The organism is Streptomyces sp. NPDC027663 (assembly GCF_055566415.1).
Map to the genome: position 1 here is coordinate 228,609 of NZ_JBVHSK010000011.1, position 53,190 is coordinate 281,798.

Consider the following 53,190-nt stretch of genomic DNA (forward strand, 5'->3'; position numbering starts at 1 on the left):
GTGGAGCAGGCCGGTCACATGGCCGCGCTGCTCGACCGGGAGCTTCCGCCGCATCTGATCGAGGACGCGGCGGTGGCGGGGATCGAACTCCTGCCCGGCCTCGTCGACGTGGATCCCGAGTGCGACTGCGGCGCCTGGGACCACTGCGGACACACAGCCGCGCTGTGTGTCCAGGTGGCACGGCTGCTGGACGAGGATCCGTTTCTGCTCCTGCTGCTGCGCGGGCGGGAGAAGGACGCCTTCCTGGCGGAGCTGCACATCCGCAGCACAGCGCACCGGGCGGAGCCGTCCGGGGAGGCGGCCACGGTGGCGGGAGTGGACGCGGCCGAGGCGTGGGCGGCTGCCGGCATCCTGCCGCCGCTGCCCGGGTTGCCCGGCCTCCCCGAAGCAGCCGGCACACCGCCCGCCCTCGCCGCCGCGTCGGCAGCGGCGCCCGGAATCGACACCGCGGCGCTGGAACACCTGGCCGGCCGTACCGCCGTGGAGGCCTGGCGGTTGCTGGCAGCGGCCCTGTCCGGCGACACCGGGCCCGGCGCCGAGGTGACGGCCGCTCAGGACGCCGTCCGGCTGGCCTGCGGGCCGGCCCCGGCCGCCGTGACCGAGCGGCTCGCCACGGAATCGGGGCGCGGCCGGGACGGCCTGGCCGCCGCTGTCCGGGCCTGGCGGGCCGGGGGTGCGGAGGCGCTGGCCGTGCTGGACGAGGAGTGGCAGGTGGAGGGTCGGGCGCTCGCACGCGCGCGTGCGGCCCTGGATGCGGCCTGGGAGGCCGACGAGCGGCCGGCGTTCGACCGGAGTGGCAACCGCTGGACGGTCCGGGACGAAAGGATTCAGCTGCGGCTCGGGCGGGACGGCCGCTGGTGGCCGTATCACGACGAGGAGGGCTGCTGGGTGCCGGCAGGCGGGGCGGACACCGATCCCTCGACGGCACTGGCCTCGGCCCGGCTCGGCCCGGAGGAGGGCGCTCCGCAAAGACTCTGACACTTCGTCATCACGGGGTCCGCACGATCCGATGAGCGGTGGACGCCGGCCGTTCACCGCGCGGTCGTACCGCGTTCCTCCTGGGGCCCAAATCTGGCCGCTGTCAACGACCTTGTTCCCAGGAGGCCCCATGTCCCCGCATGCCGCCGGCCGGCGCCGCGTCCACCGTTCCATGGCCATGGGCCTTCCTCTGGCCCTTGCCGCCGCCCTCGTGGCCACGGAGACGGCCACGGCGGCGCCGTCCGGGGACGCCCGTGTCCTGCGCACGGCGACCCTCGGCGAGATCCCGCTCGGCACGTTCAGCAATGCGCTGCTGCCCGGCAGCGTGGCCGACGACCACGGGGTGAAGCTCGGCGGCATCGGCAGCGACATCTACCCGGCGGGCCGCAAGGACGAGTACTGGACGGTGACCGACCGCGGCCCCAACGGCCAGATCAAGGTGGACGGCAAGAAGCGCCGCACCTTCCCGGTGCCCGGCTTCGACCCCGCGATCGTGAAGATCCGGGTCGCCGGGGACAAGGCCGAGGTCATCGACGCGATACCGCTGACCACCTCCTCCGGGAAGGCCGTCACCGGGCTGCCAGACCAGAAGGAGCGGGACGAGGCGCCGTACACCTACGACGCCAGGACGCCGCTGTCGTACGACCCGAACGGTCTGGACACCGAGGGCATCGTGCGGGCCGGGGACGGGACATTCTGGCTCGTGGACGAGTACGGCCCCTCGCTCGTGCACGTCTCCGCGCGCGGGAAGGTACTCGCCCGGTACGTGCCCGAGGGGCTGGGCCTGACCGGCGCGGACTACCCGGTGGTGGAGGCGCTGCCGTCGGTCTTCCTGCACCGCAAGATCAACCGGGGCTTCGAGGGGCTGGCCCAGCTTCCGGGCGGAGACCTGGTGCTGGCCCTGCAGAGTCCGCTCTCGCTGCCGGACGGGGACGCCGGGAACGCCTCCCGCATCACCCGCCTGCTGCGTTTCTCGCCCCGCAAGAAGGCCGTCACCGCCGAGTACGCCTACCGCTTCGACCCGGTGGACGTGGTCGACCCGGGCGAGGACGACACCTCCGAGCTGAAGATCTCGTCCGTGGTGGCGGTGGGCCGTGAGCGGCTGCTCGTCGAGGAGCGCACGGACCGGACGGCCCGGCTGCAGCTGGTCGAGCTGCGGCACCGGTCCGACATCCTCGGTGACCGGTGGGACCACGACACGACGTCTCCCTCACTGGAGCAGCTGGACGATCCGGCGACCGCAGGCGTGCCGGTGCTGTCCAAGCGGCTCGTGGTCGACCTGGGCAAGGTCGCCGGCCTGCCCGGGAAGATCGAGGGCGTCGCGCGCGTGGATCACGACACGCTCGCGCTGATCAACGACAACGACTTCGGGATGACCGACGGAGCCGGCGCGTTCGACGCCCGGGGCCGCCTGGTCGACAGCGGTGTCAAGACGACCGTGACGTACCTCCGGCTGCCCCGCCGGCGGTGACGTCGCGTCCGACGCGGGGGCACAACGGGGCGCACGACAGGGCCGGGGTGAGCTGCCGCTCACCCCGGCCCTGTCCGTTCAGCCCCGCGCTCCCAGCAGGTGGTCCATCGCCAGCTGGTCGAGCCGCTCGAACGCCATGCCGCGGGCGGCGAGCCTTTCCGGATCGAAGTCCTCGAAGGCCGCGCGGTCGGCGAGCAAGGCCTGCAGGCCGTCGGCCGCGGTCGGCAGGGCCAGCTGGTCCAGCCGCGACGCGCGCAGCGCCTCCCGCACCTCCGGGTCGGCCCGGAAGGCGGCCGAGCGCTCCTTGAGGATGAGGTAGTTGCGCATGCAGCCCGCCGCCGACTCCCACACGCCGTCGAGGTCCTCGGTCCGCGGCGGCTTGAAGTCGAAGTGGCGGGGGCCGGCGTAGCCGGCGCTCTCCAGCAGGTCGACGAGCCAGAAGGCGGCGCGCAGGTCACCTGCGCCGAACCGCAGGTCCTGGTCGTACTTGATGCCGGACTGGCCGTTGAGGTCGATGTGGAAGAGCTTGCCCGCCCACAGGGCCTGCGCGATGCCGTGCGGGAAGTTCAGGCCGGCCATCTGCTCGTGCCCGACCTCCGGGTTGACGCCGTACAACGCGGGCCGCTCCAGGCGCTCGATGAAGGCCAGCGCGTGGCCGACGGTGGGCAGCAGGATGTCGCCGCGCGGCTCGTTGGGCTTGGGCTCGATGGCGAAGCGGATGTCGTAGCCCTGGGCGGTGACGTACTCGCCGAGGAGGTCGAAGGCCTCCTTCATGCGGTCCAGGGCGGCCCGTACGTCCTTGGCAGCGCCGGACTCGGCGCCCTCACGGCCACCCCAGGCGACGTACGTCCTCGCGCCCAGTTCGGCCGCCAGGTCGATGTTGCGGATCGTCTTGCGCAGTGCGTACCGGCGCACGTCGCGGTCGTTGGCGGTGAACGCGCCGTCCTTGAAGACGGGGTGGGTGAAGAGGTTCGTGGTGGCCATCGGGACCGTCATGCCGGTCGCCTCCAGGGCCTGCCGGAAGCGCTTGACGTGCGCTTCGCGCTCGGTGTCCGAGGAGCCGAAGGGGATCAGGTCGTCGTCGTGGAAGGTCACTCCGTAGGCGCCGAGCCCGGCCAGGCGCTCCACCGTCTCGACCGGGTCGAGGGCGCGGCGGGTGGCGTCGCCGAACGGGTCACGCCCCTGCCATCCGACGGTCCACAGGCCGAACGTGAACCTGTCCTCGGGGGTGGGCTGATAGCTCATGCCGCGGCTCCTTGCTGCGTACGACTATTTCGTCATGGCCGTTTACAAATTAGTATGCGGGCACATCTCCGGGAAGAGACAAGATGTCTTTGACCGCAAGGTGTCCTCGACAAGTCCACCGCACATCCCGCAGAGCCGCGGAAGAGGGAGAGCCCGATGTCAGCAGCCGAGGGTCCGCTCGTCGTCGGCGTGGACACGTCCACCCAGTCCACGAAGGCCCTGGTCGTCGACGCCTCCACCGGGGAGGTCGTGGCGAGCGGCCAGGCACCGCACACCGTGACGTCCGGTGCGGGCCGGGAGAGTGATCCCCGTCAGTGGTGGGACGCGCTGTGCGCGGCGTTGCACCAGTGCGGTGACGCGGCACGCGAGGCGGCCGCCGTGTCGGTCGGCGGCCAGCAGCACGGACTGGTCACGCTGGACGAGCACGGCGAGCCGGTGCGGCCGGCTCTGCTGTGGAACGACGTCCGCTCGGCGCCGCAGTCCCGCCGCCTGGTGGAGGAGCTGGGCGGACCGAAAGCGTGGGCGGAGCGCACCGGCAGCGTCCCCGGGGCGTCGTTCACGGTCACCAAGTGGGCGTGGCTGGCCGAGCACGAGCCGGAGGCGGTCCGCGCGACCCGCGCGGTACGGCTCCCCCACGACTACCTCACCGAGCGCCTGACCGGGCAGGGCACGACCGACCGCGGCGACGCCTCCGGCACCGGCTGGTGGGCGTCCGGGACGGAGGCGTACGACGAGGAGATCCTCGCGCACATCGGGCTCGACCCGGCGCTGCTGCCCAGGGTGGTGCGCCACGGCGAGGTGGCAGGCACCGTGCGCGACAACCATGATCTGCCGTTCTCCAGGGGCACCCTGGTGGCGTCCGGCACCGGCGACAACGCGGCGGCGGCACTCGGCCTCGGCCTGCGGCCCGGCACCCCGGTGCTGAGTCTCGGCACCTCCGGCACGGTGTACGCCGTCTCCAGGCGCCGCCCGGCCGATCCGACCGGCACGGTGGCGGGGTTCGCCGACGCGCGCGAGGACTGGCTGCCGCTCGCCTGCACTCTGAACTGCACCCTCGCGGTGGACCGGGTGGCGGCCCTGCTGGGCCTGGACCGGGAGGCCGTGCAGCCGGGCGGCTCGGTCACGGTGCTGCCGTACCTGGACGGCGAGCGCACCCCGAACCTGCCGCACGCCTCCGGCCTGCTGCACGGGCTGCGCCACGACACGACCGCGGGGCAGCTGCTGCAGGCCGCCTACGACGGCGCGGTGCACGCGCTGCTCGGCGCCCTCGACCTGGTTCTCGACGCGGACGCCGACCGCAGCACGCCCCTGCTGCTGATCGGCGGCGGGGCCCGGGGAACAGCCTGGCAGCAGACGGTGCGCCGGCTGTCGGGGCGGCCCGTGCAGGTACCGGAGGCCGGGGAGCTGGTCGCCCTGGGCGCGGCGGCACAGGCGGCCGGGCTGCTCACCGGGGAGGACCCCGCGGCGGTGGCCCGGCGCTGGAACACGGCCGCGGGCCCGGTTCTGGAGGCCGTGGAGCAGGACGGGGCGACGCTGGACCGGATCACCGCGGTACTCTCCGAAGCGGCCCCGCTACTCCAGCGGGACACCGGAGCCCGGCCGCGCGGATCGAGCTGAGCGGCGGACCACAAGGATTGACGGAGGCATGACCACTTCGCTGCACGAGGCATGCCGGCCGGGCGCCGGGCGGGCACTCCCGGACACCCAGCAGGGCATGCGCCGGCGCAACCTCGCCCGGGTGATGCACGCCGTGAGCGCCGAGGGCTCGCTGTCCCGGGCGGCGGTCGCCTCGCGGATCGGTCTGACACGGGCGGCGGTGTCCACCCTCGTGGACGAGCTGATCCGGAGGGGGCTGCTGGAGGAACTGGGCCCGGAACGGCCGGGCCGGGTGGGCCGGCCCGGGTCGGCGCTCGCGGTCAGCGCCCGGGGGCCGGCCGGTATCGGAGCCGAGATCGGCGTCGATCACCTCGCGGTGTGCGCGGTCGACCTGCGTGGCGAGGTCCGCGCGCGGGCGGTGCGGCACGGCACCAACCGTGGCCGGGCTCCTCAGCTGGTGATCGAGGAGCTGACGGCCCTGATCCGCCGGGTCGTCGCGGAGGCCGACCAGGCGGAGCTGTGGCCCGCCGGGCTCGCGGTCGCCGTGCCCGGACTGGTGGCGAGGGACGGCCGCACGGTCGTACGGGCCCCGAACCTCGACTGGAACGACCTCGACCTCGGTGCCCTGCTGCCCGGCGGATGGCCGGTGACCGTGGACAACGAGGCCAATTTCGGTGCGCTGGCCGAGCTGTGGCTGGCCGCCGGCACCCCGGGTGACTTCCTGCACGTGTCCGCCGAGATCGGCATCGGCGCTGCGGTCGTCGTGGACGGCCGGCTGCTGCGCGGCAACCGGGGATTCGCCGGTGAGCTGGGCCACGTCCCCGTGCGGCCGGACGGTCCCCCCTGTCCGTGCGGCGGCCGGGGATGCCTGGAGCAGTACGCGGGCGAGGAAGCGGTGCTGCGCGCGGCCGGACTTCAGCCGCGCGAGGACCTGGCGGGTCTGCTCGCGGAGCGCGCCGAGAGCGGCGACGAGGAGGTACGGGCCGCTCTGCGGGACGCCGGTGCGGCACTCGGGATCGCCCTGACCGGGGCGGTGAACCTGCTGGATCCCGAGACGGTGGTGCTCGGCGGGGCCCTCGCCGGACTCTCGCCCTGGCTGCTGCCGTCGCTGGAGACGGAACTGACGGGCCGGACGGCGGGGCCTGCCTGCCCGCTGACGGTGTCCCGGCTGGGTCCGCAAGGCCCGCTGCTGGGAGCGGCGCACTCGGTGGTCCGGGCGGTGCTGGACGATCCGGCGATGGTGGCGGAACGTTCCTGACGCGGCTCGGCGTGTGCCGGGAGTGTGGCTCGTCGAGACCGGGGGCCGTGCCGGCCACCACCCGTGGGAGGCGCTCCATGGTGAGTGCGCGCCGCGTGCTGCGGTGCCGGCCAGAAGTTGACGCATCGACGGGCCTGCCGCTGTGACGTGCATGCGAGCCGCGCGCCCAGTGCTGCGAGGGCAGCCGGCTTCGGGCACGACCGGATTCGGACCCGTGAGCGGCCGGCCTGGGCACCGTACGAACAGGCCTCCCCCGATCGGGTGAGCCAGGTGTCCACACGGCGCGGGTTGTCCACGGAACCGTGGCAGGCCTTCTGCCCAACCGGGTTGCGCCGTACCGTGATTCACGTGAGGCGCAGCCGACGGGTCGTCATGTTCCGTCGGTGCTCGCGGCTGGTACTGATACGGCGTCATCCCGAGCGGACAGCCCCACTTCCGATCCACTCCGCCCTCCAGAAGGGAGCCATGCCGCGATGACCGACCCCCGGATCCTCACCGTGCGCCCGGAGCCGGACCAGTACGCCTGGACGTTCGGCGGAGCGGCGCCCCTGGCACGGATCGCGCCCGGCACGGTGCTCGACCTGTACACGGAGGACTGCTTCGCCGGCCGGGTCCGCTCCGAGAAGGACCTCGTGTCCGAGGTGTGCGAGTTCCCTTTCCTCAATCCGCAGACCGGCCCCTTCCACATCGAGGGCGCGGAACCCGGCGACACCGTGGCCGTGCACTTCGTGTCGGTCGAACCGGCCCGTGACTGGGCGGCATCGACGACCGTCCCCCTGTTCGGCGCACTCACCTCCACGCACAGCACGGCCACGCTGCAGCCTCCGCTCCCGGAGCGCGTCTGGATCTGGCAGCTCGACCGGACTCGGCGCACCGCTCTCTTCCGGGCGCAGGACAGCGACTTCCGGATGGAGCTGCCACTGGACCCGATGCACGGCACGGTGGGCGTCGCCCCCGCCAACCTGGAGGTGCGCTCCGCCCTGGTCCCGGACGCCCACGGCGGGAACATGGACACGCCCGAGATGCGGGCCGGCGTCACCTGCTATCTGGGCGTCAACGTCGAGGGAGCCCTGCTCAGTCTCGGCGACGGGCATGCCCGGCAGGGTGAAGGCGAGACCTGTGGTGTGGCCGTGGAGTGCGCGATGAACACCGTGGTGGTCGTGGACCTCCTCAAGGACGTCGCCACACCGTGGCCCCGGCTGGAATCGGACACGCACATCATCTCGACCGGCTCGGCTCGCCCGCTGGAGGACGCGTTCCGCATATCCCAGCTCGACCTGGTGCAGTGGCTGGTGCGCGACTACGGGTTCAGTGAGCTGGACGCGTACCAGTTCGCCACCCAGGCGGTCGAATCACCGTTGGCCAACGTGTGCGACACGAACTACACGTGCGTGGCCAAGCTCCGCAAGGAGTGGCTGCCCGCACGGGAGACGTACCGCGGCGTGCACGCACGGCTCCGGGAGACCGCGTCGGCCCTGCACCGCTGACCTCTCCGCCGTACCTCCGACTCCGAAGGGCCTCGCGAAAGGCATTCCGCCATGGACATGGAACGAGCCGAGCCGCGGCTCAGCCGACGACGGCTGCTGAAGGGCGCGGCGCTCGCCGCCGTCCCCTACGCACTGCTCCCCGACGCGCGTGCCGGTGCGCAGACCTGGGCCGTCGACTATCCGCCCGCCGAGTGGCAGCCGGCGAGCACGTCCAACTACACGTCGTCCGACCGCCCCGGCGACTACACGATCGACCGCGTGATCATCCACGTCACGCAGGAGACGTACTCCGACACGCTGGCGATCTTCCGCAATCCTCAGAGGAAGGTCTCCGCGCACTATGTGGTCCGCTCGACGGACGGCCACGTCGCCCAGTGTGTGCACGAGACCGACATCGCCTGGCACGCCGGCAATTGGGGGTACAACACGCGCAGCATCGGCATCGAGCACGAGGGCTGGGTGGATCGGCCCGCCTACTTCACCAACGCCTTGTACGAGGAGTCGGCGAAGCTCACGGCAGCGATTTGCGCCAAGTACCGCATTCCCCGGGACAGGGAGCACATCATCGGTCACTACCAGGTGCCCGGCACCGATCACGACGACCCGGGGCCGGGCTGGGACTGGGTGCGCTACATCAGACTGGTCAACTTCGCCTGACCGAGCCGCAACCCCCGTCGCACCGGTTGTCCGCGCGAACACCCGGGGTGACGATGGTCCCGGCCGCGTGTCACCGCACGGTGACCACGGACGGCGTGTCACCCCACGAGGGTGCCGGCCGCCGTGTCGCCACCGTGCCTGTCGCGTCGCCGCACGCAGTCCGCGGTACGTCGCAGCGCCTCCGTACCGCATCGCAGCACCACCGTTCCACCGCCTGGGGAGGCCGAGTTGACCGATCCGTGGGTGGCCCTGGAGCCGGGGGCCGACCCCGCCGAGCGCGTCCGCCTGCTGCGCCGGGCGCACGAGACGTTCACCACCGTGGGCACGGTGCCGCGCCCGGTGCGGTCGGTGGTGGCGGAGTCATGGCGGCGCAGTGCACGGGCCGGTGTCGGACCGGAAGGCGCCGCCAGCGTGGAGCTGAGCGACGGCGACCTCGATGCCTGCCGCGCGGAGCATCCGCTGGCCCGGGTGATGCCCCTGTTCCGGGAGCTGATGGGCACCTTCGCCGCCGACGGCGAGCACCTGCTGGCGGTGTGCGACGCGCACGGCAGACTGCTGTGGGTGGAGGGGCATCCGGCGACCCGGCGCCGGGCGGACCGGATGAACTTCGTGCCGGGGGCACGCTGGTCGGAGAGTGCGGTCGGCACCAATGCGCCGGGCACCGCGGTGGCCGTGGGCCGGCCGGTGCAGGTGTTCGCCGCGGAGCACTTCATACGCCGGGTGCAGCCGTGGACGTGCGCCGCCGCCCCGGTGCACGATCCGCGTACCGGACACGTGCTGGGCGCCGTGGACATCACCGGCGGGGACGGGCTGGCCCATCCGCACAGTCTGGGCTTCGTGCAGGCGGTGGCGCGGGCCGCCGAGTCACAGCTCGCGCTGCTCGCTCCGCCGAGTCCGGAGGAAGCTCCGCTGCTGCGCGCGCTGGGCCGGGACGAGGCCGAACTCTGCCTGAACGGGCGGCGGATCAGACTCAGCCGCCGGCACAGCGAGATTCTCGTGCTGCTGTCCCGGCATCCCGAGGGTCTCAGCGGGGACGAGCTGTTGTGCGCGCTGTACGCGGACGAGTCGGTGACTCCGGTGACGCTGCGGGCCGAACTGGCGCGGCTGCGCAGAGTATTGGGACCCGGCGTGCTGGCGTCGCGGCCGTACCGGCTGACGGCGGCGGTCGAGTCGGACGCCACCGTGGTCGAGCGGAGACTGGCGGCAGGTGCGCTCACCGCGGCGGCAAAGGGGTACGCCGGCCCGCTGCTCCCCGGATCGCAGGCGCCGGCGGTCGTCCGGCTGCGGGAGCGGCTCGCCGGCGGACTGCGCACGGCGCTGATCGCGCATCACGACCCGGACCTGCTGTCGGACTGGGCGCACGCGTCGTGGGGCGAGGACGACATCGGGGTGTGGCGGGCACTCGCCGCGGTGCGTCCCACGGGTCCGTTCCGTGCCCGGCTCGCCGCGCTGGAGACCGAGCTGGCGGCCCCGGCCGGCCGGGCAGCGGGCCGGAGCAGCGGTGCAACGTGACTGCAACGTCCGCTTGCCTAGCCTCGCGCCGGGAGCTGCCCGACGGCGGGCAGCGCTGCACCGGGAGACAGACCAGGATGACTCGTTACGCAGCACCGGGCACCGAAGGCGCGATCGTTTCCTACCAGGCGCGCTACGACCACTTCATCGGGGGCGCGTACGTGCCGCCGGTGCGCGGGCGGTACTTCGAGAACCCGTCGCCGGTCAACGGGCAGCCGTTCACCGAGATCGCGCGCGGTACCGCGGAGGACGTCGAGCGGGCGCTGGACGCGGCGCACGAGGCGGCTCCCGGATGGGGCCGTACGTCGGTGACGGAGCGCTCCGACATCCTGCTGAAGATCGCCGACCGCATGGAGGCGCACCTGGAGCCGCTGGCGGTGGCCGAGAGCTGGGAGAACGGCAAGCCGGTGCGGGAGACGCTGGCCGCCGACATCCCGCTCGCGATCGACCACTTCCGCTACTTCGCGGGGGCGATCCGGGCGCAGGAGGGGTCGCTGGGCGAGGTCGACGACGACACGGTGGCGTACCACTTCCACGAGCCTCTCGGGGTCGTGGCGCAGATCATTCCGTGGAACTTCCCGATCCTGATGGCGGCGTGGAAACTGGCGCCGGCGCTGGCCGCGGGGAACGCGGTCGTCCTCAAGCCGGCCGAGCAGACTCCGGCGTCCATCCACTACTGGCTGAGCCTGGTCGCGGATCTCCTGCCGCCAGGCGTGTTGAACATCGTCAACGGTTTCGGGGTGGAGGCGGGCAAGCCGCTGGCGTCGAGCCCGCGGGTGGCGAAGGTGGCGTTCACCGGGGAGACGACGACCGGGCGGCTGATCATGCAGTACGCCTCCGAGAACATCAAGCCGGTCACCCTCGAACTCGGCGGGAAGTCCCCGAACATCTTCTTCGACGACGTGTGGGCGCACGACGACGACTTCCGTGACAAGGCGCTCGAGGGCTTCACGATGTTCGCCCTGAACCAGGGCGAGGTGTGCACGTGCCCGTCGCGGGCGCTGATCCAGCGCGGTCGGTACGCGGAGTTCCTGGAGGCGGCGGTCGAACGCACCCGGCAGATCAAGCCCGGCCACCCGCTCGACACCGAGACGATGATCGGCGCCCAGGCCTCCAACGACCAGCTGGAGAAGATCCTCTCCTACCTGGACATCGGCCGGCAGGAAGGGGCGAGGGTCCTCACGGGCGGGGAACGCGTCGAGCACGACGGCGAGTTGAAGGGCGGCTACTACGTCCAGCCGACGATCTTCGAGGGCGACAACCGTATGCGGATCTTCCAGGAGGAGATCTTCGGCCCGGTCGTGTCGGTGGCCGCCTTCGACGACTTCGACGACGCCATCAAGATCGCCAACGACACGCTGTACGGCCTGGGCGCGGGCGTGTGGACCCGGGACATCAACACCGCCTACCGCGCCGGCCGCGCCATCCAGGCGGGCCGTGTCTGGACGAACTGCTACCACGCCTACCCCGCGCACGCTGCTTTCGGGGGAACAAAGCAGTCCGGCATCGGTCGTGAGACGCACAAGATGATGCTGGACCACTACCAGTGGACCAAGAACCTTCTTGTCAGCTACTCGCCGAGGAAGCTCGGCTTCTTCTGAGCACCCCCCACGGCCGCCGACACAAAGGCCACGCTGTACGCGACATAGTACGCAAGCCAGTACGGGGCGTATCCATGCGCGCCTGTGCCGCGTACGGAGTCTGATAGAAGTTCGCACACGCGGCCTTCGGCGGCTACAAGCAGTCCGGGATCGGCCGCGAGACACACAAGATGATGCTGGAGCACTACCAGCAGACGAAGAATCTCCTCGTCTCGTACTCGCCGAAGCGGCTGGGCTTTTTCTAGGGTGCTGGAAGTGGCCGGGCCGGGCTTGCGTTCTGCCGGTTCGTACGTGCCCCGGCGGGGCCGGTGCCGCTTGCGGTGACGGGCTCGGTCGCACCGGAAGGGGCCCCGCACACGTTCGTTCGCACGACCGCGGGGCCCCCTTTCGATCCGCTCGCCGAGTCAGTTCTTCTCCGATTCGAAGGTGCGCAGCAAGTCGGCGGCGACGCTCACGGCGATGGTCGCGGGTTCCTTGCCGGTGATGTCACCCAGCCCGATCGGGGTCTTGATCCGGTCGATGGTGGCCTCGTCGTGGCCGCCCTCGGTGGAGAGGCGTTTGCGGAACCGCGCCCACTTGGCCGCCGACCCGATCAGCCCGATGGAGCCGAGATGGGTCGTGCGCAAGGCCGCGTCGCACAGAGCGGCGTCCTCGGCGTGATCATGGGTCATGATCAGGATGTGGGTGCCGCGCGGCAGTTCCTCCAGCACCTCCTCGGGCAGCAGCGGCGTGTGATGCACATGCACCTGCGCCACCGCGTCCGCCAGTACGTCGAGCCGGTCCTCGGTGAGGATGTCGGAGCGGGAGTCGATCAGGTGGAGATCGAGGTCCTGACGTGCCAGGATGCGCGCCAGTTCCAGCCCGACGTGCCCGACGCCGAAGATCGCCACCGCCCGTACCACCGGCAGCGGTTCGAGCAGCACCGAGACCGTGCCGCCGCAGCACTGCACTCCGTGCTGGTTGGTCACCTTGTCGTTCAGGGCGAAATCGATCAGCTCCGGCTCCGGCTTGGACGCGGCGATCATCTCGCGGGCCCGGTCGATCGCGACGGCCTCGACGTTGCCGCCACCGATCGAGCCCCACGTCCCGCTCTCCGCCACGACGAGTTTCGCACCGGCCTCGCGCGGGGCGTGACCGCGCACGGTCGCGACGGTCACCAGCACACCGGACTCCCGGCGTGCCCGCAACCGTGCGACCGCGGCGATCCACGTCATGTCAGGCACCGTGCAGCGCTTTTGCATCGGTCCGGGTCGTGCCGTCGGTGGCGCGCCCGTTGCCGGAGTGGCCGTTGGCGGCGAACACGTTGACGAGGTGAGCGTTGTGGGAGGCATCGCCCTGGCGAGCCGCCTGGATCGCCCAGTACACCGCCTCCGGCGTCGCGGGCGAGGCCAGATCGACGCTGACCCCGTTCGGCCCGAACGCGGCGGCGGCCTGCCGCAGCGCCTCTCGCACCGAGAACGCCAGCATCAGCGGAGGCTCACCCACCGCCTTGGACCCGTAGACCGCGCCTTCCTCGGTGGCGTTCTCCAGCAGCGTGACGTTGAATTCCTCGGGCATCTCCGAGAAGCTCGGCAGCTTGTAGGTGCTCGCGGCCTGGGTCAGCAGCCGGCCGCGGTTGGGCCCGTCACTGGTGTCCCAGCGCAGGTCCTCGAGCGTCAGCCAGCCCGCGCCCTGGACGAAACCGCCCTCGACCTGACCGATGTCGATCATCGGGGAGAGGCTGTCGCCGACATCGTGCACGATGTCCACCCGCCGGATGCGGTACGCGCCGGTGAAGCCGTCGACCTCCACTTCGGTCGCGGCGGCGCCGTGCGCGAAGTACTTGAACGGTGAGCCCCGGAAACTCTTCGCGTCCCAGTGCAGACCCTCGGTCCGGTAGAAACCGGCCGCCGACAGCTGGACCCGCTGGAAGTACGCGGTGTGCACCAGGTCGTCCCAGGCCAGCTCCTTGTCGCTGCCGAGGGCACGCGCAACGCCCTCGACGATGCGCACGTCCGAGGCGTTCGCACCGAGCTGGGAGGCGGCCACCTGCAGCAGCCGTTCGCGCAACTGTTCGCAGGCGTTCTTCACCGCTCCACCGTTGAGGTCCGCCCCGGAACTGGCGGCGGTGGCGGAGGTGTTGGGCACCTTGTCGGTGCGCGTCGGGGCGAGCCGGACCTTGTGCAGCGGGATGCCCAGCGTGGTCGCGGCCACCTGCAGCATCTTGGTGTGCAGGCCCTGGCCCATCTCGGTGCCGCCGTGGTTGATCAGGACCGAGCCGTCCTTGTAGATCAGCACCAGCGCGCCGCCCTGGTTGAAGGCGGTGAGGTTGAACGAGATGCCGAACTTGATGCCGGTGATCGCGAGGGCCCGCTTGGTGTTCGGGTGCGCGGCGTTGAAGGCGGCGATCTCGCGCTTGCGGTCGGCGATGCCGGCGTCGTCCTGGACCTGCTGCCAGACGGTGGAGATCCGTTCGGGCTGCGTGACCGGCTGTCCGTACGGCGTCGTCTGGCCCTGGCCCGGCTGGTAGAAGTTGCGTTCCCGCAGCTCCATGGGGTCCAGGCCGAGCAGCGGCGCGCAGCGGCCCAGGATGTCCTCGATCACCAGCATGCCCTGTGGTCCGCCAAAGCCGCGGAAGGCGGTGTTGGAGACCGTGTTGGTCTTGGCGATGCGACCGGCGACGCGCGCGTTGGGAATCCAGTAGGTGTTGTCGATGTGGCACAGCGCACGGGCCAGCACCGGCTCGGAGAGGTCCAGGCTCCAGCCGCCGTCCGCGATCAGGGTGGCGTCCAGAGCCTGGATGCGGCCGTCCGCGTCGAAGCCGATCTTCCACGTGGCGTGGAAGCCATGCCGCTTGCCGGACATGGTCAGGTCCTGAGTCCGGTTGAGCCGGAACCGGACCGGCCGGCCGGTCAGCTTGGCGCCGAGCGCGGCGACGGCCGCGAAGCCGTGCGGCTGCATCTCCTTGCCGCCGAAGCCGCCGCCCATCCGCAGGCACTGCACGGTCACCTCGTGGCTGGGCACGCCGAGCACGTGGGAGACGATCTCCTGGGTCTCCGACGGGTGCTGGGTGCTGCTCTGGATGAACACCTGCCCGTTCTCGTCGACCTGGGCCAGCGCCGCGTGCGTCTCGAGATAGAAGTGCTCCTGACCGGAGAACTGGAACTCGCCGGTGAACACGTGGGCGGAGTCGGCGAAGCCCGCGTCGATGTCGCCGGCCACCATCAGGGGCTGGGCGCCGTGATAGCTGCCCGCCGCGATCGCGTCCTGCAGCGTGACCAGGGAGGGCTGTTCGTCGAGTTCCACCTCCACGGCCGCCGCACCGAGCCGGGCCGCCTCCAGGGTCTCGCCCAGCACCCACGCGACCGCATGGCCGTGGAACATGACCTCGTCGGGGAAGAGCGGCTCGTCGTGCTTCATTCCGGCGTCGTTGACGCCGGGCACGTCGGCGCCGGTCAGCACGCGGACCACACCGGGCACGGCGAGCGCGGGCTCGGTGCGCAGCGCGGTGATCCGGCCGTGTGCCTTCATGACCTGGACCGGGTAGGCGTGCAGCACGTCCTTGGTCCGGTGGATCAGGTCGTCGGTGTAGAGCGCGGTGCCGGTGACGTGGAGGTTGGCGCTCTCGTGCGGCATCGATACACCGACGACAGGCTTTTCGGGGCGCTCGGACAGATGGCTCATGACGACACCGCCTCGGTGGTCTGTGCGTACAGCTTCAGCAGGCTCTGGCCGAGCATCGCCGCGCGGTAGTCGGCGCTGGCGCGGTGATCGCTCATCGGCGTGCCCTGGGCCTGCAGCACCTGGGCCGCGGCCTCGACCGTCTCCGTCACCCACGGCTTGCCCTCCAGGGCCGCCTCGGTGGCGAGGGCGCGGATCGGGGTGGCGGCCACGCCGCCCAGGCCGATGCGGGCCTTGCGGACGATCCCGTCCTCGATGTCGAGCGCGAAGGCGACCGCGACGCTGGAGATGTCGTCGAAGCGCCGCTTGGCGATCTTGTGGAAGGCCACGACCGGCGACAGCGGCAGCGGGATGCGCACCGCACGGATCAGCTCGCCCGGACGGCGCACGCTCTGCCGGTAGCCTGTGAAGTAGTCCGCCAGCGGGATCTCGCGCTCACCGTCGGCGTCGGCGAGCACCAGCGATGCCTCCAGCGCGAGCAGCACGGGCGGGCTGTCACCGATCGGGGAGCCCGTACCCAGGTTGCCACCGAAGGTCGCGCTGTTACGGATGAGCCGGGACGCGAACTGCGGGAACAGCTGCGCCAGCAGCGGCACACGGCCGTCGAGGCGGCGTTCGATCTCGGTGAGGGTGAGCGCCGCCCCGATCTCGATGGAGTCGGATCCGACGCGCAGGTCCCGCAGTTCGGACAGCCGGTCGATGGCGACCACGCAGTCCGCCCGGCGGGAACGGATGTTCACCTCGACGCCCCAGTCGGTGGAGCCGGCGACCACCACCGCGTCGGGCCGCTCACGCAGCAACTGCAGTGTCTCGGCGAGGGTGTTCTTCCGCAGGAACGCGCTGTCGTCCTGCATGTATTCGGTGGCGACCGGCGCGGGCGGGGACTGTTCGCGCCGCTGCGCCAGCGGGTCCTCGTCGGTGGGGGCGCCGACGGCGAACGCGGCATCGCGAATCGGGCGATAGCCGGTGCAGCGGCACAGGTTCCCGCTCAGCGCGTGCAGATCGAAGCCGTTCGGGCCGTGCTCGGCGTCGGTGCTGCCGTGCTCGGCGGCGATGCTGCCGCGCTCGCCGTCGGTGCTGCCGTGCTCGCCGTCGATGTTGCCGTGCTCGGCGCCGGTACCGCCCGCCGCGTCCGCATGCGCACAGCGGTTCGGCCGGTAGTACTCGGCGGCCATGCTGCAGATGAACCCCGGTGTGCAGTAACCGCATTGGGAGCCGCCGCGGACCGCCATCTCCTCCTGCACCGGGTGCAGGGTGGGCGGCGTGCCGGGTGCACCGGCGGTGGCGAGACCCTCGGACGTGACGATCTCCTGACCGTCCAGCGCCGCGACCGGGACCAGGCAGGCGTTGACCGCCACCCAGTCGGTGGGCTTGTTCACTCCGGGCCGGGCCACCAGGACCGAACAGGCGCCGCATTCACCCTCGGCGCAGCCCTCCTTGGTGCCGGTGAGGCCGCGCTCGCGCAGGAAGTCCAGCGCTGTCGTGTGGGGCGCAGCCGGTGAAATCGGTGCTTCTTTCCCGTTGACCGTGATGCGCGCCGCTACCATGACGGGCCTTCGTTCCGGAAAGTGATCGATCGAGTCATCATGTTCGCCAATTCCAGGCAGCTTTCTGTGTTCAGACGCGCCACGTGAGAGAAACGGGCGCAAAACGGCATGCCTCAGCGAGGTGCCGGAAGGGTGTGACGGGAATCCCGAAATGTGCCACGAACGGGCACATCAGAACGGCGTGCTCAGCAGCCGTGCGCGATCCGACCCGGAACCCAGACCGTGCGCTGGGCGAGGCGACCAAGATCAGAGCAGGTGTACATCCGCTGGTCGCCTCCTTTCCATAGTGATGGGCCGACGAATACCGCAAGCTAGTGGCTGGGGTCACCGAGGTCAAGAGGTCGACCTCTGTCTCTTGGCAACCGATGGGATCCGAGCCCGGTCGCCACCGCGTTCACGCACAAGCGAAACGCCTCTGACCTGGGAAACCATCGCCTCTCCGCCGAGGGCTCATCCGACCGGTCAGGCGGAGGCCGGGGCGGCCACGACCGGCCGCAGGACTGCGGCAGCGTGGAAGCGACCACCGCACCCCGGCATCCCGCTGCCGTTGGCGGCACCCGGGCATCCCGCTGCCGTTGCCGGCGCCCCGGCATCCCGCTGCCGTGGCGGGCGGCCCGGCCGGCGGTGTGTCCGGGGGTTACCCCCCGGCAACGGGTGGGGCGGGCCGCGTGCGCATACGGTGGCTGGCAGGCTTCATCGGGCCGGGGGGCCGTCACCAGAATTCGGGGCATGACGATCTCCCCCGACGCCTCCCCTGCAACCCGCCGTTCCGCCGTCGACACGGGTATGTCGAACCACGGTGCCGGCAGCGACTTCGCCCGGCTGTCCCAGCGGATCGCCGCGGCCGGTCTGCTCGAGCGGCGCCCCGGCTACTACACGGTGCGGCTCGGTCTCGTGATCGGGTCGTTCGTCGCCGGCTGGGGAGCGTTCCTCGCCCTCGGCGACACCTGGTGGCAACTGGCCGTGGCCGCGGTGCTGGCCATGGTGTTCGGACAGGTCGCTCTGGTGGCGCACGACCTGGCCCACCGGCAGGTCTTCCGGCGGCGCCGGCACAGCGAGATCTGGGGACGGCTGTTCGGCAATCTCGGCATCGGCATGAGCTACGGGTGGTGGATGAACAAGCACACCCGCCACCACGCCCACCCCAACCATGAGGAACTCGACCCCGACGTCGCCCCGGACATCCTGGTGTGGTCCACCGACCAGGCCCGCGCCAGCCGGGGCCTGGCCCGCCTCCTCGGTGGTCACCAGGCGCAGCTCTTCTTCCCGTTGCTGACCCTGGAGGGCTTCAACCTGCACGTCGCCAGTCTCCGGGCGCTGCGCTCACCGTTCATGAAGAACCGGCTGACGGAGGGCGCTCTGCTCCTGCTGCACATGGCAGCGGTGCTCTCCGCCGTGTTCCTGGTGCTCTCTCCGGGCAAGGCGGTGGCGTTCCTCGCCGTGAACCAGTGCCTGTTCGGGGTCTACCTGGGCTGCACCTTCGCTCCCAACCACAAGGGCATGCCGACGATCACCGGCGAGCAGCAGCTCGACTTCCTGCGGCGCCAGGTCCTGACCTCGCGGAACGTGCGCGGTGGCTGGTTCACCGACGTGATGCTGGGCGGGCTCAACTACCAGATCGAGCACCACCTGTTCCCGAGCATGCCCACGGTCCATCTGCGTCGGGCCCGGGTGATCGTGCGGCAGTACTGCGCCGAGACCGGGGTGCCGTACCACGAGACCGGACTGATCCAGTCCTACCGCGAGGCCCTGACGCACATGCACCGCGTGGGTGAGCCGATCAGGCAGCAGCGCCGGGCGTGAACGACCGCCGGAACGCACCCCGGCGGCCCGAGCGTACGGCATGGGGGCGGAGAAAGGCAGGCCGGAGCCCCGCCGACGTGTCGGGGCGGGGCTCGTTCAGGCCTTGAGCGCGGTCAGGCGCTCGGGTTCGCCGGGGACGAGGCGCGGCGCGGCAGCTTCCAGTTCGGGCGCGGGAAGTGGCAGGTATAGCCGTTCGGATAGCGTTCCAGGTAGTCCTGGTGCTCGGGCTCGGCCTCCCAGAAGTCGCCCACGGGCTCGACCTCGGTGACCACGTTGCCCGGCCACAGACCGCTCGCCTCGACGTCCGCGATGGTGTCCAGGGCGACGCGGTGCTGTTCCTCGTCGGCGTAGAAGATGGCGGACCGGTAGCTGCGTCCGATGTCGTTGCCCTGGCGGTCCTTCGTCGTCGGATCGTGGATCTGGAAGAAGAACTCCAGGATGTCGCGGTAGCTCGTGGCCGAGGGATCGAAGAGGATCTCGATGGCCTCGGCGTGGTCGCCGTGGTTGCGGTATGTGGCGTTCGGCGTGTCACCACCGCTGTACCCGACACGGGTGGCCACCACGCCGGGCTGCTTGCGGACCAGGTCCTGCATTCCCCAGAAACAACCGCCCGCCAGTACGGCTCGCTCGGTTTCCGATGCCATCGGTTGCTCCTCACGTTCGAGCCGCTGTCGGGCGCGGTCGTTGATCTACGGTTCTCGCTGCCATCCAGCTTATTACTACCTGCGAGTAATCACGGAGCGGGGCGAGAACGCGGAGCCGCCCTCCATCGCAACGGACCGCGAGAACGGAGCGACGTCGCTCGGAACGGGCCGGAAGCGCGGAGCGACGCTCACGGGAATGGACCGGTGCGCGGGCGACGCATGGGAACGGACCGGAGCGCGGGGCGACCCCACGGGGACGGACCGGGAATCCGAAGCGACCCATGAGAACGGACCGGGAATCCGAAGCGCCCCCCGTCGAGCGCCCCGGGAGCACGCAGCCGCGCCTTTCCGGCGAAGCACCGGGCCGTCATCACGCCGAGCCCGAGTATTGACTCGGAGACCGGCACTGGCGATCCTCATGGCGCACAGTTTGCGTAGACATGACAAATCGGTATGCGCGCGTGTCTCCGGGCCCTGACCTCCTTCTCGGTCGGCCGCGCATCCCGCCGACCGAGGGACGTGGGCCGTGGCCATGACCAGCCACCCGTACCGCCGACGCAAGAACGTCACCGTAGTGTCCCTGCTCCTCCTCGTACTGGCCGCCGTGCTCGGCCCCACCCCGAGTTCGGCGGCCGGAAACGACTGGTGGGTCCCGGGCGCAAGACCCGCACCGGACTCCGGGATCAACGTCACCGGCGAGCCGTTCACGGGCACCGACGCCAAGGGCGAGGTACGCGGGTTCGCCGACGCCCACGACCACCTCTTCTCCAACGAGGCCTTCGGCGGTCGGCTCATCTGCGGCAAGGTCTTCTCCGAGGCCGGGATCGCCGACGCGCTCAAGGACTGTCCCGAGCACTACCCCGACGGCTCGCTGGCCGTCTTCGACTTCATCACCAAGGGCGGTGACGGCAGGCACGACCCGGTCGGCTGGCCCACGTTCAAGGACTGGCCCGCCCACGACTCGCTGACCCACCAGCAGAACTACTACGCCTGGGTGGAACGGGCCTGGCGCGGCGGCCAGCGGGTGCTGGTCAACGACCTCGTCACCAACGGTGTGATCTGCTCGGTGTACTTCTTCAAGGACCGCAGCTGCGACGAGATGACGTCCATCCGGCTGCAGGCGAAGATGTCGTACGACCTGCAGGCCTACATCGACAAGATGTACGGCGGCGCGGGCAAGGGCTGGTTCCGCATCGTCACCGACAGCGCGCAGGCCCGTGAGGTGGTCGAGCAGGGCAAGCTGGCGGTCGTCCTGGGTGTGGAGACCTCGGAGCCCTTCGGCTGCAAGCAGGTCCTGGACATCGCGCAGTGCAGCAAGGAGGACATCGACAAGGGACTCGACGAGCTGTACGCGCTGGGCGTGCGCAGCATGTTCCTGTGCCACAAGTTCGACAACGCGCTGTGCGGAGTGCGCTTCGACTCGGGCGGGCTCGGTACGGCCATCAACGTGGGCCAGTTCCTGTCGACCGGCACCTTCTGGAAGACGGAGAAGTGCACGGGCCCGCAGCACGACAACCCCATCGGCTCCGCAGCGGCACCCGGCGCCGAGGCGAAACTGCCGGCCGGCGTGAGTGTCCCGTCGTACGACTCGGACGCGCAGTGCAACGTGCGCGGGCTCACCGGCCTCGGTGAGTACGCCGTGCGCGGCATGATGAAGCGCAAGATGATGCTGGAGATCGACCACATGAGCGTCAAGGCCGTCGGCCGTGCGCTCGACATCTTCGAGTCCGAGTCCTACCCCGGCGTGATCTCCTCGCACAGCTGGATGGACATGAACTGGACCGACCGGGTGTACGGTCTCGGCGGTTTCATCGCCCAGTACATGAACGGCTCGGAAGGGTTCGTGGCCGAGGCCGGCCGTACGAAGGCGTTGCGGGACAAGTACGGCGTGGGCTACGGCTACGGCACGGACATGAACGGTGTCGGTGGCTGGCCGGGACCCCGGGGCGCGGACGCCCCCGACAAGGTCACGTACCCCTTCCGCAGCGTCGACGGGGGCTCCGTCATCGACCGGGTGACCACCGGGGAACGCACCTGGGACCTGAACACCGACGGAGCCGCGCACTACGGCCTCGTCCCCGACTGGATCGAGGACATCAGGCGGGTCGGCGGCCAGAGCGTGGTGAACGACCTCTTCCGGGGCGCCGAGACCTACCTCGACACCTGGGGAGCGACCGAGCAGCACCAGGCGGGGGTCGACCTCGCCAAGGACGCGCCGGCCACGGCCAGTTCGGCGGAGTGGTGGAACCCGTTCACCAGCTACGCGCCGAGCCGCGCCGTCGACGGCACCCGGGACACCCGCTGGGCCAGCGAGTGGAGCGACGGCCAGTGGCTGCGGATCGACCTGGGCTCGACCCACCGGGTCGGACGGGTCACGCTCGACTGGGAGCGCGCGTACGGGAAGTCGTACGGCATCCAGCTCTCGGCGGACGGCTCGCACTGGCAGACGGCCTGGTCGACCACCACGGGTGACGGCGGGCTCGACACCGCACGGTTCACCGGCACCCCGGCACGCTACGTCCGTGTCACCGGCACGGAGCGTGGCACCAAGTGGGGATACTCGCTGTACGAGGTCGGCGTGCACAGCAGCTGACAAGCAGCACCTGAAAAAGGACCCGGCGGTGCCGCCGTCACGCACGGGCGGCACCGCCGGGCCTCAGGGTCTGGTGGACCCACTCGTTCACCTTCAGCAGTTCACTTCGGGTCCCGGTGAACCCACTCGGTGACCTTGAGCAGCTCGCTTCAGGTCCTGGTGGACCCACCCGGTCACCTTCAGCAGCTCGCTTCAGGATCCTGGTGGACCTACTCGGTCACCTTCAGCAGCTTGTTGGCCGTTCCGCTGCTGGGGTTGGTGATCTTGTCGCTGGTGGCACCACCGGTCAGCGCCGTGGCCACCTGGGCGGGCGTGGCGTCCGGGTGTCCGGCCAGGTAGACGGCGGCGGCTCCTGTGACGTGGGGGGTGGCCATGGAGGTACCGGAGATCGTCTTGGTGCCCTGGTCGCTGTCGTTCCAGTCGGAGGTGATGTCCGAACCCGGCGCGTACAGGTCGACGACCTTGCCGAAGTTGGAGAAGTCCGACTGGGCGTCGTCCTTGGTGCTGGAGGCGACCGTGATGGCCTCGGGGACCCGGGCCGGCGAACCCTGCCCCGCGTCCGCGGACTCGTTGCCGGCGGCGACCGCGAAGGTGACGCCCGAGGCGATGGCCTTCTTCACCGCCTCGTCGAGCGCCGGGTCCGCGCCTCCGCCGAGGCTCATGTTGGCCACCGAGGGGCCCTGGTGATTCTTGGTCACCCAGTCGATGCCGGCGACGACCTGCTCGGTGGTCCCGGAACCGTTGTCGTCGAGAACTCTCACCGCGACGATCTTGGCCTTCTTGGCCACACCGTGGGCGGTACCGGCGATGGTGCCCGCCACATGGGTGCCGTGGCCGTTGCCGTCGTCGGCCTTGTCGTCGTTGTCGACGGCGTCGAACCCGTAGCCCGCGCGGCCTTCGAAGTCCTTGTGGCTGATGCGTACGCCGGTGTCGATGACGTACGCGGTCACCCCTTCCCCGGCCTTGTCCGGGTAGGTGTACTTGCCGTCGCCGGCCGCGTCCTTCTGGTCGATGCGGTCCAGGCCCCAGGACGGCGGCTTGTCCTGGGTGGCATTGATGTGGAACTTCTTGTTCTGGACGACCGTGGCCACCGCGGGGTCGGCCGCGAGGCGCTTGGCCTCCGTCTCGGTGAGGCTGTCGGCCGAGAAGCCGTTGACCGCCGAGCCGTAGGTGCGGCTGAGTTTGCCGCCGTACTCGGTGGCCAGCTCCTTCTTCTCGGATCCGGAGGTCTTCTGGTCCAGGAGCACGATGTAGCTGCCGGCCACGGCTCCTTCCGCGTTCAGGCCGTAGACCGTGCCCTCGGCAGGCTGTCCGGCCTGTGCGACGGGGGACACGTACAAGCCGGTACCGATGACGGTGGCGGCGGCCGCGATCGCGGTGACGGTCTTGGCCTTGCCCATGCGTTTGTGATGCGCCGACAAGAGGGGTCTCCTCGTGGAGTGGGGGGATTTGCGTTCGGGCGGCAGCGCTGCGCGTGCTCTGGAGCGTGCCGACTTGTCGCGAACAGATCAACCCCCTGACGAGGCGCCGAGGCCTCGCCCATGATCGATCTCCACAGGATTCACGCACCTTCGAAGCAACCCGAGTGCAAACGTGCAGCCCCTCACGCTGGTTGAATCGCCAAGGAAGAAACACGAATTAACCGTGCCGCTTTCTTCACCGTCTGGTCACGTGCGGCGCGGTGGAACGTGTCCTCGTGCGGTGGCCGCGGGGTCGCGCGCGAGACACAGAGGGCCTGCGGGGGCTTTCCGGGATGCACGCCAGGCAGGCGGTGAGAGACGGAAGCCCTGTCGGTGACAACCGCCCGCCGCCCAGGGCCGCTTCAGGGGTCCGGGCCTCACGGCCCCACGGCGAACAGCGCACGGACGGCGGCGCCGACCCGGTCGGCCACCACGTCGGGTGCGGAGGCGTCGAGCTTGCCGTCGAGATGCAGGAAGGCCAGGCCGTGGACCAAGGCCCACACCGCGGTCGACAGCGCTTCCGGATCGGCGCCGGGGAAGGCACGGCGGACGAGGCCGGCGACGTATTCCGAGACGGCGGCAGTGGCTTCCGCCCGTTCGCCGCTGTCCAGATCACAGGGCTCCGCGAACATGACGCGGAACAGTGCCGGGCGGTCGAGCGCGAAGCGGACGTAGGTGACGCCCACCGCAGCGAGGTCATCGGGCGTCGCGGGCGAGGGATGGGCCGCGGCCAGGTGCTCGGCGAGCTCCCGGTAGCCCTCCGCGGCGACCGCGGAGACCAACGCGTCACGGTCCGCGTAGTGGCGGTAGGGAGCAGTCGCCGACACACCGGCCCGCCGCGCCACGGCCCGCAGCGACAGGCCGGCGCTGCCGTCCTCCTCGAGCAGTTCCCGCGCCGCGCGCAGGCAGGCGGTGCGCAGATCACCGTGATGGTACGAGGCACTCGCTTGTGGCATGGTTCACCCTCCGTAATGTTTACACCGCTCACATCGTCGCCTTAATGTGAGCGGTGCATACATTCTAGGAGATCACAAGGAGAGCCCGGATGTCCGGCGAACTTTTCTCACCACTGCCCCTGCGCTCCGGGACGGTGCTGCAGAACCGGGTGGCGAAGGCGGCCATGGAGGAGAACATGGCCGAGTACGGCCAACTCCCCGGCCGGCACCTGACGGCGCTGTACCGCCGCTGGGCCACCGGCGGCTCCGGACTGCTGATCACCGGCAACGTCATGGTCCACGCCGAGGCACTGACCGGCCCCGGCGGCGTGGTACTCGACGACGCCTCGCCGCTGGAGCCGTTCACCGACTGGGCCGCAGCCGGCAAGGCCGGTGGGGCGGCGATGTGGATGCAGATCAACCACCCCGGACGCCAGGTCCACGCCAACATGCCCGGCGTCGTGTGGGCCCCCTCCGCTGTCGGTGTCGACCTGGGCCGGCACAGCAGCCGCTTCGGTCGCCCCGTCGCCATGACCCCGAAGCAGATCGAGGCCACCGTGGAACGGTTCGCCGTCACGGCCGCACGCGCCGAACAGGCGGGGTTCGACGGCGTCGAGGTGCACGCCGCGCACGGCTACCTGCTGTCCCAGTTCCTGTCCCCGCTGGTCAACCGGCGCACCGACGCATGGGGCGGGCCGCTGGAGAACCGGGCCCGGATGCTCCTGGACGTCGTCCGCGCCGTCCGCGCCGCTGTCTCACCGTCCTTCGCGGTCGCCGTGAAACTCAACTCCGCCGACTTCCAGCGCGGCGGATTCGACGCCGACGACGCCCGACAGGTGATCGAGATGCTCGCACCGCTCGGCGTCGACCTGGTCGAACTGTCCGGCGGCAGCTACGAGAGTCCCGCGATGTCCGGCCGCCCCGCCGATGCCCGCACCCACGCCCGTGAGGTCTACTTCCTGGAACTGGCGACGGACCTGGTCAGGACCAGCCCGCTCCCGTTGATGCTCACGGGCGGTATCACCCGGCGCGACACCGCGGAGCGGGTCCTCGCCAGTGGCGTGGCGCTGATCGGGATGGGCACGGCCCTCGCCGTCACCCCGGACCTGCCCGACCGCTGGCGCAGCGGCCACGAAGCCGACCGTCGGCTGCGGCCGGTGAGCTGGTCCGACAAGACCCTGGCTGCCGCCGCCGGCATGGCACAGGTCCGCCACCAGCTGCGCCGCCTCGCCCGGGGGACCGACCCGGCGCCCGGCACCCACCCGGCCCGCGCCCTGCTCTCGGAGCAACGCCTGCAGCGACGAGCCCTGCGCCGGTACCGCGCCTGGCTGCCCGAGCCGGCCACGGACAGCTCCGCGGTGCTCAGCCGACAGAGGTGAGGCGCGGGAACGCCGACGGTCTCGCCACGCAAGTGCGAGTGCCCGAGTGCCGCAGGCGCGCGCGGCGCGAACACCGCGCACAGGTGTGCCGGGCAGGCGATCCTGGTGAGCAGACACGTCAGCCAGACGCCAGGAGGCGTGGCCGGTGATCGCCGTCAACCCGATGGACAGCGCCTCGGTGCTGGCCGCCTTCGGTGCACTGGGCGTTCTGCTGGTGATCTTCGCCGAGTCGGGCCTGCTGGTCGTCGGCTTCTTCCTGCCCGGGGACACGCTGCTGTTCCCGGCCGGTGTGCTGTGTGCGGGCAGCGCACAGCAGCCGCCGCGACTGGCGCTGTGGCAGGTGCTGCTGTGCGCCGCCGTCGGGGCCGTGGCGGGCGGGCAGGTGGGGTTCCTGATCGGGCGGCACGGCGGCAGGGCACTGCTCGCACGCACGTCCAGCACGCGACTGAAGGACGCGGCGACGCGGGCCGAGCAGTTGCTGGCGCGCTACGGCTACCGCAAGGCGCTGGTGATCGGGCGGTTCGTGCCGCTGCTGCGGTCGGTACTGCATCCGGTGGCGGGTGCGCTGGGGGTGCCCACGCGGACCTTCACGCTGTGGCAGGCCGTGGCCGGTGTGCTGTGGTCGCAGACGCTGGTCCTGGCCGGATACACCCTCGGCGCCTCCGTCCCGCACATCGACGACTACCTGCTGCCGCTGGTCGCCCTCGTCGTCGTCCTCTCCCTGCTCCCGCTGCTGCCTGAGGCCCGCCGCACCCGACGAAACCGGCGGGACGGGCAGGACGGGCAGGACGGGCAGGACGGGCAGCACGAGAAGGACCGGCAAGACCAGCAAGACGGGAAGGGCCAGCAACGCGGGGAGGACCGGCAAGACGGGAAGGACCGGCAACGCGGGAAGGGCCAGCAGGACGGGAAGGACCGGCAACGCGGGAAGGGCCAGCAGGACGGGAAGGACCGACAGGACCGGCAAGCCGGGAAAGACCAGCAACGCGGGAAGGACCGGCAGGACGGGAAGGACCGGCGGGACGGGCAAGGCGGGAAGGACCGGCGGGACGGGCCTGGACCGGCGTGAATCCTCGCGCTGATCCCGCCGCGGCCGTCACACCCCGGCCGCCCGGTGCATGACCCGCCCCGGCACCACCGTGAGCACCAGCCGCTGCGCGGCCAGGCCGGTGTCCGGCACCGCCGGCGGGCCGTCGGCCGGCACCGTGAGGCCGGCACCGTGAGTTCGGCACCGTGAGGTCGGCACCGTGAGGTCGGCACCGTGAGGTCGGCACCGTGAGGTCGGCACCGTGAGGTCGGCACGGTGGCCGACGGCGAGCCGGCCCGCGTGTCGCTCCTCACCCGCGGACCGGGCGGCGTCGACGGTCATGCCCTGGAGCGCCTGCAGTCCGGCGCGGCCTGTCCGGAGCCGTTCGGCGGCGGGGAGAGAGCGGCGGGGCGGCGGTGCCGGGCGCCTGCCATGACCTGCAGCGGCGGCTTCGGCGCGCCGGGCCGGTCGGAGCCGGGACCACCCCTGCACCGGTCCCCGACAGGTCACGGCAGCGGAGGGCCCGCCCGGCCCGCTCCTCGCTCGTCCAGCTCGCCTATCACCGCCTGCACGTGAGCCGGTTCGCCCGACCGGCCGCCGGCACAGCGCCAGGACGGGCGTCCGGCGTCCTGCGCCACATGCATCCCGAGCCCGTGCACGGTGCAGACCGGCCAGACCTGCCACAGGCATTCCATGACCGTCTCCTGGGCGGCTTCGGCGACGGTGAGCAGGGCCTCGTCCGCGGAGGCGACCGGCCACAGGGGATTGCCGTGCGCGTCGCCGTTCGCGAGGGCGACGAAGACCTGCCCGGCCTCGCCCTCCTGGTCGGCCGGGTACGCGATGAGGCACAGCGGACGCTGCTCGGGCAGTGTGGCCGCCAGGTCCCGGTTGACCACGGCCAGCGCCTCCTCCCACAGCGGGAGTTCGCCGGCGGGCACGAAATGCGGCTGGGGGAAGGGCGAAGAGTGCATGACCCGATTGTCCCCGGCGGGCTCACCGCCGTGCGGGCGGCCCCCGGCCGGCACGGGCCCGCAGCACCCCAGCCGGCACCGGTCCGCAGCACCCCGGCCTGCACAGGCCGCAGCACCCCGGCCAGCACAGGCCGCAGCACCCCAGCCGACACGTGCCGCAGCACCCCAGCCGGCGCAGGCCGCAGTGCCCCGGTCCCCGTCCCGGCGGGCCAACGACGCCTGCTGGACGGCTCCGTGACCACCCGTGAGACTGGGTCGGGTCCGACGCCCCCGCTTCCCAGGACGGTGCCATGGAAGAGCAAGTGCCCCGCGTCGAACTCACCCCGCAGGCGGCCGAGCTGGTGCGCAGGCTGCGTGCCGAGCACGGTCCGCTGATGTTCCACCAGTCCGGCGGCTGCTGCGACGGCAGCGCCCCCATGTGCTACCCGGACGGCGAGTTCCGCACCGGCGGCTCGGACGTGCTGCTGGCGGAGCTGGCCGTGGAGGGCGTCGAGGAGCCCGTCACCTTCTGGATGTCGCGCGGCCAGTACGAGGCATGGAGCCACACCCGGCTCATCGTGGACGTCGTACCGGGCCGGGGCAGCGGCTTCTCGCTGGAGGCACCCGAGGGGGTGCGTTTTCTCACTCGTTCTCGCGTCGTCGACGCCCAGTAGTCCCGCCGGCCGCCTGTGTCTGGTGCACTCCCTTGTAGACAGGGGCAGTTGACGAGACATCAGGAGGCACGGTGGCGAGACGTCGCAGGCGTTCGGCAGCGGGCAGAGCGGTTCTCACAGTTGTCACGGCGTTCGGTGTGCTGGCCGGTGCGGCCCTGGTGGGTGCGGCACCGGCCGCTGCCGCACCGACGGGCCGGCGGATCGCGCCGGGCGTCACCTACCGGCAGTTCGACATCGACGCCGCCGCGGGCACGGCCCGCGCCCATCTGCTCACGATCGATCTGGCCGATCCGCATGTCCGGGTGGATCTGCTGTACCCGGGCGCGGTGGCGGTCCGGGCGACCGTCTCCCGGCTGGCCGACTCGGCAGGGGCGGTCGCGGGGGTCAACGGTGACTTCTTCAACATCACCGAGACGCAGCACCCGGGCGTGGAGGCCACCGGCGCGGCCGTCGGACCGGCTGTCGCGGCCGGGCAGGTGCTCAAGGCGGCGGTGCCGGACGGCCAGCGGTTCGGGCCGTCGCTGCCCCCGGGGACGAGCACGCAGGACGTCTTCGGCGTGGGCACGGACCGGCGGGCCCGGCTGGACCGCATGACCCTCGTCGGCACGGTCGGCACGCCCGGGGGCCGGCTGCCGCTCAAGGGCCTCAACCAGTACGCCGTCCCGGTGAACTCCGTCGGCGCGTTCACCGCGTCGTGGGGCAGCGCCTCACGGATGCGGGCCGTCTGCGGCACCGACACCCAGCGGTCGGCGCCGTGCAGCACCGACACCTACGAGGTGAAGGTGCAGGGCGGCCGGGTGGTGTCCGTGTCCGATGCCCCGGGCAGCGGCGCGATCCCGGCCGGCACAACGGTCCTGGTCGGCCGTGAGGAGGGCGCGCAGCAACTGCGCAAGCTGTCGGTCGGTGACGCGGTGGACGTCCCGCACAGCCTCGTGGCGGCCTCATCCGGGGTGCCGTACACGTTCGTGATCGGCGGCTTCCCGATCCTGCGCGACGGCACTGCGTTGTCCGGCCTGGACGACAGCACCTCGGCGGTGCGCACGGCCGCCGGTTTCAAGGGCGGCGGGCAGCAGCTGCTGCTCCTGGCGCTGGACGGGGGTGTGGACTACCGGACCGGGCTGACCGTCGCGGAGGAGGCGGACACCATGGAGTCGCTGGGTGCCTCCGCCGCCTTCAATCTGGACGGCGGCGGCTCGACGGAGCTGGTCGCCCGCGAGGAGGACGACGACGCCGTGTCGGTCCGCAATCACCCGAGCGGCGGCGCCGAACGCCCGGTGCCGAACGGCATCGGCGTCTTCTCCACCGCCTGATCCGCCCCGTGCGGCCTCAGGGCCGCAGGCTGCTCACCAGGTCGGCGGTCGCGTTGAGCCCGCTGTGAATGGTGGGCGCCATGCTCGTGCAGGCCAGATAGAAACCGAGCATCGTGCAGACCAGGGCATGGGAGATCTTCAGCGAGCAGTTGCGTACGAAGATCACGGCAAGGACCAGGAGCAGCAGCACCACAGAGATGGAAATGGCCATCGGGAACCTCCTCCGCCACGCCCCGTGTGCGGCGTTCGGCCGCAAGTGTGGCGTAGCGGAGGGATTGTCCGGGCGGCTGACGTGTCCTCCGATCGTGTGGTGTTACTCGGAGGGGTGGGCGTCGAGGAACGCCTCCAGGCCGGCGAGGTCGTCGGTGTTGAGGTAGTCGACGCCCGCCGCGAGCAGTTCCGTCCACAGTGCGTCCCGGGCCGGGCCCGCGGTGTCGGGGGTGGCCCAGAACCGGATCTGCCGCCCGCGCGCGTGGGCGGCGCCGGTGATGCTGCGCAGCTTCTGCCGTTCGGCGTCCGGGAACGTCCCCTCGCCCGTCCAGGTGAAGTTCTGCGTCCAGTTGTCGCTGACGAGCGGGATGAAGGAGGCCGGGGCGGTGCCGCCGAGGTCGCCGAGCCGGCCGTCGTAGAAGGCGCGGCGCTCGGTCTGGGCGGTCATGGGGGTACGGGCCGCCCGGTCGCCGGAGATGACGGCGGTGACCGGTCCGGGGTGGACGCGGTCGTGCGCGAACCGTGTGAACAGGTGCGGGTAGCGGCGCAGCCGGCGGTCGAGTTCGAGGTAGGTCGAGGAGCCCTCGGTCTTGATGTCGATGAGGAGCTGGAGCGGCCGGCGCCATCCGCGGTGGACGGAGCCGTGGCCGGCCTTCACCCGGGCGGACAGCGGGTCGAGGTAGAGGGATTCGAGAGTGCGGGCCGGGTCCAGCTCGGAGGCGTCGTGTCCGATGAGGAGCTGGTCGCCGACGAGGAAGACGTCGGCCTCGACGCTGCCGAACCGGTGGTCGAGGGCGTCGAACAGGGGCCGCGGGTGCTCGTAGTCGTTGTGGGCATGGGCGCGCCACAGCGGACACGCCGCGCGGTGGCCGCCGGCCGCCCGGGCCGTTGACACGGGCAGGACGACCGCGCCGGCGAGGGCGGCGCCGAGGGCGCTGAGGGCTCTGCGGCGGGTGGTGAGGGCCATGCACTGCCTCCCTTGAGTACCGGATGGGACCGGGGAGAGTATGCGTGCGCTTCCCGCCCAAGGGACGGAGCACGCAAGGGAGTTGGCTGGAGTGCCGCCCTCTGTTCACGTCGCCGGCCCGGGCGCACGGAAAAGCCCGCCCCGGGTGGGGCGGGCCTCACGGGGCGCGGGTCAGGGTGCCTGGAGGTCGACCAGTTGGGCCAGGGCCTCACGGTGGGCGCCCCCGGTACCGTAGGCGATCGAGTCGGCCTTGGCCCGCTTCAGGTACAGGTGGACGGGGTGTTCCCAGGTCATGCCGATCCCGCCGTGCAGTTGCAGCGCCTCCTCGGTGGCGCGTACGGCGACGGAGGCGGCGTACGCCTGGGCGACGGCCACCGAGATGTCGATGTCCTCGCCGGTGGACAGGGCGTCGGCGGCGGCGCGGGCGGCGGCCCGGAGGTTGACCACCTCAAGCCACAGCTGGGCGAGCCGGTGCTTGAGCGCCTGGAAGCCGCCGACCGGCCGGTTGAACTGCTTGCGCTCCTTGAGGTAGCGGACCGTCTCGGTCAACGCCCATTCAGCCACGCCCAGTTGCTCGGAGGCGAGCAGCCCGGCGGCGGCACGCAGCGCCCGTCGTACGGCGGGTTCGGCGTCGCCCAGCCGGCGGCCGCCGCGCACTCCGTCGAGGGTGACGCGCGCCAGCGGCCGGGTGAGGTCCAGGGACGTCTGCGGGGTGATCGTCGCGGCGGCGGCGTCGACCGCGTACAGGCCGCCGTCGTCCGCGGGCACCAGCAGCAGGTCGGCGACGGCCGCGTCGGCGACGCCGGACAACTCACCGTGCAGGGAACCGCCGGCGACCCGTACGGTCGCGAAGGCGGCGCCGGGGGCGGTGTGCAGCCCCACCGCGAGCGCGCCGACCATCGTCCCGGAGGCCAGCTGCGCGAGCAGGTCGTCGGCCCCGCACTCCAGCAGCGCCTCCGTGGCGACGACGGCGCTCGTCAGATAGGGCACGGGGGCGACCGCCCGCCCCAGTTCCTCGAGGACGACGGCGGCCTCCCGGTGGGTGGCGCCCTGGCCGTCCAGCTCCTCCGGAACGAGCAGGCCGCCGAGGCCCATCTCGCCGGTCAGCGTCTTCCACAGCGAGATGTCGTGCGGCGCGTCCGACTCGGCGCGGGAGATCACCGCGGCCGGGTCGCAGCGGTCGGCCAGCAGGCCCCGTACCGCCGACCGCAGCGCCTCTTCCTCCTCGGAATACAGCAGATCCGTCATCGGGCGAGGTCCTTCCAGGCGACGTCCTTGTCGGTGCGCGGCTCGGCGGGCAGGCCCAGGACGCGCTCGGCGACGATGTTCAGCAGGACCTCACTGGTCCCGCCCTCGATGCTGTTGCCCTTGGAACGCAGGTAGCGGTAGCCGGCGTCCCGGCCGGTGAAGTCGACGAGTTCGGGCCGGCGCATGCTCCAGTCGTCGTACAACAGGCCCTCCTCGCCGCGGAGTTCGACCTCAAGGCCGCTGATCTCCTGGTTCAGGCGGGCGAAGGCGAGCTTCATGCCGGCGCCCTCGGGGCCGGGCTGGCCGACCACGAGCTGCTGGCGCAGGCGCTCGGCGGTGAGGCGGGAGACCTCGGCCTCGACCCACAGCTCGAGCAGCCGCTGGTGCAGGTCGTGGGTGCGCAGTTCGGGGCGTTCGCGCCAGGTCTTCGCGACCGGGCCGATCATGCCGCCCTCGCGGGGCAGGGCCATGCCGCCGATGGCGACGCGTTCGTTGTTGAGCGTGGTCTGGGCGACCCGCCAGCCGTCGCCGACCTCGCCGAGGCGGCGTGTGTCGGGGATGCGGACGTCGGTGAGGAAGACCTCGTTGAACTCGGCCTCGCCGGTGATCTGGCGCAGTGGCCGGACCTCGACGCCCGGGTCGGTCATGTCGCACACGAAGTAGGTGATGCCCGCGTGCTTGGGCACGGCCGGGTCGGTGCGTGCGATGAGGATGGCCCAGCGGGCGAGGTGGGCGCTGGACGTCCACACCTTCTGTCCGTTGACCACCCAGCCGTCGCCCTCGCGGACGGCCCGGGTGCCGAGCGCGGCCAGGTCGGAGCCGGCGCCGGGCTCGCTGAACAGCTGGCACCAGACCTCCTCGCCGGTCCACAGGGGCCGCAGGAAGCGCCGCTTCTGCTCCTCGGTGCCGTACTTGAGGATCGTCGGCGCGGCCATGCCGAGGCCGATGCCGATGCGCCTCGGGTCGTTGTCGGGGGCGCCGGCGGCCTCCAGTCCGGCGTCCACGACGCCCTGCAGGGAACGCGGGGCGCCGAGCCCGCCGAGGCCCTCGGGGTAGTGCACCCAGGCCAGGCCGGCGTCGAAGCGGGCCCGGAGGAAGTCCAGGCGGTCGGTGCTCGCGGGCGGATGCTGCGCGAGCAGCTCCCGGGTGCGGCGGCGCAGTTCGTCGGCGTCGGTCATGCGGCGGCTCCGTTCTCGAGCAGGACGGCGACCCGGCCGGTGGTCACCCCGTCGGCGACCCGCTGCACGGCTCCCGCCGCCTCGGCGAGCGGCACCCGCTCGCTCACCAGCGGCTTGATCGCGCCCTGGGCGGCCAGTTCGGTCAGCTGCTCGTGGCAGTGCTGGACCAGCTTCGGGTTCTTTGTGTTGTACAGGCCCCAGTGCAGGCCGAGGATCGCGTAGTTCTTCACCAGGGCGTGGTTGAGGGCCGGGCTCGGGATGCTGCCGCTGGCGAAGCCGACGACGACGATGCGGCCCTCGAAGGCGACCAGCTTCGCGGACTGCGCGTACGCCTCGCCGCCGACCGGGTCGTAGATCACGTCGGCGCCCCGGCCGCCGGTGGCCTCCTTCACGGCCGCGACGACGTCCTCGCTGCGCCGGTCGACGACCACGTCACAGCCCAGCTCCCTGGCGACGGCGGCCTTGTCGGCGCCACCGACCACGCCGATCACGGTGGCCCCGGCCGCCTTGCCGAGCTGCACAGCCGCGCTGCCGACACCTCCGGCGGCGGCGTGCACGAGCAGGGTCTCGCCGGCTTCCAGGTGAGCACGGCGGTGCAGGCCGAACCAGCCCGTCTGGTAGCCGATGTGCAGCGCGGCGGCCTCGGCGTCGTCCAGGGACTCGGGCGCGGGCAGCAGGGCGCGGGCGTCGGCGAGGGCGTACTCGGCGAAACCGCCGTACGGCAGCGCGGGGTTGGCGATCACCCGGCGGCCGTCCTCGGTCTCGCCGCAGATCTCCACGCCCGGCGTGAACGGCAACGGCGGACGCACCTGGTACTGGCCCCGGCACAGCAGCGCGTCCGGGAAGTTGATGTTGGCGGCACGCACCCGAAGCAGCACTTGGCCGTCACCGGGTGTGGGCCGCTCCACCTCCGCCAGACGCATCACCTCGCCCGGCTCGCCGTTCTCGTGCACTTGCCATGCCTGCATGCGGTGCCTCCACGGGGGACTGCTTCGTCTGACCGGGTCCGATCGCATACTAAGCGGTCGCTTGCCGATCAGGGAACAGTCCTCCGCGGTCACTTCCGAGACGACGGCCGCGCCCGTACGTGCATCCGCTCCCCCTGTGGCCCGAACAGGCTGAGGAATTCCACCGGCCCTTCCCCCGTCGACCCGAACCAGTGCGGCACGCGTGTGTCGAACTCGGCCGCCTCCCCCGCCGACAGCACCACGTCGTGCTGCCCGAGCACGAGCCGCAGCCGCCCGGCGAGCACGTACAGCCACTCGTAGCCCTCGTGGGTGCGAGGGTCCGGCTCGGCCGCCCGCTGCGGCTCGACCACCTTGTAGGCCTGGAGCCCGCCGGGCTGCCTGGTCAGCGGATACATCGTCCGCCCGTGCCGCACGATCGGCTTGGCGCGCACCCGGGGGTCGCCGACCGGCGGGGCGCCGACCAGTTCGTCCAGCGGGACCTGGTGGGCCCGGGCGATGGGCAGCAGCAGCTCAAGGCTGGGCCTGCGCAGGCCGGACTCCAGCCGGGAGAGCGTGCTGACGGAGATGCCGGTGGACTCGGAAAGCGCCGCCAGGGTCACCTCCCGCTCCTTCCGGATCCGCCGCAGCCGCGGGCCCACCTCGGCGAGAACGTCGTCAGTACTCATGGGCGTATTGCAGATTCGGCAAAGCGGTTTGTCAATGCTGCGGCGAGTGGACCACCGTCGGCGACGGAGGTGATCCCGCTGGAGGTGATCACGCCGGTCGAGGTCCCGGGGCCGGCCGAGCGGCTCGGCCGGGACGTGGTCCACTGCCCTACTGCCACTGCCTGGTCCACTGCCCTACTGCCACGGCCGCGGTCCACTGCCCCCACTGCCACGGCCGCGGTCCACTGCCCCTACTGCCACGGCCGCGGTCCACTGCCCCCACTGCCACGGCCGTGGTCCGCTGCCCCTAGTGCCACGGCTGGGAGGGCGCGATCCGGCGACCGGGGTGCCCGCGGCCTCCCCGCCGAGCGTGCACCAGACCAGGGGGCGGGCCGGCCGACCTCGGCAGAAGCGCCCGCCAGGGGCGCGGGGAACTGCGCGATCGCCCACGACGCACCCGCGCATCCCGACGCACCCGCAGCCGGGCAACGGCGCATCCGGCGGAGCGTTGGTGCACCATGACTGCATGCTGCTGACCCGGCTGGCCGAGGTGTCCCGGGAGGTCGCCGCGACGGCGGCCCGGTCCCGGAAGACCGCGCTGCTCGCGGAGCTGTTCCGGGACGCGGAGGCGGACGACGTGCCGATCGTCATCCCGTACCTGGCCGGGCGGCTGCCCCAGGGCCGGCTCGGGGTCGGCTGGAAGGTGCTCGGCCGCCGGGTGCCGCCCGCCGCCGAGCCCACGCTCACGGTCGCCGACGTCGACGCCCGCCTCACCGAGCTGGGCAAGGTGTCCGGACCGGGCTCCCAGGCGGAGCGGGCCCGGATCGTCGGCGAGCTGATGGGCGCGGCCACCGAGGAGGAGCAGCGCTTCCTGCTCGGCCTGCTCACCGGCGAGGTCCGGCAGGGCGCCCTGGACGCGGTCGCGGTGGAGGGGCTGGCCCAGGCGACCGGCGCGGGCCCGGCGGACGTACGGCGGGCCGTGATGCTCGCGGGCTCGCTGCAGACGGTGGCCCAGGCGCTGCTCGGCGAGGGCCCCGGGGCGCTGGAGCGGTTCCGGCTGACCGTCGGCCGTCCGGTGCTGCCGATGCTCGCGCACAGCGCGTCCTCGGTCGCCGAGGCGGTCGAGAAGCTGGGCGCGTGCGCGGTGGAGGAGAAGCTGGACGGCATCCGCGTCCAGGTGCACCGGGACGGCGACACGGTGCGGATCCACACCCGGACCCTGGACGACATCACCGACCGGCTGCCCGAAGTGACGGCGGCCGCGCTGGAGTTGCGGGGCGAGCGGTTCATCCTGGACGGCGAGGTGATCTCGTTCGACCCGGCGGGCCGGCCCCGGTCCTTCCAGGAGACGGCGGGCCGGGTCGGTTCCCGGACGGACGTGGCGAAGGCCGCCGGACAGACCCCGGTCTCCCCCGTCTTCTTCGACGCCCTGTCCGTCGACGGCCGCGACCTGCTCGACCTGCCCTTCGCCGAGCGGCACGCGGAGCTGGCCCGGCTGGTGCCGGAGCCGATGCGAGTGCGCCGCACGGTGGCCTCGGGGCCGGAGGACATCCCGGAAGCGGAACGATTCCTCGCCGACACCCTGGCCCGGGGCCACGAGGGTGTGGTGGTGAAGGCACTGGACTCGCCGTACAGCGCGGGCCGGCGCGGTGCCTCGTGGCTGAAGGTCAAGCCCGTGCACACGCTCGACCTGGTGGTGCTGGCCGCCGAGTGGGGCCACGGCCGCCGCACCGGCAGGCTCTCCAACCTCCACCTGGGCGCCCGCAACCCGGACGGCACCTTCGCGATGCTCGGCAAGACCTTCAAGGGCATGACGGATGCGATGCTCGCCTGGCAGACGGAGAAGCTCCAGGAGCTGGCGGTCGAGGACAACGGCTGGGGGGTCCGGGTGCGTCCCGAACTCGTCGTGGAGATCGCCTACGACGGCCTCCAGCGCTCCACCCGCTATCCGGCCGGCGTCACCCTCCGATTCGCCCGGGTGGTCCGCTACCGCGAGGACAAGCGCCCCGAGGAGGCCGATACGGTGGAGGCCCTGCTGGCGGCCCACCCGGAGGTCAAGCCGTGACGGTACGGACGACGAAGCGCAGCGCGGGACTGCTGCTGTTCCGGCACACCGATGAAGGGCTGGAGGTGTTGCTCGGCCACATGGGCGGTCCCTTCTTCGCGAAGAAGGAGGCGGGAGCCTGGACGGTGCCGAAGGGCGAGTACGAACCCGGGGAGCCGGCCTGGGAGGCGGCCCGCCGGGAGTTCCAGGAGGAGCTGGGGCTGGCGCCGCCCGACGGGGAGGCCGTACCGCTGGGCGAGGTGGTGCAGAGCAACGGCAAGATCGTCACGGCATGGGCGGTGGAGGCGGATCTCGACCCGGCGTCGATCAATCCGGGGACCTTCACCATGGAGTGGCCGCCGAGGTCCGGCCGGATGCAGGAGTTCCCGGAGCTGGACCGGGTGGCGTGGCTCGGTCTGGACCCGGCCCGTGCGGTGATCGTCACGGCCCAGGCGGCGTTTCTCGACCGGCTGGCGGAGCACTCGGGCTGAACGAGGGTCTGTCGCGTTGCGTCTTGCCGGGCCGCGCGCGAAGGTCGAGACAAGCCCGCTCCCAGGGAGGCCAGCCATGCCCATCGCAACGGTGAACCCGGCGAACGGCGAGACGCTCAAGACCTACGAGCCCATGGGCGAGGAGGAGCTGGAACGCCGGCTCCAGCTCGCCGAGGCCACGTTCCGCACGTACCGGGCGACCACGTTCGCCGACCGCGCCCGGCTGCTGGACAAGGCCGCCGATCTGCTGGACGAGGACCAGCAGGAGATCGGCCGGGTCATGACCACCGAGATGGGCAAGCCGGTCAAGCAGGCCCGCGCCGAGGCCGCGAAGTGCGCCAAGGCGATGCGCTGGTACGCCGCGAACGCCGAGCGGCTGCTGGCCGAGGAGGAGCCCGCCGAGTCCGACGTACGCGACTCCGGCGCGTCCCGGGTGCGGGTCCGCTACCGCCCGCTCGGCCCGGTCCTCGCGGTGATGCCCTGGAACTTCCCCCTCTGGCAGGTGGTCCGGTTCGCCGCGCCCGCGCTGATGGCGGGCAACGTGGGCCTGCTCAAGCACGCCAGCAACGTCCCGCAGACGGCCCTGTACCTGGAGGACCTGTTCCACCGGGCGGGCTTCCGGGAGGGCTGTTTCCAGACACTGCTGATCGGCTCGGGCGCGGTGGACGACGTCCTGCGCGACGAGCGCGTCAAGGCGGCCACCCTGACCGGCAGCGAGCCCGCGGGCCGGGCGGTCGCCTCCACCTCCGGGGAGATGATCAAGAAGACGGTGCTGGAGCTGGGCGGCAGCGACCCCTACGTCGTCATGCCCTCCGCCGACCTCGACCGCGCGGCGGCGATCGCGGTGACCGCGCGGGTGCAGAACAACGGCCAGTCCTGCATCGCCGCCAAGCGGTTCATCGTGCACACCGACGTCTACGACGCCTTCGCCGAGAAGTTCGTCGCGGGCATGGAGGCCCTCAGGATCGGCGACCCGCTGGAGGAGGACACCGAGATCGGACCGCTCTCCAGCGAGCAGGGACGCAGCGACCTGGAGGAACTGGTCGACGACGCGAAGCGCAGCGGTGCGCAGGTGCTGTGCGGCGGGCAGCGGCCGGACGGTCCCGGCTGGTACTACCCGCCGACCGTGCTCGCCGGCATCACCCGGGAGATGCGTATCCACCGCGAGGAGGCGTTCGGGCCGGTCGCCACGCTGTACCGGGCCGGCGACCTGGACGAGGCGGTCCTGATCGCCAACGACTCCCCGTTCGGACTGAGTTCGAACGTCTGGACACGGGACGAGGACGAGGTCGAGCGGTTCGCGCGGGACCTGGAGGCCGGCGCCGTCTACGTCAACGGAATGACCGCCTCGCACCCGGCGTTCCCGTTCGGGGGTGTGAAGCGCTCGGGGTACGGGCGTGAGCTGTCCGGGCACGGTATCCGGGAGTTCTGCAACATCACCACGGTTTGGCAGGGTGCGTGAGCGCTGCGGGGCTACCATCCCATTTGTGAACCGCGAAGTGACCCTGCCTCTGATCGTCGACGACCGCGGCGCCCTGCAGGTCGCTGCGGCCGACGTGAGTAAGTTGCTGCGGACCGTCGGCGCGCGGTGGCTGCATCTTGTCGAGGACGAGGAACAGGGGCTCGACGAGGACACGGTCGCCGCCCTGACCATCGAGCTGGCCAAGCTGGCGGATCGCATCGACGTGGCCTGTATCGCGCACAGCAGCGGAGCGCCGTAACGCACCGTCGGGCCGGGCCACGGCGTCCCGCGCCCTCTCCCCGCGGCCCTCACAGCACGGGACGCATTTTCCCTCGTCCGGCCGCACGAATCGCCCTTCGGGCCCGATCCCGGGGTCCCCGGTTCGGAGTAGTCCAACGGGAGATCAGCGTCCTCCCGGGTGACGGTGGGTGTAGCACCCAAAGAGGTGAACCACCTACTGGCCGGTGGGCGCACGCCCGCCGGAAACCGGAAAGCAGGGACGGTTCATGGCGACTTTGTGCAGGCCCTCGGTGTCGGTCCCGGAACACGTGATCACGATGGAGGACACGCTGGAGCTGGCGCGCTCCCGCCACGCCGACCACCCTCAACTGGCACTCGCGCTGCGACTGATCGAGAACACGGGCGTGAAGACCCGGCACATCGTGCAGCCCATCGAGGAGACCCTCAAGCACCCGGGCTTCGAGGAGCGCAACAAGCTCTACGAGGCCGAGGCGAAAGCCCGCGTCCCCGCGGTGATCCAGCGGGCCCTGGACGACGCCGAGCTGCTCACCAGCGACATCGACGTGATCATCTATGTGTCGTGCACGGGCTTCATGATGCCCTCGCTCACCGCGTGGCTGATCAACGAGATGGACTTCGACAGCACCACCCGTCAGCTCCCGATCGCCCAGCTCGGCTGCGCGGCCGGCGGTGCGGCGATCAACCGGGCCCACGACTTCTGCGAGGCCTACCCGAACGCCAACGCGCTGATCGTGGCCTGCGAGTTCTGCTCGCTGTGCTACCAGCCCACCGACCTCGGCGTCGGCTCGCTGCTCTCCAACGGCTTGTTCGGTGACGGCGTCGCCGCAGCGGTGGTGCGCGGCAGCGGCGGCACCGGCGTCCGGCTGGAGCGCAACGGCTCGTACCTGATCCCGAAGACCGAGGACTGGATCGCCTACGACGTCCGGGCGACCGGCTTCCACTTCCTGCTCGACAAGCGCGTGCCGACGACGATGGAGCCGCTCGCGCCGGCGCTGAAGGACCTGGCGGGCACGCACGGCTGGGACGCGTCCGACCTGGACTTCTACATCATCCATGCGGGCGGGCCCCGAATACTCGACGACCTGAGCAAGTTCCTGGAGGTCGACCCGCACGCCTTCCGGTTCAGCCGGGCCACGCTGACCGAGTACGGCAACATCGCGAGCGCGGTCGTCCTGGACGCGCTGCGCCGGCTGTTCGAAGAGGGCGGCCCCGAGGACCGGGCCCGTGGTCTGCTCGCCGGGTTCGGCCCCGGCATCACCGCCGAGATGACGGTGGGCCGCTGGGTCGACACGGACGGGGCGCCCCGGTGATCGGGGAGCCGACGCTCGTCGAGACCCTTCCCCCGGTCCGGCACTGGCCCGGGCTCGACCTCACCGGCACGGACTTCGACCCGGTGCTGGCCGAGCTGATGGCCGAGGGCCCGGTCACCCGCATCCAGCTGCCCCACGGGGAGGGCTGGGCCTGGCTGGTCACCCGGTACGACGACGTGCGGACGGTGACCAACGACCCCCGCTTCAGCCGTGAGGCGGTGATGGACAAGTCGGTCACCCGGCTCGCCCCGCACTTCATCCCCGACCGGGATGCGGTCGGCTTCCTGGACCCGCCCGACCACACCCGTCTGCGCCGCTCCGTGGCCTGCGCCCTCACCGCGAAGGGCGTGGAGCGGGTGCGCGCGAGGGCCCGCGGGATGCTGGACGAGCTGGTCGACGGCCTGTTGCAGGGCGGCCCGCCCGCCGACCTCACGGCGACGGTGCTCAGCCCGTTCCCCATCGCGGTCATCTGCGAGCTGATGGGTGTCCCGGCGGGCGACCGGCACAGCATGCACCACTGGACCCAGCTGATCCTCTCCGCCGCGCACGGCAAGGAGGTCAGCGAGAAGGCCAAGCGTGAGATGGCGGCGTACTTCTCCGACCTGATCGGGTTGCGCGAGAACAGCGCCGGTGAGGACGTCACCTCACTGCTGGGTGCCGCGGTGGGCCGCGGCGAGGTCACCCTGGACGAGGCCGTCGGTCTCGCCGTCCTCCTGCAGATCGGCGGCGAGGCGGTCACCAACAACAGCGGGCAGATGTTCTACCTGCTGCTGACCCGCCCCGCACTGGTGGCGCGGCTGCGCGCCGAACCGGGGATTCGCCGGCAGGCCATCGACGAACTGCTGCGGTACATCCCGCACCGGAACGCGGTCGGTCTGTCGCGGGTCGCCCTGGAGGACGTGGACATCGGCGGGGTGCGCATCCGCGCCGGAGACCCCGTCTACGTCTCCTATCTGGCCGCCAACCGCGACCCCGAGGTCTTCCCCGACCCGGACACCCTCGATTTCTCCCGCACCCCCAACCCGCACGTGGCGTTCGGCTTCGGCCCGCACTACTGCCCCGGCGGCATGCTGGCCCGGCTGGAGGAGGAACTTCTGATGGACGCCGTGCTGGACCGGGTGCCGGGCCTGAGACTGGCCGTGCCACCGGATCAGGTCGCCTTCAGGAAGGGCGCGTTGATCCGGGGCCCCGAGGCCCTGCCCGTGATCTGGTGAGCTGCCCATGACAGAGAGCGAAGGACTGTACGTGCCGCCGGGCCACGGCCGCGTCGTGGAGACGCCGGCCCAGCGGGTGACGTTCAAGGTCACCGGAACGCACTCCCGCATGGCCTCGACCTTCGAGGTGGAGGTCCCGCCCGGCTTCGACGTGGGCGCCCATGTGCACACGCGCAGCGAGGAGTTGTTCTACATCCTCGAAGGCGAGCTGGACGTGCTCGCCTTCGAGCCACGCGTCCGCACCCCCGACACCTGGCAGAAGTGGGAGTCGCGTTCGGGCAGCCGGGTGGTCCGCGCGACACCGGGGACGGTCGTCGTCGTACCGCCCGGCTGTCCCCACGCCTTCGCCAACCCCACGGACACCCCGGCGAGGATGTTCTTCCAGGCCGCTCCCCCGCCGGACCACGAGCGCTACTTCGAGGAGCTGCTGGAGATCCTGGGGAACGGGGGGCCTCCGGACCAGGAGGCCATCGAGGCCCTGCGGGCGAAGTACGACATCGAGCAGCTCACGCCCTTGAAGCACCGCTGACCGCTGCGACCCGAGGGGGCGGCGACCCGCACGACGGGACACGAGGCGGCCGGCCGGGTGATCAGCAGCCGGCGCCCGTCGACGTCTCGAGGTTGTGGCTCATGCGTTCCAGGACGTGGACGGCCGTCCGGTACTCGTCGGGAGTGATACCGGTCATGGACAGCTCGCGGAACGCGTCGACGCGCACGGCGACACGGGCGAGACGCTGACGGCCGTCAGGGGTGAGGGTGAGCCGGCCCGGTGCGGAACGCTCCGCCCAGCCGTCGACGAGGACGGTCTCGACGGCCGCGGTCAGTGTGTCGGTGCCGGCGTTGGCGGCAAGGACGGACAGCACCTCGCCGTCGCGGACGCCGGGGGTGTCGCCGATGACGTTCAGGACCTGCCAGACGATCCGCGTGAGGCCGAACTCGGCCAGCATGCCGTTCATGTAGCCGGTGAGGGCCTTGTCGGTGCGGTTGAGCCAGTAGCCGATCGGTTTCATGGGTGCACTCCTCCACTCGCAGTTTACTGCGCCACACATTAACTGTGTCACGCAGAGAATTGCCAGGAGTTTTCCGCACGAGGCGACAACCGGCGCGGCCCTCCCCTTCTCCGAGGAGGGCCGCGTTCACCGACAGCGCTAGCGGAGCGGCATCCCGGACAGGGTCCGCGCGATGACGAGCCGCTGGATCTCGCTCGTGCCCTCGAAGATCGTGTAGATGGCGGAGTCCCGGTGCATCCGCTCCACCGGGTACTCGCGGGTGTACCCGTTGCCGCCGAGGATCTGGATGGCCTGCGCGGTCACCTTCTTCGCCGTCTCGCTCGCGAACAGCTTCGACATGGATCCCTCGGCCGCGGTGAACGGCCTGCCGTTCACCGCCATCCAGGACGCGCGCCACACCAGCAGCCGCGCCGCGTCGATCCGGGTCCGCATGTCGGCGAGCTGGAAGGCCACGCCCTGGTTGTCGATGATCGGCCGGCCGAACTGCTCGCGGGTCGTGGCGTAGTCGAGGGCGACCTCGTAGGCGGCCCGAGCGGTGCCCACCGCCATCGCGCCCACGGCCGGACGCGAAGCCTCGAAGGTGGCCATCGCCGCGTTCTTCACCCTCTCCCCGGCACCGGCCTTCGCCTTCTCCCGGGCCCGGGCGAGCCGCTCGTCCAGCTTCTCCTTGCCGCCGAGCAGGCAGGAGCCGGGCACGCGGACGTTGTCGAGGACGACCTCGGCGGTGTGCGAGGCGCGGATGCCGTGCTTCTTGAACTTCTGGCCCTGGGAGAGGCCCGGCGAGCCCGGCGGGACGATGAAGGACGCGTGCCCCTTGGAACCCAGCCCGGGGTCGACGACCGCGACGACGACGTGGACGTTGGCGATGCCACCGTTGGTCGCCCAGGTCTTCGTGCCGTTGATCACCCACTCGTCCTTGGCTTCGTCGTACACGGCGCGCGTGCGCATGGAGGCGACGTCGGATCCGGCGTCCGGCTCGGAGGAGCAGAACGCGGCGACCTTGACGTCGCTCGCGTCGCCGTACATCTGCGGGATCCAGGTGCCGATCTGCTCCTCGGTTCCGTTGGCGAGGACGCCCACGGCGGCGAGACCGGTGCCCACAATGGACAGGGCGATGCCCGCGTCGCCCCAGAACAGCTCCTCCATCGCCATCGGGATGCCGAGACCGGTGGGGTCGAAGTACTGCTGCGCGTAGAAGTCGAGGGAGTAGATGCCGACCTTCGCGGCCTCCTGGATGACCGGCCAGGGCGTCTCCTCGCGCTCGTCCCACTCGGCGGCGGCCGGCCGGATCACATCCGTGGCGAAGCCATGGAGCCAGTCCCGGACTTCCTTCTGTTCGTCGTTCAGCTCCATGGTGAACTCGGCCATGTCCCCTCCAGCGCGGCAGTGCGATGTTACTAGCGGTAACAGGAGTCTGTTACCGACCGGTAGGAAAAGTCAACCGTCGATGACACCTCGGCATCCCGTTCGATGTCAGGGGCGCGGTCAGTGTTAGTTTGCGCAGGCGTCACCGAATCAGCACGGGTGGGGAGAGCACATGGACACCACACAGCGGACCGATCAGCAGCGGTCCGCCGACCGCCGGCGGCGCGAGCTGCTCGAGGCCGCCGACCGGGTGGTGCTGCGCGACGGCCCGCAGGCGTCGATGAACGCGATCGCGGCGGAGGCCGGCATCACCAAGCCGATCCTCTACCGGCACTTCGGCGACAAGGGCGGCCTGTACGCGGCGCTGGCCAAGCGGCACACCGATGCGCTGCTCGCCTCCCTGCGGGCGGCGCTGGACGCTCCCGCCGAGCGGCGCGAGCGGGTCGAGTCCACGCTGGACACCTATCTCGCCGCGATCGAGGCGCGTCCTCAGGTGTACCGGTTCCTCATGCACCCGGCGGAGGGGAGCGCCGGCGACCACGGGTTCGACGTCGGCAAGCATTCCGCACCCCTGCTCCGCAGGATGGGCGAGGAGCTGGCCCAGGTCATCGAGGAGCGGGTGGATCTGGGTCCGGAGAGCCAGCAGCTGGCCCGGGTCTGGGGACACGGGATCGTCGGGATGATGCACGCCGCCGGTGACTGGTGGCTGGGCGAACGGCCCTGCTCCCGGGCGGAGTTGGTGCGGTCTCTCGCCGATCTGCTGTGGGGGCGTCTCGCCGCCGCGGGGGACAGAATCGGAGGTCCGGGCTTCTGACGGCCGTCGACCGGCCGCGGGTGCGTGAGGGCTCGTCGCGCAGTTGCCCGCGCCCCGGTCAGGCGGGACCGGCCCCCCGGCGCCATGCGGCTCGCTCGATCCGCCTCAGCAGCCGGCGCTTGCGCCAGCCCGTCAGGTGGTCCGCGTACACCCGGCCCTCCAGGTGGTCGCACTCGTGTTGCAAGCACCTGGCAAAGAAACCGGTGCCGTGCACGGTGACCGGCTCGCCGGTCACCGTGAAGCCCTCCACCACCGCATGGTCGTACCGTTCCGTACCCGCCTCCAGGCCCGGCAGGGACAGACAGCCCTCCGGGCCCCTGACGACCACTCCGTCCACCTCGACGAGGCGGGGATTCACCACGTGGCCGAGGTGACGGACGTCCTCGTCGTCGGGACAGTCATAGACGAAGACCCGCAGATCCACCCCGATCTGGTTCGCAGCCAGGCCCACCCCCTGCGCCGCGTACATCGTGGCGAACAAGTCCTCCACGAGAGCCGCCAGCCCGGGGCCGAAATCGGTGACTTCCCGGCATTGCCCGCGCAACGGAGCGTCGCCGAGCAGGGTGAGGGGCCGGACGCGCCCGTGGGCGCCCGGAATGGAACCGTGTCGCATGGCGGCAAGGGTACGGTTCGTTCAGCTCATGCCCGCCGCCGAAGGTGTGGGCCGGGATTCGGGTGTGCGAATGGATCTCGATAGGCTGAGGTCCACACCACGTAGCCGGTAGGCCCCAGGCGCGGCGCGTACGCAAGGAGGATCGAGAACTGATGGCAGGCAACTCGGACCCGCTCTCGCCGCGGGCCAAGCTGGCCGTGACCGCGGGCAAGGCGGTCGCTGCGGCATCCCGCGCCGCGGGACGCGGCAGCGGGTCGGTGATCGGTGGCCGGGTCGCACTCAGACTCGACCCCGATCTGCTCGGGCGGCTCGCCCAGAACCTGGACGTCGTCCTGGTGTCGGCCACCAACGGCAAGACCACGACGACCCGGCTCATCGCGGAGGCCCTGCGTGCCGCGGGCCCGGTCGTGTCCAACGCGCTCGGCGCCAACATGCCGGCCGGCATCACGTCCGCCCTGGCGGGCGGCTCCGACGCGAAGTTCGGCGTCATCGAGGTCGACGAGAAGTACCTGGCCGGCGTGGCCCGGGACACCGGTCCCAAGTGCATCGCCCTGCTGAACCTCTCCCGCGACCAGCTGGACCGCGCGGCCGAGACCCGGATGCTCGCCGAGAACTGGCGCGAGGGTCTGGCCGGCTCCAAGGCCGTCATCGTCGCCAACTGCGACGACCCGCTGGTGGTCTGGGCCGCTTCCTCATCACCGAATGTGATCTGGGTCGCAGCCGGACAGATGTGGCAGGAGGACGCCTGGTCCTGCCCGTCCTGCGGTGGCGTGATGCAGCGTCCGGGCGACGACTGGTTCTGCGGTGAGTGCGGCTTCCGCCGGCCCACGCCGACCTGGGCGCTCTCCGGTGACCACGTGCTGGACCCGCACGGGTCCGCCTGGCCGATCCACCTCCAGCTGCCCGGCCGGGCCAACAAGGCGAACGCGGCCAGCTCCGCGGCCGTCGCCGCCGTCTTCGGGGTGCCGCCGCAGGTCGCCCTGGAGCGGATGTACCAGGTGCAGGCGGTGGCCGGACGGTACGACGTCGTCCAGTTCCAGAACCGCGACCTGCGGCTGCTGCTGGCCAAGAACCCGGCCGGCTGGCTCGAGACGTTCTCCCTGATCGACCCGGCACCCGCCCCGGTGATCCTGTCGGTGAACGCGCGCGGAGCCGACGGCACCGACACCTCCTGGCTCTGGGACGTCGACTACACGCGGCTGACCGGCCACCCGATCTTCGTCATCGGAGACCGGAAGCTGGACCTCGCCGTCCGTCTGGAGGTCGCGAACCAGCACTTCCAGGTCTGCGACAACCTCGACCAGGCCGTGCAGATGTGCCCGCCGGGCCGTATCGAGGTCATCGCGAACTACACCGCGTTCCAGGACCTGCGCCGCCGCGTCGGCAACTGATCTTCGAAGGGGATCACCTCATGAGCGACAACCAACTGCGGCTGGTGTGGATCTACCCGGACCTGCTGAGCACCTACGGCGACCAGGGCAACGCGCTCGTCGTGGAGCGGCGGGCCCGGCAGCGCGGCCTGGACGTGGCCCGGCTCGACGTGCGCAGCGACCAGCCGATCCCGACCTCCGGCGACATCTACCTGATCGGCGGCGGCGAGGACCGGCCGCAGCGGCTCGCCGCGGAGCGGCTGCGCCGCGACGGGCATCTGCAGCGTGCGGTGCAGAACGGCGCGATCGTCTTCTCGGTCTGCGCGGGCTACCAGATCCTCGGCCACGAGTTCATCAACGACCTCGGCCAGCGCGAGCCGGGCCTCGGCCTGCTCGACGTGGTGTCCGTGCGCGGCGAGGGCGAGCGGTGCGTCGGTGACGTGCTCGCCGACATCGACCCGCAGCTGGGCCTGCCCCAGCTGACCGGCTTCGAGAACCACCAGGGCGTCACCCACCTCGGGCCGACGGCCCGCCCGTTCGCCCGGGTGAAGATCGGCAAGGGCAACGGCACCGGGGACGGCACGGAGGGCGCGTACAACGGGACCGTCTTCGGCACCTACATGCACGGCCCGGTCCTCGCCCGCAACCCGCAGATCGCCGACCTGCTGCTGAAGCTGGCGCTCGACGTCAACGCGCTGCCGCCGATCGACGACCGGTGGTACGAGGCGCTGCGCGACGAGCGCATCGCGGCGGCGCAGCAGCCGGCGTAACCCGCTTTCCAGCGGGATTCGAGTGTGGCCCGGCAGGCTCGTGGCGGGCCCGCCTGACGGTCCGTCCGCTCACATGTGCGGGCGCGTCCAGCAGGCGGACGCCCGCTACGGAGCCACCCCCTCACGCCGGTAGGGTGAACGGGAATCCGCCGGACAACGTGGTCCGGTTTCCCGGCCCACGTTGAGAAGGTATTTCGGGCTATGCGCATTGGTGTGCTCACGTCCGGCGGAGACTGCCCCGGTCTGAACGCCGTCATCCGGTCCGTCGTGCACCGTGCCGTCGCCGACCACGGCGACGAGGTCATCGGCTTCCGGGACGGCTGGAAGGGCCTCCTGGAATGCGACTATCTGAAGCTCGACCTCGACGCCGTGGGCGGCATCCTGGCCCGCGGCGGCACCATCCTCGGTTCCTCCCGGGTCCGCCCCGAGCATCTGCGGGACGGCGTGGAGCGGGCCAGGGGGCATGTCGCGGAACTCGGTCTGGACGCGATCATCCCGATCGGCGGTGAGGGCACGCTGAAGGCGGCCCGGCTGCTGTCGGACAACGGGCTGCCCATCGTGGGCGTGCCCAAGACCATCGACAACGACATCGCTGTCACCGATGTCACCTTCGGCTTCGACACCGCGGTGACCGTGGCGACCGAGGCCCTGGACCGGCTGAAGACCACCGCCGAGTCCCACCAGCGTGTGCTGATCGTGGAGGTCATGGGCCGGCACACCGGCTGGATCGCGCTGCACTCCGGCATGGCCGCCGGCGCCCACGCCATCGTCGTGCCCGAGCGGCCCTTCGACATCGAGGAGTTGACGAAGAAGGTCGGCGAGCGGTTCGAGGCGGGCAAGCGGTTCGCCATCGTGGTCGCGGCGGAGGGTGCCAAGCCGCGGCCCGGCTCCATGGAGTTCGACGAGGGCGGCAAGGACATCTACGGCCACGAGCGCTTCGCGGGGATCGCCCGGCAGCTGTCGGTCGAGCTGGAGCATCGGCTCGGCAAGGAGGCCCGGCCGGTGATCCTCGGGCATGTGCAGCGGGGTGGCACGCCGACCGCGTACGACCGGGTGCTGGCGACCCGCTTCGGCTGGCATGCCGTGGAGGCCGTGCACAGGGGCGAGTTCGGCAGGATGACGGCGCTGCGCGGGACGGACATCGTGACGGTGCCGCTGGCGGAGGCCGTGGAGACGCTGAAGACGGTTCCCGTGGATCGGTACGACGAGGCGGAGTGCGTGCTGTAGGGGGTTCGCTCCAGGGGGTGCCTGTTCCGTCGCCGGGTGCCGGTGACTTGTGGCTGGTCGCGCGGTTCCCCGCGCCCCTTTCGGGGCACGCCGCAGCCGACCCCCGGTCGAAGGAGTGACCGGGGGCGGTTCTACTCTTGGGGGCGGACAAGTCGCACAACCCCCACGAAACAGGAGCCGCCGGATGGACCACAGCGGGCACGGCACGATGATGGATCTGCCGCCGTTCACGCTGGGGCGGGGACTGCAGTGGTCGGCGGATCCGTTCTTCCTCGTGGCCTGTCTGGCCGGCCTTGCCCTGTACGGCTGGGGTGTCGTGCGGCTGCGGCGGCGCGGCGACGCGTGGCCCGTGACGCGCACGGTGTCGTACGTCGTCGGCGTCCTCACCATCGCACTGGTGATGTGCACCAGGCTGAACGACTACGGCATGGTCATGTTCAGTGTGCACATGGTGCAGCACATGGTGATCAGCATGCTGTCGCCGATCCTGATCCTGCTCGGCGCCCCGGTCACGCTGGCGCTGCGCGCGCTGCCGGCCGCGGGCAAGGGCCGCAAGGGGCCGCGTGAGCTGCTGCTGATGCTGCTGCACAGCCGGTACATGAGGATCATCACTCATCCGGCGTTCACCATCCCGCTGTTCATCGCGAGCCTGTACGCCCTGTACTTCACCCCGATGTTCGACTTCCTGATGGGTTCGCGGGCGGGGCACATCGCGATGATGGTGCACTTCCTCGCGGTCGGTGTCGTGTTCTTCTGGCCGATCATCGGTGTCGACCCGGGCCCGCACCGGCCGGGCCATCTGATGCGGATGCTGGAGCTCTTCGCAGGCATGCCGTTCCACGCCTTCTTCGGCATCGCACTGATGATGGCGACGACGCCGATGGTGAAGACGTTCGAGCACCCGCCCGGCTCACTCGGCATCGACGCGCTGTCCGACCAGAGCGCGGCGGGCGGTATCGCCTGGGCGTTCAGCGAGATCCCGTCGGTGCTGGTGCTGATCGCGCTGCTGTTCCAGTGGTACGGCTCCGAGCAGCGGCAGGCCAAGCGCAAGGACCGCGCAGCCGACCGGGACGGCGACAAGGAGCTGGAGGCGTACAACGCCTATCTGGCCTCGCTGAACGCGGGCGAGGGCTGAGCCGGAGCACCCCGCGGGCCGGAACCGTGTCGGTTCCGGCCCGCAGCCCTGTCCCGCCCGGGCCGGAAACGGGGCACCATGGTCATGGACGGACCATGAGGAGGGTGTCGCGATGCCCGGTTCCACGAACGGTTCCACCAAGACGATGGGTGCACTCACGGTCGGCGGTCTGGTCGTCGTCACCGCCTACACGGTCGCACTCGGCAGCAACGGCTGGCTGTGGTTCGGCTGGGTGGTGCTGGGGCTGCTGACACTCGCCCTGGCGGTCACGCAGTCCTGAGCCGCTCCCCCGCGGGCTGACTACAGTGCCCGCATGAACAGCAGGACTCCCTCGTTCGACGAGCTGGACCGCCAGATCATCACCGCGCTGATGGCGAACGCCCGGACCAGCTTCGCCGAGATCGGCGCGGCGGTCGGGCTGTCCGCGACGGCGGTCAAGCGGCGGGTGGACCGGCTCCGGGAGACCGGTGTGATCACCGGGTTCACGGCGACCGTGAAGCCCGCCGCGCTGGGCTGGCGCACCGAGGCGTACGTCGAGGTGTACTGCGAGGGCGCGGCCCCGCCCCGGCGCCTGGCGGAGGTGGTCCGCAACCACCCGGAGATCGCGGCCGCCATGACGGTGACCGGCGGCGCCGACGCGCTGCTGCACGTGCGGGCCCGGGACGTGGAGCACTTCGAGGAGGTGCTGGAGCGGATCCGCGCCGAGCCGTTCATCCGGAAGACGATCAGCGTGATGGTCCTGTCCCACCTTCTCCCGGAAAGCCCGGAAGCGGGCGCCACCCAGCCGGCACCGGAATGATCCCGGACCTGCGCAGCAATCGTGCGAATACGCGGGCCACAACGCAGCGATGCTGCACATCCAAGCAGCTCTCCTCGCTTGTCGCTCGCCTTCCTCCCTTCATACCGTGGTAACACCCCCAGTGACACAAAGGAAAACGGAGGAAACCCTCTGTGTCCGACGCACGTGTGGCGCGTTCCCGGCGCTTTCTGGTCTGTGAACCCAGACATTTCGCCGTCCAGTACGCGATCAACCCCTGGATGCATCCCGACAAGCCCGTCGACGTGGATCTGGCGCAGGAGCAGTGGCAGGCGCTGATCCGCGCCTACCGCGCCCATGGCCACACCGTGGACTGCCTGGAGCCGGTCCCCGGCCTGCCGGACATGGTGTTCTCCGCCAACGCGGCGTTCGTGGTCGGCGGCCGGGTCTTCGGGTCCCTGTTCCACGCCCCGGAGCGGCGTCCGGAGTCGGTGCACTACGACACCTGGTTCAAGGGGTCGGGCTACGACGTGTACCGCCCCGAGTCGGTGTCCGAGGGCGAGGGCGACCTGGTGTGGACGGGCCGGTACGTGCTCGCCGGCACCGGGTTCCGCACCACCCGCGAGGCGCACCGCGAGGTGCAGGAGTTCCTGGGCCACCCGGTGATCGGCCTGACGCTGGTGGACCCGTACTTCTACCACCTGGACACGGCGCTGTTCGTCCTCGACGACGACAACGTCTGCTACTACCCGGAGGCGTTCTCGCCGGGGAGCCGGGAGGTCCTCCGGCGCCTGTATCCGGACGCGGTGCTCGCCACTCGTGAGGACGCGCTGGTGTTCGGCCTCAATTCCGTCTCGGACGGCCGGAACGTCTTCATCGCGCCCGCGGCCGAGGCGCTGGCCGAGCGCCTCGCCGGCCACGGCTACGTCCCCGTCCCCGTCGACCTGTCGGAGTTCCACAAGGCCGGCGGAGGCATCAAGTGCTGCACCCAGGAGATCCGCTGATGACCGCACCCGCGCGCACTCGTACGTCCGCCGATCTGATCCGCGCCGAGGAGTCGGTTCTCGCACACAACTACCATCCGCTGCCCGTGGTCGTGGCCCGTGCCGAGGGCACCTGGGTGGAGGACGTCGAGGGCAACCGCTACCTCGACATGCTGGCCGGTTACTCGGCCCTCAACTTCGGCCACCGGCACCCGGCGCTGATCGAGGCCGCCCACCGCCAGCTCGACCAGCTCACGCTCACCTCCCGGGCGTTCCACAACGACCGGCTGGCCGGGTTCGCCGAGCGGCTCGCCGGGCTGACCGGCCTGGACATGGTGCTGCCGATGAACACCGGCGCGGAGGCGGTGGAGAGCGGCATCAAGGTGGCCCGCAAGTGGGCGTACGACGTGAAGGGCGTCCCGGACGGGCAGGCGACCATCGTGGTCGCCGCGGACAACTTCCACGGCCGTACGACGACCATCGTCAGCTTCTCCACCGACGAGACCGCCCGCGCCGGCTTCGGTCCCTTCACGCCCGGCTTCAGGATCGTGCCGTACAACGATCTGGCGGCGCTGGAGGAGGCCGTCGACGAAACCACCGCCGCGGTGCTGATCGAGCCCGTCCAGGGCGAGGCCGGCGTGATCATCCCGGACGAGGGCTATCTGGCCGGCGTCCGTGAGCTGACCCGCCGCAAGGGCTGCCTGTTCATCGCGGACGAGATCCAGTCGGGTCTCGGCCGCACGGGCCGTACCCTCGCCGTCGAGCACGAGGGCGTCGTCCCGGACGTGCTGCTGCTCGGCAAGGCGCTGGGCGGCGGCATCGTGCCGGTGTCGGCGGTGGTGGCCCGGCGCGAGGTGCTGGGTGTGCTGCATCCGGGGGAGCACGGCTCGACGTTCGGGGGCAATCCGCTCGCGGCGGCGGTGGGCACGGCCGTGGTCGAGCTGCTGGAGACGGGTGAGTTCCAGCGCCGGGCGGCGGAGCTGGGGGTGATCCTGCGGGACGGGCTGACCGAGCTGGTCGGCAAGGGCGTGACGGGCTTCCGCTCGCGCGGACTGTGGGCCGGCGTGGACGTCGACCCGGCGCTCGGCACCGGTCGTGAGATCAGCGAGCGCCTCATGCGCGAGGGCATCCTGGTCAAGGACACCCACGGCTCCACGATCCGGCTGGCTCCGCCGCTGACGATCACGGCGGAGGAGCTGCGCTCCGCGCTGGCCGCGCTGGAGAAGGCGCTGGCCTGAGGAGCGGGCGGGGGGGGGGGGGGGGGGGCCCCCCCCCCCCCCCCCCCCCCCCCCCCTCCCCCAACCCCCCACCCCCCCCCCCCCCCCCGCCTTCTCCCCCCCCACAACGGCGTCCGCCATGTCC

General features: G+C 71.3%; 47 protein-coding genes and 2 pseudogenes (1 of these 49 cut by a window edge). 31 read left to right on the forward strand and 18 right to left on the reverse strand.

Annotation, left to right across the window (positions count from 1 at the left end; all coding sequences use genetic code 11):
• Together ACZ4SF_RS27065 and ACZ4SF_RS27070 are read left to right on the forward strand one after the other, a co-directional pair.
• Positions 1-978, forward strand: partial view of an SWF or SNF family helicase gene (locus ACZ4SF_RS27065; protein WP_468388980.1) — the 3' portion only. The gene continues 315 nt to the left of window position 1, outside the view; the window shows 978 of its 1,293 coding nt (coding positions 316-1,293); its start codon lies off the left edge, out of view; it ends in the stop codon at positions 976-978.
• 130 nt (positions 979-1,108) lie between these two features.
• Positions 1,109-2,449, forward strand: coding sequence for an esterase-like activity of phytase family protein (locus ACZ4SF_RS27070; protein WP_468388982.1), 1,341 nt, complete (start codon positions 1,109-1,111; stop codon positions 2,447-2,449).
• A 78-nt stretch (positions 2,450-2,527) separates the two neighbouring features.
• Here ACZ4SF_RS27070 and xylA read toward each other — a convergent pair whose 3' ends face one another.
• A complete protein-coding gene (gene xylA / locus ACZ4SF_RS27075) occupies positions 2,528-3,694 on the reverse strand; it encodes a xylose isomerase (protein ID WP_468388984.1) in 1,167 nt (388 codons plus the stop codon).
• Between the two features lie 156 nt (positions 3,695-3,850).
• Between xylA and xylB the strand changes: the two genes are divergently transcribed.
• The 7 genes and pseudogenes from xylB to ACZ4SF_RS27110 form a co-directional block, all read left to right on the forward strand.
• Entirely contained in the window at positions 3,851-5,311 is a 1,461-nt protein-coding gene (gene xylB / locus ACZ4SF_RS27080) for a xylulokinase (RefSeq protein ID WP_468388986.1), read from the forward strand.
• A gap of 28 nt (positions 5,312-5,339) precedes the next feature.
• On the forward strand, positions 5,340-6,548 hold the full coding sequence (locus ACZ4SF_RS27085) for an ROK family protein (protein ID WP_468388988.1): 1,209 nt from the start codon (positions 5,340-5,342) through the stop codon (positions 6,546-6,548).
• A gap of 473 nt (positions 6,549-7,021) precedes the next feature.
• On the forward strand, positions 7,022-8,035 hold the full coding sequence (locus ACZ4SF_RS27090) for an acetamidase/formamidase family protein (RefSeq protein ID WP_468388990.1): 1,014 nt from the start codon (positions 7,022-7,024) through the stop codon (positions 8,033-8,035).
• Between the two features lie 51 nt (positions 8,036-8,086).
• Positions 8,087-8,692, forward strand: coding sequence for an N-acetylmuramoyl-L-alanine amidase (locus ACZ4SF_RS27095; RefSeq protein WP_468388992.1), 606 nt, complete (start codon positions 8,087-8,089; stop codon positions 8,690-8,692).
• 228 nt (positions 8,693-8,920) lie between these two features.
• Entirely contained in the window at positions 8,921-10,204 is a 1,284-nt protein-coding gene (locus ACZ4SF_RS27100; RefSeq protein ID WP_468388994.1) for a winged helix-turn-helix domain-containing protein, read from the forward strand.
• Between the two features lie 77 nt (positions 10,205-10,281).
• On the forward strand, positions 10,282-11,805 hold the full coding sequence (gene exaC, locus ACZ4SF_RS27105; RefSeq protein WP_468388996.1) for an acetaldehyde dehydrogenase ExaC: 1,524 nt from the start codon (positions 10,282-10,284) through the stop codon (positions 11,803-11,805).
• A 113-nt stretch (positions 11,806-11,918) separates the two neighbouring features.
• Positions 11,919-12,050 (forward strand): annotated as a pseudogene (locus tag ACZ4SF_RS27110) (aldehyde dehydrogenase family protein); the annotation flags it as partial.
• Positions 12,051-12,209: 159 nt separating this feature from the next.
• Here ACZ4SF_RS27110 and xdhC read toward each other — a convergent pair.
• The 3 genes from xdhC to ACZ4SF_RS27125 are packed head-to-tail and all read right to left on the reverse strand — an operon-like array spanning position 12,210 to position 17,012.
• A complete protein-coding gene (gene xdhC / locus ACZ4SF_RS27115) occupies positions 12,210-13,019 on the reverse strand; it encodes a xanthine dehydrogenase accessory protein XdhC (RefSeq protein ID WP_468388997.1) in 810 nt (269 codons plus the stop codon).
• 1 nt (position 13,020) lies between these two features.
• Positions 13,021-15,468, reverse strand: coding sequence for a xanthine dehydrogenase molybdopterin binding subunit (gene xdhB / locus ACZ4SF_RS27120; RefSeq protein ID WP_468388999.1), 2,448 nt, complete (start codon positions 15,466-15,468; stop codon positions 13,021-13,023).
• The gene (locus tag ACZ4SF_RS27125) at positions 15,465-17,012 is read right to left on the reverse strand and encodes a xanthine dehydrogenase small subunit (protein ID WP_468389001.1); all 1,548 of its coding nucleotides are present in this window, start codon (positions 17,010-17,012) and stop codon (positions 15,465-15,467) included. The genes xdhB and ACZ4SF_RS27125 overlap by 4 nt, the downstream gene beginning before the upstream one ends.
• A 729-nt stretch (positions 17,013-17,741) precedes the next feature.
• Here ACZ4SF_RS27125 and ACZ4SF_RS27130 point away from each other — a divergent pair.
• Entirely contained in the window at positions 17,742-18,815 is a 1,074-nt protein-coding gene (locus tag ACZ4SF_RS27130; RefSeq protein ID WP_468389002.1) for a fatty acid desaturase family protein, read from the forward strand.
• Positions 18,816-18,928: 113 nt separating this feature from the next.
• Here the strand turns inward: ACZ4SF_RS27130 and msrA are convergent, their stop codons facing one another.
• A complete protein-coding gene (msrA, locus tag ACZ4SF_RS27135) occupies positions 18,929-19,459 on the reverse strand; it encodes a peptide-methionine (S)-S-oxide reductase MsrA (RefSeq protein WP_468389004.1) in 531 nt (176 codons plus the stop codon).
• Between the two features lie 532 nt (positions 19,460-19,991).
• On the opposite strand from msrA, the gene ACZ4SF_RS27140 reads away from it, so the two are divergent.
• Positions 19,992-22,052 (forward strand): galactose-binding domain-containing protein, encoded by a 2,061-nt coding sequence (locus ACZ4SF_RS27140; RefSeq protein WP_468389075.1) that lies wholly within the window; start codon positions 19,992-19,994, stop codon positions 22,050-22,052.
• Between the two features lie 209 nt (positions 22,053-22,261).
• On the opposite strand, the gene ACZ4SF_RS27145 is transcribed toward ACZ4SF_RS27140, so the two are convergent.
• Both ACZ4SF_RS27145 and ACZ4SF_RS27150 read right to left on the reverse strand, forming a co-directional pair.
• Entirely contained in the window at positions 22,262-23,452 is a 1,191-nt protein-coding gene (locus ACZ4SF_RS27145; protein ID WP_468389077.1) for a S8 family peptidase, read from the reverse strand.
• A 437-nt stretch (positions 23,453-23,889) separates the two neighbouring features.
• Positions 23,890-24,468: a TetR/AcrR family transcriptional regulator gene (locus tag ACZ4SF_RS27150; protein ID WP_468389006.1), complete on the reverse strand. Its 579-nt coding sequence runs from the start codon at positions 24,466-24,468 to the stop codon at positions 23,890-23,892.
• An 89-nt stretch (positions 24,469-24,557) separates the two neighbouring features.
• Between ACZ4SF_RS27150 and ACZ4SF_RS27155 the strand changes: the two genes are divergently transcribed.
• Positions 24,558-25,826 carry an NADH:flavin oxidoreductase/NADH oxidase family protein gene (locus ACZ4SF_RS27155; RefSeq protein WP_468389008.1) on the forward strand — a complete coding sequence of 423 codons (1,269 nt, stop codon included), beginning with the start codon at positions 24,558-24,560 and terminating at the stop codon, positions 25,824-25,826.
• Between the two features lie 145 nt (positions 25,827-25,971).
• Positions 25,972-26,604 (forward strand): annotated as a pseudogene (locus ACZ4SF_RS27160) (DedA family protein); the annotation flags it as partial.
• Positions 26,605-26,922: 318 nt separating this feature from the next.
• On the opposite strand, the gene ACZ4SF_RS27165 reads toward ACZ4SF_RS27160, so the two are convergent.
• Positions 26,923-27,195 carry a hypothetical protein gene (locus ACZ4SF_RS27165; RefSeq protein ID WP_468389009.1) on the reverse strand — a complete coding sequence of 91 codons (273 nt, stop codon included), beginning with the start codon at positions 27,193-27,195 and terminating at the stop codon, positions 26,923-26,925.
• A 164-nt stretch (positions 27,196-27,359) separates the two neighbouring features.
• Positions 27,360-27,824, reverse strand: coding sequence for a hypothetical protein (locus ACZ4SF_RS27170; protein ID WP_468389011.1), 465 nt, complete (start codon positions 27,822-27,824; stop codon positions 27,360-27,362).
• A gap of 290 nt (positions 27,825-28,114) precedes the next feature.
• Here ACZ4SF_RS27170 and ACZ4SF_RS27175 point away from each other — a divergent pair, with 290 nt between their 5' ends.
• Both ACZ4SF_RS27175 and ACZ4SF_RS27180 read left to right on the forward strand, forming a co-directional pair.
• Complete coding sequence (locus tag ACZ4SF_RS27175) at positions 28,115-28,477, forward strand: DUF779 domain-containing protein (protein ID WP_468389013.1); 363 nt, start codon at positions 28,115-28,117, stop codon at positions 28,475-28,477.
• Positions 28,478-28,614: 137 nt separating this feature from the next.
• Complete coding sequence (locus tag ACZ4SF_RS27180) at positions 28,615-29,787, forward strand: phosphodiester glycosidase family protein (protein WP_468389015.1); 1,173 nt, start codon at positions 28,615-28,617, stop codon at positions 29,785-29,787.
• Positions 29,788-29,803: 16 nt separating this feature from the next.
• On the opposite strand, the gene ACZ4SF_RS27185 is transcribed toward ACZ4SF_RS27180, so the two are convergent.
• From ACZ4SF_RS27185 to ACZ4SF_RS27210, 6 genes are all read right to left on the reverse strand, one after another.
• On the reverse strand, positions 29,804-29,998 hold the full coding sequence (locus ACZ4SF_RS27185; RefSeq protein WP_468389017.1) for a hypothetical protein: 195 nt from the start codon (positions 29,996-29,998) through the stop codon (positions 29,804-29,806).
• A 102-nt stretch (positions 29,999-30,100) separates the two neighbouring features.
• On the reverse strand, positions 30,101-30,964 hold the full coding sequence (locus ACZ4SF_RS27190) for a phosphatidylinositol-specific phospholipase C/glycerophosphodiester phosphodiesterase family protein (RefSeq protein ID WP_468389019.1): 864 nt from the start codon (positions 30,962-30,964) through the stop codon (positions 30,101-30,103).
• Positions 30,965-31,135: 171 nt separating this feature from the next.
• Positions 31,136-32,212: an acyl-CoA dehydrogenase family protein gene (locus ACZ4SF_RS27195; RefSeq protein WP_468389021.1), complete on the reverse strand. Its 1,077-nt coding sequence runs from the start codon at positions 32,210-32,212 to the stop codon at positions 31,136-31,138.
• Positions 32,209-33,390, reverse strand: coding sequence for an acyl-CoA dehydrogenase family protein (locus ACZ4SF_RS27200; protein ID WP_468389023.1), 1,182 nt, complete (start codon positions 33,388-33,390; stop codon positions 32,209-32,211). The genes ACZ4SF_RS27195 and ACZ4SF_RS27200 overlap by 4 nt, the downstream gene beginning before the upstream one ends.
• A complete protein-coding gene (locus ACZ4SF_RS27205; protein WP_468389025.1) occupies positions 33,387-34,358 on the reverse strand; it encodes an NADPH:quinone oxidoreductase family protein in 972 nt (323 codons plus the stop codon). The genes ACZ4SF_RS27200 and ACZ4SF_RS27205 overlap by 4 nt, the downstream gene beginning before the upstream one ends.
• Before the next feature lie 89 nt (positions 34,359-34,447).
• Positions 34,448-35,023, reverse strand: coding sequence for a helix-turn-helix domain-containing protein (locus ACZ4SF_RS27210; protein ID WP_468389027.1), 576 nt, complete (start codon positions 35,021-35,023; stop codon positions 34,448-34,450).
• 505 nt (positions 35,024-35,528) lie between these two features.
• Here ACZ4SF_RS27210 and ACZ4SF_RS27215 point away from each other — a divergent pair.
• The 7 genes from ACZ4SF_RS27215 (at position 35,529) to ACZ4SF_RS27245 (ending at position 42,313) form a co-directional block, all read left to right on the forward strand.
• The gene (locus ACZ4SF_RS27215; RefSeq protein WP_468389029.1) at positions 35,529-37,067 is read left to right on the forward strand and encodes an ATP-dependent DNA ligase; all 1,539 of its coding nucleotides are present in this window, start codon (positions 35,529-35,531) and stop codon (positions 37,065-37,067) included.
• Positions 37,064-37,537 carry an NUDIX hydrolase gene (locus tag ACZ4SF_RS27220; RefSeq protein ID WP_468389031.1) on the forward strand — a complete coding sequence of 158 codons (474 nt, stop codon included), beginning with the start codon at positions 37,064-37,066 and terminating at the stop codon, positions 37,535-37,537. The genes ACZ4SF_RS27215 and ACZ4SF_RS27220 overlap by 4 nt, the downstream gene beginning before the upstream one ends.
• A 76-nt stretch (positions 37,538-37,613) precedes the next feature.
• The gene (locus ACZ4SF_RS27225) at positions 37,614-38,999 is read left to right on the forward strand and encodes an NADP-dependent succinic semialdehyde dehydrogenase (protein ID WP_468389033.1); all 1,386 of its coding nucleotides are present in this window, start codon (positions 37,614-37,616) and stop codon (positions 38,997-38,999) included.
• 25 nt (positions 39,000-39,024) lie between these two features.
• Positions 39,025-39,258 (forward strand): DUF6213 family protein, encoded by a 234-nt coding sequence (locus ACZ4SF_RS27230; RefSeq protein WP_468389035.1) that lies wholly within the window; start codon positions 39,025-39,027, stop codon positions 39,256-39,258.
• A 247-nt stretch (positions 39,259-39,505) separates the two neighbouring features.
• Positions 39,506-40,570 (forward strand): type III polyketide synthase, encoded by a 1,065-nt coding sequence (locus ACZ4SF_RS27235; protein WP_468389037.1) that lies wholly within the window; start codon positions 39,506-39,508, stop codon positions 40,568-40,570.
• Positions 40,570-41,784 carry a cytochrome P450 gene (locus tag ACZ4SF_RS27240; protein WP_468389079.1) on the forward strand — a complete coding sequence of 405 codons (1,215 nt, stop codon included), beginning with the start codon at positions 40,570-40,572 and terminating at the stop codon, positions 41,782-41,784. The genes ACZ4SF_RS27235 and ACZ4SF_RS27240 overlap by 1 nt, the downstream gene beginning before the upstream one ends.
• Positions 41,785-41,791: 7 nt before the next feature.
• Entirely contained in the window at positions 41,792-42,313 is a 522-nt protein-coding gene (locus ACZ4SF_RS27245) for a cupin domain-containing protein (protein WP_468389039.1), read from the forward strand.
• A 61-nt stretch (positions 42,314-42,374) separates the two neighbouring features.
• On the opposite strand, the gene ACZ4SF_RS27250 is transcribed toward ACZ4SF_RS27245, so the two are convergent.
• Both ACZ4SF_RS27250 and ACZ4SF_RS27255 read right to left on the reverse strand, forming a co-directional pair.
• A complete protein-coding gene (locus ACZ4SF_RS27250; protein WP_468389041.1) occupies positions 42,375-42,794 on the reverse strand; it encodes a MarR family winged helix-turn-helix transcriptional regulator in 420 nt (139 codons plus the stop codon).
• Between the two features lie 138 nt (positions 42,795-42,932).
• A complete protein-coding gene (locus ACZ4SF_RS27255; RefSeq protein ID WP_468389043.1) occupies positions 42,933-44,162 on the reverse strand; it encodes an acyl-CoA dehydrogenase family protein in 1,230 nt (409 codons plus the stop codon).
• Positions 44,163-44,331: 169 nt separating this feature from the next.
• Here ACZ4SF_RS27255 and ACZ4SF_RS27260 point away from each other — a divergent pair, with 169 nt between their 5' ends.
• Positions 44,332-44,973 (forward strand): TetR/AcrR family transcriptional regulator, encoded by a 642-nt coding sequence (locus ACZ4SF_RS27260; RefSeq protein WP_468389045.1) that lies wholly within the window; start codon positions 44,332-44,334, stop codon positions 44,971-44,973.
• Positions 44,974-45,031: 58 nt separating this feature from the next.
• On the opposite strand, the gene def is transcribed toward ACZ4SF_RS27260, so the two are convergent.
• Complete coding sequence (gene def / locus ACZ4SF_RS27265) at positions 45,032-45,586, reverse strand: peptide deformylase (RefSeq protein ID WP_468389047.1); 555 nt, start codon at positions 45,584-45,586, stop codon at positions 45,032-45,034.
• Positions 45,587-45,738: 152 nt separating this feature from the next.
• Between def and ACZ4SF_RS27270 the strand changes: the two genes are divergently transcribed.
• From ACZ4SF_RS27270 to rocD, 8 genes are all read left to right on the forward strand, one after another.
• On the forward strand, positions 45,739-46,977 hold the full coding sequence (locus ACZ4SF_RS27270) for a MurT ligase domain-containing protein (protein WP_468389049.1): 1,239 nt from the start codon (positions 45,739-45,741) through the stop codon (positions 46,975-46,977).
• A gap of 20 nt (positions 46,978-46,997) precedes the next feature.
• Positions 46,998-47,726: a type 1 glutamine amidotransferase gene (locus ACZ4SF_RS27275; protein WP_468389051.1), complete on the forward strand. Its 729-nt coding sequence runs from the start codon at positions 46,998-47,000 to the stop codon at positions 47,724-47,726.
• A gap of 201 nt (positions 47,727-47,927) precedes the next feature.
• Positions 47,928-48,953, forward strand: a complete 1,026-nt coding sequence (locus tag ACZ4SF_RS27280) for a 6-phosphofructokinase (RefSeq protein WP_468389053.1) — start codon at positions 47,928-47,930, stop codon at positions 48,951-48,953.
• 184 nt (positions 48,954-49,137) lie between these two features.
• A complete protein-coding gene (locus ACZ4SF_RS27285; protein ID WP_468389055.1) occupies positions 49,138-50,088 on the forward strand; it encodes a cytochrome c oxidase assembly protein in 951 nt (316 codons plus the stop codon).
• Between the two features lie 112 nt (positions 50,089-50,200).
• Positions 50,201-50,368, forward strand: coding sequence for a hypothetical protein (locus ACZ4SF_RS27290; protein WP_468389057.1), 168 nt, complete (start codon positions 50,201-50,203; stop codon positions 50,366-50,368).
• Positions 50,369-50,401: 33 nt separating this feature from the next.
• The gene (locus ACZ4SF_RS27295; protein WP_468389059.1) at positions 50,402-50,887 is read left to right on the forward strand and encodes an Lrp/AsnC family transcriptional regulator; all 486 of its coding nucleotides are present in this window, start codon (positions 50,402-50,404) and stop codon (positions 50,885-50,887) included.
• A 152-nt stretch (positions 50,888-51,039) separates the two neighbouring features.
• Positions 51,040-51,849, forward strand: coding sequence for a dimethylargininase (ddaH, locus tag ACZ4SF_RS27300; RefSeq protein WP_468389061.1), 810 nt, complete (start codon positions 51,040-51,042; stop codon positions 51,847-51,849).
• Positions 51,849-53,066 carry an ornithine--oxo-acid transaminase gene (gene rocD, locus ACZ4SF_RS27305; RefSeq protein WP_468389063.1) on the forward strand — a complete coding sequence of 406 codons (1,218 nt, stop codon included), beginning with the start codon at positions 51,849-51,851 and terminating at the stop codon, positions 53,064-53,066. Before ddaH ends, rocD begins: the two co-directional genes overlap by 1 nt.
• Positions 53,067-53,190: the final 124 nt, after the last annotated feature.

Coding starts and splice junctions, on each gene's coding strand:
- ACZ4SF_RS27150 (WP_468389006.1), bottom strand. CDS start 24,468: ATGCCACAAGCGAGTGCCTCGTACCATCACGGTGATCTGCGCACCGCC.
- ACZ4SF_RS27090 (WP_468388990.1), top strand. CDS start 7,022: ATGACCGACCCCCGGATCCTCACCGTGCGCCCGGAGCCGGACCAGTAC.
- ACZ4SF_RS27250 (WP_468389041.1), bottom strand. CDS start 42,794: ATGAAACCGATCGGCTACTGGCTCAACCGCACCGACAAGGCCCTCACC.
- ACZ4SF_RS27200 (WP_468389023.1), bottom strand. CDS start 33,390: ATGACCGACGCCGACGAACTGCGCCGCCGCACCCGGGAGCTGCTCGCG.
- ACZ4SF_RS27140 (WP_468389075.1), top strand. CDS start 19,992: ATGACCAGCCACCCGTACCGCCGACGCAAGAACGTCACCGTAGTGTCC.
- ACZ4SF_RS27125 (WP_468389001.1), bottom strand. CDS start 17,012: ATGGTAGCGGCGCGCATCACGGTCAACGGGAAAGAAGCACCGATTTCA.
- ACZ4SF_RS27255 (WP_468389043.1), bottom strand. CDS start 44,162: ATGGCCGAGTTCACCATGGAGCTGAACGACGAACAGAAGGAAGTCCGG.
- ACZ4SF_RS27195 (WP_468389021.1), bottom strand. CDS start 32,212: ATGACGGATCTGCTGTATTCCGAGGAGGAAGAGGCGCTGCGGTCGGCG.
- ACZ4SF_RS27215 (WP_468389029.1), top strand. CDS start 35,529: ATGCTGCTGACCCGGCTGGCCGAGGTGTCCCGGGAGGTCGCCGCGACG.
- ACZ4SF_RS27155 (WP_468389008.1), top strand. CDS start 24,558: ATGTCCGGCGAACTTTTCTCACCACTGCCCCTGCGCTCCGGGACGGTG.
- ACZ4SF_RS27290 (WP_468389057.1), top strand. CDS start 50,201: ATGCCCGGTTCCACGAACGGTTCCACCAAGACGATGGGTGCACTCACG.
- rocD (WP_468389063.1), top strand. CDS start 51,849: ATGACCGCACCCGCGCGCACTCGTACGTCCGCCGATCTGATCCGCGCC.
- ACZ4SF_RS27285 (WP_468389055.1), top strand. CDS start 49,138: ATGGACCACAGCGGGCACGGCACGATGATGGATCTGCCGCCGTTCACG.
- ACZ4SF_RS27270 (WP_468389049.1), top strand. CDS start 45,739: ATGGCAGGCAACTCGGACCCGCTCTCGCCGCGGGCCAAGCTGGCCGTG.
- ACZ4SF_RS27170 (WP_468389011.1), bottom strand. CDS start 27,824: ATGCACTCTTCGCCCTTCCCCCAGCCGCATTTCGTGCCCGCCGGCGAA.
- ACZ4SF_RS27245 (WP_468389039.1), top strand. CDS start 41,792: ATGACAGAGAGCGAAGGACTGTACGTGCCGCCGGGCCACGGCCGCGTC.
- ACZ4SF_RS27085 (WP_468388988.1), top strand. CDS start 5,340: ATGACCACTTCGCTGCACGAGGCATGCCGGCCGGGCGCCGGGCGGGCA.
- ACZ4SF_RS27210 (WP_468389027.1), bottom strand. CDS start 35,023: ATGAGTACTGACGACGTTCTCGCCGAGGTGGGCCCGCGGCTGCGGCGG.
- ACZ4SF_RS27280 (WP_468389053.1), top strand. CDS start 47,928: ATGCGCATTGGTGTGCTCACGTCCGGCGGAGACTGCCCCGGTCTGAAC.
- ACZ4SF_RS27235 (WP_468389037.1), top strand. CDS start 39,506: ATGGCGACTTTGTGCAGGCCCTCGGTGTCGGTCCCGGAACACGTGATC.
- ACZ4SF_RS27190 (WP_468389019.1), bottom strand. CDS start 30,964: ATGGCCCTCACCACCCGCCGCAGAGCCCTCAGCGCCCTCGGCGCCGCC.
- ACZ4SF_RS27165 (WP_468389009.1), bottom strand. CDS start 27,195: ATGACCGTCGACGCCGCCCGGTCCGCGGGTGAGGAGCGACACGCGGGC.
- ACZ4SF_RS27295 (WP_468389059.1), top strand. CDS start 50,402: ATGAACAGCAGGACTCCCTCGTTCGACGAGCTGGACCGCCAGATCATC.
- def (WP_468389047.1), bottom strand. CDS start 45,586: ATGCGACACGGTTCCATTCCGGGCGCCCACGGGCGCGTCCGGCCCCTC.
- ACZ4SF_RS27225 (WP_468389033.1), top strand. CDS start 37,614: ATGCCCATCGCAACGGTGAACCCGGCGAACGGCGAGACGCTCAAGACC.
- ACZ4SF_RS27070 (WP_468388982.1), top strand. CDS start 1,109: ATGTCCCCGCATGCCGCCGGCCGGCGCCGCGTCCACCGTTCCATGGCC.
- xylA (WP_468388984.1), bottom strand. CDS start 3,694: ATGAGCTATCAGCCCACCCCCGAGGACAGGTTCACGTTCGGCCTGTGG.
- msrA (WP_468389004.1), bottom strand. CDS start 19,459: ATGGCATCGGAAACCGAGCGAGCCGTACTGGCGGGCGGTTGTTTCTGG.
- exaC (WP_468388996.1), top strand. CDS start 10,282: ATGACTCGTTACGCAGCACCGGGCACCGAAGGCGCGATCGTTTCCTAC.
- xylB (WP_468388986.1), top strand. CDS start 3,851: ATGTCAGCAGCCGAGGGTCCGCTCGTCGTCGGCGTGGACACGTCCACC.
- xdhC (WP_468388997.1), bottom strand. CDS start 13,019: ATGACGTGGATCGCCGCGGTCGCACGGTTGCGGGCACGCCGGGAGTCC.
- ACZ4SF_RS27145 (WP_468389077.1), bottom strand. CDS start 23,452: ATGGGCAAGGCCAAGACCGTCACCGCGATCGCGGCCGCCGCCACCGTC.
- xdhB (WP_468388999.1), bottom strand. CDS start 15,468: ATGAGCCATCTGTCCGAGCGCCCCGAAAAGCCTGTCGTCGGTGTATCG.
- ACZ4SF_RS27205 (WP_468389025.1), bottom strand. CDS start 34,358: ATGCAGGCATGGCAAGTGCACGAGAACGGCGAGCCGGGCGAGGTGATG.
- ACZ4SF_RS27185 (WP_468389017.1), bottom strand. CDS start 29,998: ATGGCCATTTCCATCTCTGTGGTGCTGCTGCTCCTGGTCCTTGCCGTG.
- ACZ4SF_RS27130 (WP_468389002.1), top strand. CDS start 17,742: ATGACGATCTCCCCCGACGCCTCCCCTGCAACCCGCCGTTCCGCCGTC.
- ACZ4SF_RS27260 (WP_468389045.1), top strand. CDS start 44,332: ATGGACACCACACAGCGGACCGATCAGCAGCGGTCCGCCGACCGCCGG.
- ACZ4SF_RS27095 (WP_468388992.1), top strand. CDS start 8,087: ATGGACATGGAACGAGCCGAGCCGCGGCTCAGCCGACGACGGCTGCTG.
- ACZ4SF_RS27275 (WP_468389051.1), top strand. CDS start 46,998: ATGAGCGACAACCAACTGCGGCTGGTGTGGATCTACCCGGACCTGCTG.
- ACZ4SF_RS27175 (WP_468389013.1), top strand. CDS start 28,115: ATGGAAGAGCAAGTGCCCCGCGTCGAACTCACCCCGCAGGCGGCCGAG.